Origin of the sequence: Flavobacterium sp. UGB4466, from assembly GCF_903469665.1 — a bacterium.
Taxonomy (GTDB): Bacteria; Bacteroidota; Bacteroidia; order Flavobacteriales; family Flavobacteriaceae; genus Flavobacterium; species Flavobacterium lipolyticum.
In genome coordinates this window covers 1-57,671 of record NZ_CAGKLC010000018.1, presented here as the reverse complement: position 1 = coordinate 57,671, position 57,671 = coordinate 1, and the positions used below count along the sequence as shown (strand labels likewise).

54 protein-coding genes and 1 tRNA gene are annotated in these 57,671 nt (G+C 36.2%); 14 read left to right on the top strand and 41 right to left on the bottom strand.

Annotated elements, in window-relative coordinates; all coding sequences use genetic code 11:
- The first annotated feature begins 823 nt into the window (after positions 1-823).
- The 3 genes from JO950_RS07315 (at position 824) to JO950_RS07305 (ending at position 2,396) form a co-directional block, all read left to right on the top strand.
- Complete coding sequence (locus JO950_RS07315) at positions 824-1,435, top strand: DUF5565 family protein (protein ID WP_202702058.1); 612 nt, start codon at positions 824-826, stop codon at positions 1,433-1,435.
- Between the two features lie 232 nt (positions 1,436-1,667).
- Positions 1,668-2,171, top strand: coding sequence for a hypothetical protein (locus JO950_RS07310; protein WP_202702057.1), 504 nt, complete (start codon positions 1,668-1,670; stop codon positions 2,169-2,171).
- Positions 2,172-2,234: 63 nt separating this feature from the next.
- Positions 2,235-2,396: a hypothetical protein gene (locus JO950_RS07305; protein ID WP_202702056.1), complete on the top strand. Its 162-nt coding sequence runs from the start codon at positions 2,235-2,237 to the stop codon at positions 2,394-2,396.
- A 125-nt stretch (positions 2,397-2,521) separates the two neighbouring features.
- On the opposite strand, the gene JO950_RS07300 is transcribed toward JO950_RS07305, so the two are convergent.
- From JO950_RS07300 to JO950_RS07290, 3 genes are all read right to left on the bottom strand, one after another.
- A complete protein-coding gene (locus tag JO950_RS07300) occupies positions 2,522-4,300 on the bottom strand; it encodes a long-chain fatty acid--CoA ligase (protein WP_202702055.1) in 1,779 nt (592 codons plus the stop codon).
- Positions 4,301-4,467: 167 nt separating this feature from the next.
- Positions 4,468-4,899, bottom strand: coding sequence for a hypothetical protein (locus tag JO950_RS07295; protein WP_017496073.1), 432 nt, complete (start codon positions 4,897-4,899; stop codon positions 4,468-4,470).
- Positions 4,900-5,030: 131 nt separating this feature from the next.
- Positions 5,031-7,433 (bottom strand): TonB-dependent receptor domain-containing protein, encoded by a 2,403-nt coding sequence (locus JO950_RS07290; RefSeq protein WP_202702054.1) that lies wholly within the window; start codon positions 7,431-7,433, stop codon positions 5,031-5,033.
- 352 nt (positions 7,434-7,785) lie between these two features.
- On the opposite strand from JO950_RS07290, the gene JO950_RS07285 reads away from it, so the two are divergent.
- Positions 7,786-9,078 carry a zinc-dependent metalloprotease family protein gene (locus JO950_RS07285; RefSeq protein WP_202702053.1) on the top strand — a complete coding sequence of 431 codons (1,293 nt, stop codon included), beginning with the start codon at positions 7,786-7,788 and terminating at the stop codon, positions 9,076-9,078.
- A 126-nt stretch (positions 9,079-9,204) separates the two neighbouring features.
- On the opposite strand, the gene purL is transcribed toward JO950_RS07285, so the two are convergent.
- The 3 genes from purL to JO950_RS07270 all read right to left on the bottom strand — a co-directional run bounded on the left by purL (position 9,205) and on the right by JO950_RS07270 (position 16,805).
- Positions 9,205-12,858 carry a phosphoribosylformylglycinamidine synthase gene (gene purL / locus JO950_RS07280; protein ID WP_202702052.1) on the bottom strand — a complete coding sequence of 1,218 codons (3,654 nt, stop codon included), beginning with the start codon at positions 12,856-12,858 and terminating at the stop codon, positions 9,205-9,207.
- A 222-nt stretch (positions 12,859-13,080) separates the two neighbouring features.
- A complete protein-coding gene (locus JO950_RS07275; protein ID WP_202702051.1) occupies positions 13,081-14,934 on the bottom strand; it encodes an endonuclease in 1,854 nt (617 codons plus the stop codon).
- A gap of 353 nt (positions 14,935-15,287) precedes the next feature.
- Positions 15,288-16,805, bottom strand: coding sequence for a hypothetical protein (locus JO950_RS07270; RefSeq protein WP_202702050.1), 1,518 nt, complete (start codon positions 16,803-16,805; stop codon positions 15,288-15,290).
- A 250-nt stretch (positions 16,806-17,055) separates the two neighbouring features.
- On the opposite strand from JO950_RS07270, the gene JO950_RS07265 reads away from it, so the two are divergent.
- From JO950_RS07265 to JO950_RS07245, 5 genes are all read left to right on the top strand, one after another.
- The gene (locus JO950_RS07265) at positions 17,056-17,487 is read left to right on the top strand and encodes a PaaI family thioesterase (RefSeq protein ID WP_202702049.1); all 432 of its coding nucleotides are present in this window, start codon (positions 17,056-17,058) and stop codon (positions 17,485-17,487) included.
- 5 nt (positions 17,488-17,492) lie between these two features.
- Positions 17,493-18,572 (top strand): chorismate-binding protein, encoded by a 1,080-nt coding sequence (locus JO950_RS07260; RefSeq protein ID WP_202702048.1) that lies wholly within the window; start codon positions 17,493-17,495, stop codon positions 18,570-18,572.
- A 249-nt stretch (positions 18,573-18,821) separates the two neighbouring features.
- Positions 18,822-19,538, top strand: a complete 717-nt coding sequence (bshB1, locus tag JO950_RS07255; RefSeq protein ID WP_017496065.1) for a bacillithiol biosynthesis deacetylase BshB1 — start codon at positions 18,822-18,824, stop codon at positions 19,536-19,538.
- 84 nt (positions 19,539-19,622) lie between these two features.
- Positions 19,623-19,696 (top strand) — tRNA-His (locus tag JO950_RS07250).
- A gap of 1,111 nt (positions 19,697-20,807) precedes the next feature.
- Positions 20,808-20,978 (top strand): hypothetical protein, encoded by a 171-nt coding sequence (locus JO950_RS07245; protein ID WP_202702047.1) that lies wholly within the window; start codon positions 20,808-20,810, stop codon positions 20,976-20,978.
- 143 nt (positions 20,979-21,121) lie between these two features.
- Here JO950_RS07245 and JO950_RS07240 read toward each other — a convergent pair whose 3' ends face one another.
- The 9 genes from JO950_RS07240 to JO950_RS07200 form a co-directional block, all read right to left on the bottom strand.
- Entirely contained in the window at positions 21,122-21,970 is an 849-nt protein-coding gene (locus JO950_RS07240) for a neutral zinc metallopeptidase (RefSeq protein ID WP_202702046.1), read from the bottom strand.
- Positions 21,971-22,061: 91 nt separating this feature from the next.
- On the bottom strand, positions 22,062-26,114 hold the full coding sequence (locus JO950_RS07235) for a PAS domain S-box protein (RefSeq protein WP_202702045.1): 4,053 nt from the start codon (positions 26,112-26,114) through the stop codon (positions 22,062-22,064).
- A 95-nt stretch (positions 26,115-26,209) separates the two neighbouring features.
- Complete coding sequence (locus JO950_RS07230) at positions 26,210-26,998, bottom strand: hypothetical protein (RefSeq protein WP_202702044.1); 789 nt, start codon at positions 26,996-26,998, stop codon at positions 26,210-26,212.
- A 125-nt stretch (positions 26,999-27,123) separates the two neighbouring features.
- Positions 27,124-28,452, bottom strand: a complete 1,329-nt coding sequence (locus JO950_RS07225) for an aldehyde dehydrogenase (protein WP_202702043.1) — start codon at positions 28,450-28,452, stop codon at positions 27,124-27,126.
- Positions 28,453-28,529: 77 nt separating this feature from the next.
- Positions 28,530-29,219, bottom strand: a complete 690-nt coding sequence (locus JO950_RS07220) for an RluA family pseudouridine synthase (RefSeq protein WP_202702042.1) — start codon at positions 29,217-29,219, stop codon at positions 28,530-28,532.
- Between the two features lie 44 nt (positions 29,220-29,263).
- Positions 29,264-29,614, bottom strand: coding sequence for a four helix bundle protein (locus tag JO950_RS07215; protein WP_202702041.1), 351 nt, complete (start codon positions 29,612-29,614; stop codon positions 29,264-29,266).
- A gap of 202 nt (positions 29,615-29,816) precedes the next feature.
- The gene (gene panB, locus JO950_RS07210; RefSeq protein ID WP_202702040.1) at positions 29,817-30,635 is read right to left on the bottom strand and encodes a 3-methyl-2-oxobutanoate hydroxymethyltransferase; all 819 of its coding nucleotides are present in this window, start codon (positions 30,633-30,635) and stop codon (positions 29,817-29,819) included.
- 50 nt (positions 30,636-30,685) lie between these two features.
- The gene (locus JO950_RS07205) at positions 30,686-31,885 is read right to left on the bottom strand and encodes an SH3 domain-containing protein (protein WP_202702039.1); all 1,200 of its coding nucleotides are present in this window, start codon (positions 31,883-31,885) and stop codon (positions 30,686-30,688) included.
- A gap of 108 nt (positions 31,886-31,993) precedes the next feature.
- Positions 31,994-33,421, bottom strand: coding sequence for an L-serine ammonia-lyase (locus JO950_RS07200; RefSeq protein WP_202702038.1), 1,428 nt, complete (start codon positions 33,419-33,421; stop codon positions 31,994-31,996).
- Between the two features lie 317 nt (positions 33,422-33,738).
- On the opposite strand from JO950_RS07200, the gene JO950_RS07195 reads away from it, so the two are divergent.
- The 3 genes from JO950_RS07195 to JO950_RS07185 are packed head-to-tail and all read left to right on the top strand — an operon-like array spanning position 33,739 to position 37,052.
- Positions 33,739-35,886: a cation:proton antiporter gene (locus JO950_RS07195; RefSeq protein ID WP_202702037.1), complete on the top strand. Its 2,148-nt coding sequence runs from the start codon at positions 33,739-33,741 to the stop codon at positions 35,884-35,886.
- Between the two features lie 25 nt (positions 35,887-35,911).
- The gene (locus JO950_RS07190) at positions 35,912-36,655 is read left to right on the top strand and encodes a DUF2625 domain-containing protein (RefSeq protein WP_202702036.1); all 744 of its coding nucleotides are present in this window, start codon (positions 35,912-35,914) and stop codon (positions 36,653-36,655) included.
- 34 nt (positions 36,656-36,689) lie between these two features.
- Positions 36,690-37,052, top strand: coding sequence for a glyoxalase (locus JO950_RS07185; protein WP_202702035.1), 363 nt, complete (start codon positions 36,690-36,692; stop codon positions 37,050-37,052).
- A 27-nt stretch (positions 37,053-37,079) separates the two neighbouring features.
- On the opposite strand, the gene JO950_RS07180 is transcribed toward JO950_RS07185, so the two are convergent.
- The 13 genes from JO950_RS07180 to JO950_RS07120 form a co-directional block, all read right to left on the bottom strand.
- The gene (locus tag JO950_RS07180) at positions 37,080-37,448 is read right to left on the bottom strand and encodes an iron chaperone (RefSeq protein ID WP_202702034.1); all 369 of its coding nucleotides are present in this window, start codon (positions 37,446-37,448) and stop codon (positions 37,080-37,082) included.
- 49 nt (positions 37,449-37,497) lie between these two features.
- Entirely contained in the window at positions 37,498-37,965 is a 468-nt protein-coding gene (locus JO950_RS07175) for an SRPBCC family protein (RefSeq protein WP_202702033.1), read from the bottom strand.
- A 96-nt stretch (positions 37,966-38,061) separates the two neighbouring features.
- Positions 38,062-38,568, bottom strand: a complete 507-nt coding sequence (locus tag JO950_RS07170; protein WP_202702032.1) for a DUF1772 domain-containing protein — start codon at positions 38,566-38,568, stop codon at positions 38,062-38,064.
- Between the two features lie 113 nt (positions 38,569-38,681).
- Positions 38,682-39,263 (bottom strand): TIGR00730 family Rossman fold protein, encoded by a 582-nt coding sequence (locus JO950_RS07165; RefSeq protein WP_202702031.1) that lies wholly within the window; start codon positions 39,261-39,263, stop codon positions 38,682-38,684.
- Positions 39,263-39,790, bottom strand: a complete 528-nt coding sequence (locus JO950_RS07160) for a GNAT family N-acetyltransferase (RefSeq protein WP_202702030.1) — start codon at positions 39,788-39,790, stop codon at positions 39,263-39,265. The genes JO950_RS07165 and JO950_RS07160 overlap by 1 nt, the downstream gene beginning before the upstream one ends.
- Positions 39,791-39,822: 32 nt before the next feature.
- The gene (locus JO950_RS07155) at positions 39,823-40,353 is read right to left on the bottom strand and encodes a GNAT family N-acetyltransferase (RefSeq protein WP_202702029.1); all 531 of its coding nucleotides are present in this window, start codon (positions 40,351-40,353) and stop codon (positions 39,823-39,825) included.
- A gap of 29 nt (positions 40,354-40,382) precedes the next feature.
- A complete protein-coding gene (locus JO950_RS07150; protein ID WP_202702028.1) occupies positions 40,383-41,489 on the bottom strand; it encodes an MBL fold metallo-hydrolase in 1,107 nt (368 codons plus the stop codon).
- Positions 41,490-41,491: 2 nt separating this feature from the next.
- Positions 41,492-41,914 (bottom strand): DUF1801 domain-containing protein, encoded by a 423-nt coding sequence (locus tag JO950_RS07145; RefSeq protein WP_202702027.1) that lies wholly within the window; start codon positions 41,912-41,914, stop codon positions 41,492-41,494.
- Between the two features lie 71 nt (positions 41,915-41,985).
- A complete protein-coding gene (locus JO950_RS07140; RefSeq protein ID WP_202702026.1) occupies positions 41,986-42,354 on the bottom strand; it encodes an ester cyclase in 369 nt (122 codons plus the stop codon).
- Between the two features lie 69 nt (positions 42,355-42,423).
- Positions 42,424-43,104, bottom strand: a complete 681-nt coding sequence (locus JO950_RS07135) for an aspartate/glutamate racemase family protein (RefSeq protein WP_202702025.1) — start codon at positions 43,102-43,104, stop codon at positions 42,424-42,426.
- Positions 43,105-43,123: 19 nt separating this feature from the next.
- Complete coding sequence (locus JO950_RS07130; protein ID WP_202702024.1) at positions 43,124-43,546, bottom strand: hypothetical protein; 423 nt, start codon at positions 43,544-43,546, stop codon at positions 43,124-43,126.
- 77 nt (positions 43,547-43,623) lie between these two features.
- Entirely contained in the window at positions 43,624-44,112 is a 489-nt protein-coding gene (locus JO950_RS07125) for an SRPBCC domain-containing protein (protein ID WP_202702023.1), read from the bottom strand.
- 216 nt (positions 44,113-44,328) lie between these two features.
- Positions 44,329-45,114 carry a hypothetical protein gene (locus tag JO950_RS07120; protein WP_202702022.1) on the bottom strand — a complete coding sequence of 262 codons (786 nt, stop codon included), beginning with the start codon at positions 45,112-45,114 and terminating at the stop codon, positions 44,329-44,331.
- A 376-nt stretch (positions 45,115-45,490) separates the two neighbouring features.
- On the opposite strand from JO950_RS07120, the gene JO950_RS07115 reads away from it, so the two are divergent.
- The gene (locus tag JO950_RS07115) at positions 45,491-47,998 is read left to right on the top strand and encodes a M14 family zinc carboxypeptidase (RefSeq protein WP_237732304.1); all 2,508 of its coding nucleotides are present in this window, start codon (positions 45,491-45,493) and stop codon (positions 47,996-47,998) included.
- A gap of 104 nt (positions 47,999-48,102) precedes the next feature.
- Here JO950_RS07115 and JO950_RS07110 read toward each other — a convergent pair whose 3' ends face one another.
- The 6 genes from JO950_RS07110 to JO950_RS07085 all read right to left on the bottom strand — a co-directional run bounded on the left by JO950_RS07110 (position 48,103) and on the right by JO950_RS07085 (position 51,969).
- Positions 48,103-48,534, bottom strand: a complete 432-nt coding sequence (locus JO950_RS07110; protein WP_202702021.1) for a GNAT family N-acetyltransferase — start codon at positions 48,532-48,534, stop codon at positions 48,103-48,105.
- Positions 48,535-48,573: 39 nt separating this feature from the next.
- Positions 48,574-49,476 (bottom strand): PhzF family isomerase, encoded by a 903-nt coding sequence (locus JO950_RS07105; protein WP_202702020.1) that lies wholly within the window; start codon positions 49,474-49,476, stop codon positions 48,574-48,576.
- Between the two features lie 65 nt (positions 49,477-49,541).
- A complete protein-coding gene (locus JO950_RS07100) occupies positions 49,542-50,195 on the bottom strand; it encodes a DUF2306 domain-containing protein (protein WP_202702019.1) in 654 nt (217 codons plus the stop codon).
- Positions 50,196-50,261: 66 nt separating this feature from the next.
- On the bottom strand, positions 50,262-50,651 hold the full coding sequence (locus JO950_RS07095; RefSeq protein WP_202702018.1) for a DUF1801 domain-containing protein: 390 nt from the start codon (positions 50,649-50,651) through the stop codon (positions 50,262-50,264).
- Positions 50,652-50,738: 87 nt separating this feature from the next.
- A complete protein-coding gene (locus JO950_RS07090) occupies positions 50,739-51,647 on the bottom strand; it encodes an arginase family protein (protein ID WP_202702017.1) in 909 nt (302 codons plus the stop codon).
- 136 nt (positions 51,648-51,783) lie between these two features.
- Positions 51,784-51,969, bottom strand: a complete 186-nt coding sequence (locus JO950_RS07085; RefSeq protein WP_202702016.1) for a SymE family type I addiction module toxin — start codon at positions 51,967-51,969, stop codon at positions 51,784-51,786.
- Between the two features lie 95 nt (positions 51,970-52,064).
- On the opposite strand from JO950_RS07085, the gene JO950_RS07080 reads away from it, so the two are divergent.
- A complete protein-coding gene (locus tag JO950_RS07080) occupies positions 52,065-52,280 on the top strand; it encodes a helix-turn-helix domain-containing protein (RefSeq protein WP_202702015.1) in 216 nt (71 codons plus the stop codon).
- 245 nt (positions 52,281-52,525) lie between these two features.
- Here JO950_RS07080 and JO950_RS07075 read toward each other — a convergent pair whose 3' ends face one another.
- From JO950_RS07075 to JO950_RS07045, 7 genes are all read right to left on the bottom strand, one after another.
- The gene (locus tag JO950_RS07075) at positions 52,526-53,017 is read right to left on the bottom strand and encodes a YgcG family protein (RefSeq protein ID WP_089076528.1); all 492 of its coding nucleotides are present in this window, start codon (positions 53,015-53,017) and stop codon (positions 52,526-52,528) included.
- A gap of 149 nt (positions 53,018-53,166) precedes the next feature.
- Positions 53,167-53,913, bottom strand: coding sequence for a DUF2314 domain-containing protein (locus JO950_RS07070; protein WP_202702014.1), 747 nt, complete (start codon positions 53,911-53,913; stop codon positions 53,167-53,169).
- A 104-nt stretch (positions 53,914-54,017) separates the two neighbouring features.
- Positions 54,018-54,977, bottom strand: a complete 960-nt coding sequence (locus JO950_RS07065; RefSeq protein WP_202702013.1) for a DUF6620 family protein — start codon at positions 54,975-54,977, stop codon at positions 54,018-54,020.
- 27 nt (positions 54,978-55,004) lie between these two features.
- A complete protein-coding gene (locus JO950_RS07060; RefSeq protein ID WP_202702012.1) occupies positions 55,005-55,937 on the bottom strand; it encodes a hypothetical protein in 933 nt (310 codons plus the stop codon).
- A 12-nt stretch (positions 55,938-55,949) separates the two neighbouring features.
- Positions 55,950-56,192, bottom strand: coding sequence for a hypothetical protein (locus JO950_RS07055; RefSeq protein WP_202702011.1), 243 nt, complete (start codon positions 56,190-56,192; stop codon positions 55,950-55,952).
- A complete protein-coding gene (locus JO950_RS07050) occupies positions 56,192-57,145 on the bottom strand; it encodes an SPFH domain-containing protein (RefSeq protein WP_202702010.1) in 954 nt (317 codons plus the stop codon). The genes JO950_RS07055 and JO950_RS07050 overlap by 1 nt, the downstream gene beginning before the upstream one ends.
- A gap of 293 nt (positions 57,146-57,438) precedes the next feature.
- Positions 57,439-57,671: hypothetical protein (locus tag JO950_RS07045; RefSeq protein WP_202702009.1), on the bottom strand; the 233-nt coding region annotated here is incomplete at its 5' end.

Sequence of the window (57,671 nt, the reverse complement as noted above, 5' to 3'; positions counted from 1 at the left end):
TAGCACTAACAAAGTACAAATGTTAAATTATGTTAATAAAAACACTTACTTTTGCTTCTGAAATGGAAATGAAAAATATAAATATTAATCTGTCAGTAGGACTATATAGTGATCGTTTAGCAGGATTTGCCCCTGTTAAGGGCTCAGGATGTGATCTGTATTTTTATGAAATCGAAGTGTAAATTGAAGTTACAAACTCAACATAAGTATAGCAAAGCGTCCTCTTTTTAGGACGCTTTTTTTGTTTTAGGGATTATTCACCAGGATAAAAAAGATGGAAAATGATTACAAATTGATCGTAACTATAAAATATTAAAAAAAACAACACATTAAATGTTTAATGAATTATAAAAACTCCAAAATATAGTCTTGAAAAGTAATCTGATGAGTAACAGTCATTTGATTTGAAAAAAGAACTGCTTCGATAAGCGGACAGGGATTTCTATGACTTAATTCTAAGGTTTAATAAATTGAAAATCAATGAATTGAAGTGTTGAAGGATTTGGAAGTATGATTTTTTTGACATTATCTTTGCCGAAGAATATCAGGACACTGAATTTCAAAAAACAATAGAATTTAAAAATTAAACAATATATAAAATGGATTTCATTTTTAACACATATAACGTAAAACCAATAAACGCGAGTTCGGCCCTTGAAGGGGTTTACATGCTGGTGCATCAATTATAGACAATATGATAATTATCGTATTTGTTATAAAGCACCTCTAATCGGGTGCTTTTTTTATGGGTTGAAATTTAAAAGCGCAAAAGTTGTTTGATGTTCTTCGAGTAAATCGGGGATTTAATTTAAAAGTATATAAGATGAAAAAGATAAGTACATTATTTGCTAAAGATCCGCACGATCTGGCAAGGGTAATAAATAAGGTTAGTGATGAAAATAAATGGGTTACAACCGGAGAAGTTATTGCCACAAGAAAATTTGATGGCTCAGCTGCAGCAATTATTAAGGGAGAATTATTTAAAAGGTTTGATACCAAAAAAGGGCGTATAATTCCTTCTGGTGCGATTGCATGTCAGGAAGCTGATAGTGTGACGGGGCATCATCCGCACTGGTTGAAATGTGACCGTTTGAAACCTGAGGATAAGTTTTTCTTTGAAGGTTTTGATAATTTAAAAATCAAGATCGATGGGACATTTGAATTATGCGGCCCTAAAGTACAGGGAAATCCTGAAAAATTGGAAAAACACCTGCTGATAAAACACGGCAGTGAGGTTTTTGACTTTTCAAATTTTGAATTTGATGATTTGAAAAATTTTTTGTTAGAAAATGATGTTGAAGGTATTGTTTTTCACCATGCTTCAGATGGAAGAATGTGTAAACTAAGGAAATCTGATTTTGGAATAAAACGTTCGAAGTTAGAAAGCACCCCAACAAAAAATGCCAATAACTTAATTATTTCTAACCATGAGTAAAAAAAGTAAATCTGACCATGATTTTGGTCTTGTCAGTAAAATTAGGTTTAGTGAGTATCTGTTTATTTCGATAACGATTCAGAGCTTACTAAACGACGGAAAGAGAAGGGAAGACAAGAGGTATACCTCATTCAGACGTTATTGTCTCGGTAAAGATATTTTAACGCTCTATGGATGAGAGATCAGGAGGATATCTGAGGTTCCGGAAAATTCCGAAATAAAGTAAAATATTATGAGTAACAATACATTAGAAAAATACAAAAGAGCAATTAGAAAAAAATACGAGATCGAAAGAGAAGGAGAATACTTTGATTATTTGTACAACCCTTCGCGCGCAAAGCTTCGTGATTTGTGCTGGCTCATTTTCGAAAACAACCCAACAAAAGAGGACTTGAATGTTTTTAGTAATCTATTGGGCTTAGATTTCGATCATACTCAAAAGAATAAGTTTAAGGAGAAGAAAGATAAGTTCAGACCTATTGAAACCTTCTTTAAGGGAGAAACAGATCCGTCCAGTATGGATGTTATCAATATGGCTGCAATCTTGGTTGATTTTCATCCGCGTCCTCTCAAGAAGTTTTACGAAAATTCTAAAAAGGAAGAAGTAAAACCGATCAGAAGAATGGATAAAGCTAAAGAAGTTTTTGAAAAAAAGAGTGCTGATAAAAAGGAGAAGCCTGAAAAGAAATCTAAGAAAAGAAATTTCTTTAGGGATATTAAAAGTATGTTTTTCTAGCGAACAGAATTATGAGTTAAAGATTTAAACACCATTATTTTAAAAATTATAAAAATAAAAATTATGAATAAAGTTTGTAATATCGTTTTAGAAGAAAAGCATAGTAGGCACACAGTCGCTGAAGCACAGGAAAGTACAATTACTGAATATGGATTGGCTGTTTTAGAGGCGAAAAGAGGCGAAGTAACCCAAATGAATGGGTTTTTAATTCGACCACAAGCTTAAAACGTAAGTCCGTTTGTATAGCATTCACAACTGTTGTTGACTATTTAAAGTGATGTTGGTACAATTAAAAAACGGCTGTCTTTATGAGATAGCCGTTTTTCGTTGGTTAGTATTATGTTGGTTTATTAATTTTGTCCGTATATTTTAGCGTAAAGATCTTTGTAGATTTCTTTAATAATTTTACGTTTTAATTTTAGGGTAGGAGTAAGTTGTCCTCCATCAATTGACCAAACGTCCGGAGTAAGTTCAAAACGCTTGATTTTTTCCCAGTGTCCGAATTTCTCGTTAATGGTTTCTACTTCTTCGTCAATACGTTTGATAACCTGTGCGTTAGTACTGATGTCTTTGTCGCTGTTTCCTAAAGTTATTTTGTGAATTTTAGCCCATTCTTTTACAAATTCAAAGTTAGGCTGAATGAAGGCTGCCGGCATTTTTTCGCCTTCACCAATCACCATGATCTGCTCGATAAAACGAGATTGTTTCATGGCGTTTTCAATCAACTGAGGAGCAATGTATTTTCCTCCCGAAGTTTTGAACATTTCTTTTTTACGATCTGTAATTTTAAGGAAACCTTCGTTGTCAATTTCTCCAATATCGCCGGTGTGGAAATAACCGTCTTGTAATGCTTCGGCTGTTTTTTCAGGATCTTTGTAGTAACCTAACATTACGTTTGGCCCTTTGCAAAGGATTTCACCGTCTTCGGCAATTTTAACTTCTACATTGCGAATTGGTTTTCCAACAGTTCCAATTTTAAAACCTTTGTTTCTTTGGTCGTTTACAGCAATTACCGGTGATGTTTCAGATAAACCGTAACCTTCCATAACCGGAATTTCAGCAGCAGCAAAAACTCTTGCTAAACGCGGTTGCAAAGCAGCACTTCCTGAAACCATTAAATCTAAGTTTCCTCCCAAACCTTCTTTCCATTTACTGAAAATAAGTTTACGGGCAATTTTTAACTGAAATTCGTACCAGGCACCATTAGCACCATAAGGCTGATATCTTAGTCCTAAATCAATGGCCCAGAAAAATAGTTTTTTCTTAATGCCGGTTAATTCAGCACCTTTTGCGTAGATTTTATCGTAAACTTTCTCTAAAAGTCTTGGAACGGCTGTAATTACATTTGGTCGTACCTCTTTTAGATTATCACTGATTTTATCAATTGATTCACCAAAATAAACCGAAATACCATAGTATTGATAGATGTACAGTATCATTCTTTCAAAAATATGACAAATAGGAAGGAAGCTTAAAGCCGAACTTTTTCCCGGATCAAACGGGATTCTTGGTGCGCTGTCTAAAACATTAGAAACAATGTTATGGTGAGAAAGCATAACTCCTTTAGGTCTTCCAGTTGTTCCGGAAGTATAAATAATAGTTGCTAAATCTTCTGCTTTAATACTGTCTTTTCTGGCTTCAACTTCGCTTTGATTGCTGTCGTCTTCTCCTAGCGTTAACAATTCAGACCAGTGTTTGCAGCCTTCAATTTCATTAAAAGAATAAACTTCTTTTAAAGTTGGAACGTTAGCTTTGATCGCATTTACTTTGTCAAGTACTTCTGTATCGGATACAAAACAGAAAATACTTCCACTATGATTTAATATATATTCGTAATCTTCTTCGGCAATAGTTGGGTAAATAGGTACGTTTTGAGCACCGGTTTGCAGGATACCAATATCCATAATATTCCACTCCGTACGATTGTTAGAAGTGATTAATGCAATTTTATCATCTTTTTGAACACCCATGCGCAATAATGCTCTTGAAATAGCATTTGCTTTTGCAATATATTCCTGGCTAGATGTTTTTTCCCAGACTCCGTTTTTTTTAGTTGCTAAGGCAACCTGAAGGTTATAAGTTTCTTGTTGATAATAGGGAAAATCAAAAAGGCGTGTGATTGAAACCATGTTAGTATATTGAATTTTATCGCAAATTAAATAAAAATTAGGTATAATTTTTATATTTATCGAAATTTATGGGAAAAATTATAAGTACTTTAGAAAATCTACGAAAACGTTTTCTTTTTTGTAGTAAAAGGTATAAAAATCAAGAAAAATTGATTTTTACGTAGTAATTATTGTACGTTATAATCTACATATTCTTTTACTCTTTCACCCATCAGAAACATTTTTTTCTTGGTAAAATGTATGGAAAATTGGGTATAATTCCACTCCTCACTGTCATTGGTACGGTACCAGAAAGTATAGGAAGCACTGTTGAAACCTTCTTTAAAAACCGGAATACCTTCTTCGGTACATTCAATTCCCCAGTTGATCTTTTTTTTGCTCAGATCTTCATATTGAATAATTCCTGTCCCGTCCGGATTTAAAATGGTAGAGGGTTCTTTTTTTCCGGCTGGCAAAAAAGTTCCGGGTACCGGATACCCAATGGTGGTGGTAATAAAATGGTCACGGACTTTATAAGTGATTCGGTCTACGTGAATTTGAGAATGTAATTTTACGGCACTAAATAATAAAGTAAAAAGAAATACTTGCAGGGTTTTCATTCTATGTAGGTTTAAGGGTTCTTGGAGCTGTCAAAAAATTCGGGGCACAAATTTTTTGGCGAATATAGTTCAATTTTCACTAGAAAAAGGAATCCCGATTACAAGAATGATATTTTTATTTTAATGCGATGCTACTCTGTCGAAAACTGGTTTTCCAGTAATTTTTCTTTAAAGTCAGATTTAAAGGTGTAAGCAAAAGTAAGCATCAGAGCACGTGTATCTGACTTCGAAGTACGGTTGTTACTGAACAAAGTCGTATTGTTTTTAAAACCGCTTTCAAGTGTGTTGAACATATCGGTAACCACTAAGCCTAAACGGGCATTGCCTTTACCCAGTTTTTGCTGAAAACCCATATCTACATTATAGATCGGAATTCTTTTTCCCTGCGCGGTAGCAAGTGCCGAATTGTAATTTCCGATAATTTGCAGTTTTCCACCTTTCCACGGAACAAAATTATTGATGATCTTTCCGTACCAGCTGAATGCATTGTTGACTACATCCTGAGCCAGATTGGAGGCGTTTATATTTTGCTGAAAAGCAGTGATACTGATATTGGCATCGTAGAATCCAACGGGTTTTAAGCTGAAAATAGTTTCAAGACCATAAGTAATGGTGCTTCCAATATTTCTGGGCTGTTGCAAAACTACTCCGTTGTCCTGTAATTCGGCATATTGTCTGATTGTATTGGTGGCGTTTCTGTAAAAAGCATTGGTAGAAAGGGAATATTTAGACCATTCTTTGGAATAACCTGTTTCAATAATATGAATGATTTCCGGTTTTAAGTACGGATTTCCTCCATGCGGATTCAAGGCATCGGTAATATCAATAAAAGGATTTAAGTTGTCTAAATCGGGACGATTGATACGTTTGCTGTAACCCATTTTCAGAAATTCATCCGCAGCTAAATTAAGTTGTAAAGAGGCAGAAGGGAAAAGTTTTACATAATGATTTGAAAAGTTATCACTGTTGTTTTGAGTTTTTCCATTGTTTGAAACCTGTTCGGCACGTAATCCCAGGTTGTATTTCCATTTGGGAGTTTCTTTAGTGCCAATATAAGAGTTTAACATTCCGTAAACCGCGTTGATTTGCTCGTTGAATTTGAAGCCGTTGCTGGCCAAAGGATTTACCACGTATTCTCCATTCGTTTGATCGGCACTTTCAAAATCGGAGTTGAAGAATCGGAAGGTTCCTTTGTAGCCCGTCTCTAAAATGGTTCTTTCTGAAACCGGAAGCGCATAATTTACAATAGCGTTCGAGATATTTTCGTGTTCGTAATTGTGTGTTCTTTGCCATGCAGCATTACCAATCAGGTTGTCGTATTGATCGAATTGATAGGTATCAATGTCAGTGTTTTCTCTGTGTTTGTTGAAAGATGAGGTAATACTGGCATTCAGACTCTTTTGGTTATCGGCAAATTTTCGGTCATAGCTAAAAGCAAGTTCGCCTACCTTAGAGCGTTCGAGTTCCAGAGAATGTCTTTTATTGCTCGAGAAAAACTGATTGGTGCTGTTGTTTACCTGCGTGTATAAAGTTTCGCCATTGTCCTGACTTTCCATATTTCCCAAAGCTTCAAAAGAAAAGCTGTTGTTTTCGTTTGGTGAAAAATCAATGTTGAATTTCAAATTCTGCAAACCTTCTGTTCGTTGGTCGTTTCTATTTTGATTGATATAATGTTCGTCATCAATCAGATAATTGATTCTTTCACCTTTGATCTTTTTAGTTCTTCCGGCAAAGCGGTTGTCGTATCCCAATCCAAAATTCCATTTATCTGTTTTATGATTTAAGAGCACGGAGCTGTTTAATCTGCCTTTGGCTCCAAAACCACCTCCTAAAACCACTGCACCATTCATACCGCTTTGGTTGTTTTTTTTGAGTCTGATATTGATAATACCACTCTCTGCATTTGCATCGTATTTGGCAGTAGGATTACTGATAACCTCAATACTTTCAATACTGCTTGCTGCAATCTGATCCATATTGGTAATGGCGGAGTTTTTTCCGTTAATCAAAATCATAGGTGATTTTCCTCTCAAGGTAATTCCTCCGTCTGCATCCACAGCTACTGTAGGAATGTTTTTGAGCATATCAGTAGCGGTTCCGCCCGTTTGTGTAAGATTCGAAACGGCATTAAAAATGAAGCCTTCGTTGGTTTTTTGAATCTGCTTTTTATGAGAATTTACAACAACAGTATTTAACAGATTAGTGTCCGTTTTTAAAGTTATGGTTCCAATAGAAATAGGAGATCCTGTAAATTTTACTTTTTGAGTAACGGTTTTAAAACCGATTAATTTGAACTGAATTTTATATTCACCCGAAGCGACATGATCTAAAGAGAAATTTCCGGAAGCATTTGTAATCGCATATCCGGCAACTTTAGTAGAATCGGCAGTGTTTTTTAAAACCACATCGACAAATTCGATGGCCAGCTTTCCATCAGTTACGGTTCCTTTAACAGAGGGATTTTGGGAAAATACAACCTGGCTTATTATAAGTAAGAGTAATCGAAGCGATAAATTTAATGTCCATTTTTTCATGAAACAAAGATATTTATAGCAATAAAAACACTGGTGTAAGCTGGCTTAAGATAGTATTAAATTAATCTTAGAGTCGTTTTAAAGTTTTTTGGCCAAAGATTAAAGGATCATTTTGATTTTTTTTTAAAATGAGAAGCAACTATGCTAAATCTTTCGGAGGTTTTAAAACCATAATTTTAGTAAAAATTGCAGTATAAACTTTTATGCAATGCATCAATAAATAACATAAAATTCCAGTTAAGTTATTAAAAGTAATGCTCATTACATAGTATAGGCCGATTGTTACAAAGTTGTGATTGATCTTTGGTTTTTTTGTAAGTTTATTCTTTATAAATTTAAAACTTAGATAGAAATGGAAAAGAAAATTGTTTTCGGGATTTTTATAGTGTTTTCACTTGTTTCCTGTAGTAGAGAAAATGTTGGATTAGAGTCAGATTTATCAAACAGCGTTGCTTATAAAATATCAGAACTACCACAGTTACCTGATTTTGCAAAGCCAATAAGAGAATCTGGAGAAATAAGAGAATTTAGTTTAATTAAGAAAGATGGAACAAAACTGAATTTTGATTTGAAAAGCGCAGAGCAGACTTTATTTGGCAAAAAAAGGACCTTAACAGGCACAGTTGAAGCGAACGAAAAGTATGAAAATGCTATTATGATTATAGGTGATAATGGATTTGAATTGTACTTTAAAGATAATGGAGAAGAATTGGTTCTCAAAGGGAAAAAGGACTTAGATGTAGGGGTTGAAGAGCTGGATTTAAATTTTGATAAGGCAGAAAAGAAAGAATTTTTAGTTGCAGCAAACAAATTAGGACATAACGGAGAGGTATTATTGAAAAATTATCTAAATCAGCAAAGTACTAGCAAAAAGGATGATAGCCATTTTGAAGTTATTACTGAAAAGTATGATAATTATAGGCTGATTAATGAAACTGCTACATTAAGAAGAAAAGAATTAGTTGAAGGTAGAATAGCAGGAGGATGTTTATCCATTGTACCTCCGGTTGCATCACCTCAATTATTCAATTCATCCAAGCCAACCGGTATACTAAATAAGGATTCCAGGAAAACATACAATATTGAGGTTGCTTACATGGAAAAAGATTTCCCTTACATGTTTCATTATGTTAAACTTGTGTATTCTCTTATGCAAGTGGGGAGAAAATTGGGTTTAAAAAAAGAAGAATATTGTCAAGTTCCTAACTTCAATTTTTATAAACCTGAAGATACACCTGCTGCTAAGGCGGAATATTTGGCTTCTTTTGCTAGAGTTAGTGACGCCGATAAACAGTTAAAACATTTGGTTTCGTATAATATAAAGCATCCCAATAAATTAGGTTTCAAAGTGGTTAGATGCGCGTTTTTCACTGGGCATAAATGGAGTAATAGTAACTTAGGTTTGGCATATGTAGGTACATATGGTAATTCTTATTCTGGAAAAGGGTTTAGTTCATTAATCATTTCTGATTTAGCAAACAACGCTTTTGCTCACGAGTGTGGACATAATTTAGGGGCTGATCATGTTAATGATGTTAATGATGTTATGTATAGGTACAATGCACTTGATGGATCAGGTAAATATGAACATCTTGATAAAGGTAATTTGTCAGCAATAAAAGATTGTATACAAAATAGATGGTAATGGGAATTGTTTTTTTCTGGAGTGAAGAAATATGGAGCTTTTAATTCCATAAAAAATGCCCCAAATAGTGTCTAACTTTTTGGGGCATGTTCAAAATTCGGACGTTTTTAAATTATAATATATTTTTTAGTTTTTTTCAATCCATTTTCTGGCGTTGACAAAAGCTTCGTGCCAAGGCGAAACCTCGTCGTTTCTGTCTTTTGGATAATGTGCCCAGTTCCATTGGAAGGTGGAGCGCTCAATGTGTGGCATCATTACCAAATGTCTTCCGGTTTTGTCACATAACATTGCTGTGTTGTAATCAGATCCGTTAGGGTTTGCAGGATAACCTTCGTAAGCATACTTAGAAACAATGTTGTAGTTTTCTTCGGCTAAAGGCAATTTGAATTTACCTTCTCCATGAGAAACCCACACTCCTAAAGTGCTTCCGGCCAATGTCGATAACATAACCGAGTTGTTTTCCTGTACTTTTACAGAAGTAAAGATGCTTTCGTGTTTCTGACTTTCATTGTGAAGCATTTTTCCGTGAACTTCATGCTCCGGATTGATCACTTCTAATTCCATGAACAATTGACATCCGTTACAAATCCCGACAGATAGCGTATCTTCTCTTTTAAAGAAATTATCGAGAGCGGTTTTTGCTTTTTCGTTGTATAAGAAAGCTCCGGCCCATCCTTTGGCAGAACCTAAAACATCAGAATTAGAGAAACCTCCAACAGCTCCAATAAACTGAATGTCTTCCAGTGTTTCACGACCCGAAATCAAATCAGTCATGTGAACGTCTTTTACATCAAAACCGGCTAAGTACATAGCATTTGCCATTTCACGCTCAGAATTACTTCCTTTCTCACGGATAATAGCCGCTTTTGGTCTCTTGACTTCGCTCGAGATGACTGGCTTTTTACCAGTAAAATGAGTTGGGAAAGTATAATTTAAAACCTGATTTTTATAGTTTTCAAATCGTGCCTGAGCTCTTCCGTTTTTAGATTGTTTTTGATCTAATAAATATGAAGTCTCGAACCAGATGTCTCTGTAAGCTTTTATGTCTAAAGTCCAAGGTCCAAGGTCTAAAGTCTCGGTCGTTGTTGCTTTTCCTAATTTATAGAACTCGATGTTGTTGGCATTTAATTTAGCTTCAATAGCAGTATCTGATTTCGCCTGGAAAACAATACCAATGTTTTCTGCAAAAAGGATTTTCAATAAGTCTTTTTCTGCGAAAGCGCTGAAGTCAATTTTTGCCCCAAGGTTTACATCTGCAAAACACAATTCTAATAAAGTTGTGATCAAACCACCGCTTCCGATATCGTGTCCGGCTAAAATTTGGTTTTCACCAATTAATTCCTGAATGGTATTAAAAGCATTTTTGAAGAAAGAAGCGTCTTTAATAGTAGAAGTCTCTTTTCCGATTGTATTTCTGATTTGTGCAAAAGAAGAGCCTCCTAATTTGAAATCATCCTGAGACAAATTGATATAATAGATTGAATCTCCGTTTCTTTGTAAAACAGGTTCTACTACTTTTTTGATATCGGTACAGTTTCCTGCTGCCGAAATAATAACCGTTCCCGGTGCAATTACTTCGTCGTTTGGATATTTTTGTTTCATCGAAAGAGAATCTTTTCCGGTTGGAATATTGATTCCTAATTCGATTGCAAATTCAGAACAACCTTCTACGGCAGCGTACAAACGAGCGTCTTCACCTTCGTTTTTGCAAGCCCACATCCAGTTGGCAGACAATGAAATTCCTTTTAACTGATCTTTAATTGGTGCCCAAATGATGTTTGATAATGACTCGGCAATAGCATTTCTGGATCCCGCAACCGGGTCAATCAAAGCAGCGATAGGAGCATGCCCGATAGAAGTAGCGATTCCTTCTTTACCTAAATAATCCAGAGCCATAACTCCAACATTATTCAACGGCAACTGTAAAGGTCCTGCATTTTGCTGTTTGGCTACTTTACCACCCACACAACGGTCTACTTTATTGGTTAACCAGTCTTTTGAGGCAACCGCTTCTAAACGCAAAACGTCTTTTAAGTAATTTTCGAAATCTGCTGTGTTGTAAGCAACATCAGCATATTTTCTGTCAATTGTTTTATCGGTCATAACCGTTTTTGGAGAACTTCCGAAGAAATCTTCTAAAGCGTAATCCATCGGTTTTGAACCGTTTGTTTTAGATTCGAATGTAAAACGGTGATCGCCCGTTACATCTCCAACCTGATACATTGGCGAACGCTCTCTGTCGGCAATTCTTTGTAAAGTGTCGATATCTTTTTGACCAATAACCAATCCCATTCTTTCCTGAGATTCGTTACCGATAATTTCTTTTGCAGAAAGAGTAGGGTCTCCAACAGGTAATTTGTCTAAGTCGATTAATCCTCCGGTTTCTTCCACCAATTCAGAAAGACAGTTTAAGTGTCCTCCGGCTCCGTGATCGTGAATCGAAACAATCGGGTTATTATCGCTTTCTACTAAACCACGAATCGCATTGGCAGCACGTTTTTGCATTTCAGGATTCGAACGCTGAATTGCGTTTAACTCGATTCCTGAGCCAAAAGCTCCGGTATCTGCAGACGAAACAGCAGCACCACCCATACCAATTCTATAATTTTCTCCTCCAAGAATTACGATTTTATCGCCTTCTTGTGGTTTCTTTTTGATTGCCTGATCTAATTTTCCGTAACCAATTCCACCTGCTTGCATGATTACTTTATCGTAACCAATTTTACGGTCGTTTTCTGAATGTTCGAAAGTTAAAACCGAACCTGTAATTAACGGTTGCCCGAATTTATTTCCAAAATCAGAAGCTCCGTTTGAAGCTTTGATTAAAATATCCATTGGAGTTTGGTACAGCCATTTTCTTTCTTCAACAGCATTTTCCCATTTTCTGTCATCGTTTAGACGAGAATATGAAGTCATGTAAACTGCTGTTCCAGCTAATGGCAATGAACCCTGGCCACCGGCTAAACGGTCACGAATTTCTCCTCCGGAACCGGTTGCAGCTCCGTTGAAAGGTTCTACAGTGGTTGGGAAGTTGTGTGTTTCTGCTTTTAGAGATAAAACGGAATCGAATTCTTTTATCTCGTAATAATCTGGTTTGTCAGCTGTTTTTGGTGCAAACTGCTGCACTTTTGGTCCTTTTACAAAAGCAACGTTGTCTTTGTAAGCAGAAACAATATCGTTAGGATTTTCCTGTGATGTTTTTTTTATTAATTTGAATAAAGAAGTTTCTTTTTCTTCTCCGTCAATCACAAATGTTCCGTTGAAGATTTTGTGACGGCAGTGCTCTGAGTTCGCCTGTGAGAAAGCAAAAATCTCTGAGTCAGTTAGTTTTCTTCCTAATTTAGTAGAAAGGTTGTTTAAGTAATCAACTTCTTCTTCGCTTAAAGCTAATCCTTCTGTTGTATTGTAAGCGGCAATATCATCAATTTCCAGAATAGGTTCCGGCTGCACATTGATCGTGAAAATTTCCTGATCTAATTGGCTGAATTTCTGAAATAACATTGGGTCAAAATCTGAAAAATCAGCTGTTGCCGGATGAAATTCTTCAATTCTGATAATGCCCGTAATACCCATGTTTTGAGTGATTTCTACAGCATTTGTACTCCATGGAGTGATCATAGTGGCACGAGGACCAACAAAAAAATCCGTCAGTGCGGATTTTTCGATCTTATTGGAGTCGGCAAAAAGCCAGTTTAGTTTTGAAATGTCTTGAGCCGAAATTTCGTTTTGCGTCTGTACTGCAAAAACAGTTTTGCTTTGGTTTTCAAAGAAATGGATCATTGTGATGTGTAGTTTGTTGTATTGAAGTGCAAATTTAGTTTAAATATCTAGCAAGCGCAAATTTGAAAACAAACTCTTTTAAAAAATATGATACCGTTCTGAAATTGGGATATTGTCGTGCAAAGTTTTTATTTTCACGCAGATTCAGCAGATTCAAGAATGCCGGAACTATTTATAAGTAGTTCCAAAAAAAATCTGCTAAATCTGCGTGAAAAAGTATTTTTAGTTAATGATTATTTTCCTGATGATAGTTTTCGAATCTTTAACAATTTTTAAAATATAAATACCACTTGGTAAATGACTTACTGAAATGCTGTTTTCTGTCGCGTTCTGTTTTTCAAAAACTTTTTGTCCTGAAAAGGAAACAATTTCTACAGCATAAGAAGAGCCAGATTCGTTTAAATTTATATTAAAATTCCCGTCAGAAGGATTTGGATAAACGATGATTCCGTTATAATCCGCAAGGTTTTCTTCTCCTTCTGCTGCAGTAGGCTGTACTTTTTTGCTGCCTAAATTAGCACAGGTATCTTGTGAAAATGAATCCCATTGTGCGCTCAGATTAAAAGTAGTACTTGGTGAAGTTACGGTTGATTTTCTTCTTAAAGTTACGTCGGCTCCGAAATTAGCAGTTCCACCATTGAAAGTTCCGATGATGTCGATTAAAACGCCATTTTTGAATAAACCAATAGGATCATTACCGTTAAAGGCCATTTCGGTTGCTGTTGTCGAAATATTAGCCGCACTGGTTGAATAGCAGCTTGAAGATATGGAGCTGTTTACAATGACAAATTTACTTCCCGTAGCTAAGGTTCCGCTTAAAGCCAAACCGGTACTCCAGGAACCTGAGCCGTTTGTTTGTTTTTTTATCGTATACGAAGCTAAGCTCACAGAACTTCCAGTGTTATTAGCAATTTCAACTGCTTTATTGTTTCCGGACCCTTCAACGTATTCAGAGAAAAGGAGATCCGTTGTAGTTCCGGTTCCGCCACTGTCAGTTGTAACTGAAATGGTATTGCTTGAAGCGGAAACATTTCCTGCGGCATCTTTTGCTTTTACATAAATAGAATAAGCTGTTGCAGCGGTTAAACCTGTTATAGTTGCAGTTACACCGGAAACAGTGGTTTTTAAAGCGCTGTTTGCATAAATATCATAAGCTGTAACGGCTACATTATCGGTAGAAGCAGTCCAGGATAGTGTAATAGAAGTTGCTGTTTTTGCAGTCGAAGCTAAGCTTGTTGGTGCAGTTGGAGCCTGCGTGTCTGAAGAAGGTGTTCCTCCCCAAATTTGATTGACATATTCCGGATGATCGATATAAGGGTTTCTATTGTTCTGACGGGCATAGATGGCATTGTTTCGGGCAATTTCTCTGGCGCTTACAGGATCTTGTGTGTGCCAGGTTATTAGAAGATTTAAGAATGCCGTAGTAAAAACTTTATTGCCTGATCCGTCAAACATAGGGAAAGAGTAACCTGCAACGGTATTTTCATAACGAGTGGCAAAATAAAAATACATTCGGGCAATATCGCCTTTGAATTCGTTTATAGGTTCGAAAACGGTTCCTGAGTATCCGGATACCGAACTGGAGCCTAATTTACCTCCATTTTGAGAAGTGTAAGTAGCAGAACTAACATTCCCGTGAGGATAGTTGGATCGTATTCCGTTTACTTTTCCATCTGTCGGAGTGATAAAATGCGCATCGGATACCATTGGAGATTGTTCGTTAAAAACCGATTGCGGAATGATATGCTCTCTGTTGTAGCAATCGCCTTCTGAAACGTAGTTCCCACAACGCTGTGTTGATCCTGTGGTATAATTGTAAGGATCCGTTCCGGATGGGTTTTCGGAATACATGTCTAAAACGGTTCCGTCGTTTTCGAAAAAATTATCGACATCGGAGGTTTGATAAGTGGTGTACAATCCTGCATATCCGTTATCGGTATGACCTTTAATAATGTTGTACAATTGTGTTTTCAATGTGTAACCTGTTCCTGTTGCGGTGTTGTAATAGCCGGTGGGAATTTGCGCAAATGCCGTTGCGGCAAACATCAATAACAGTAAAAAGTAGTTTTTTTTCATAATTAATAGTCTTTAAGATTTGGTTGTTTTTTGTTTTTAAAATACTGAATTTTAGAATGTTGAAAATCAGTTTTAGCAAATCTACTATTTTTATGAATTATATAAGTTAAGTGATGTTTAATTTTGGATATATTTTCTTACGACTGCTTTTTTGGGAAAGAAAAGACTTAACGTGCGGAGTTTTTTCCATGAATTGAATGCAGTTTGTCATTTCGAGGAACGAGAAATCACACTGGCAACTCCAACCCAATTGTCGCCAATCTTTGTCGAATTCTGCGTGCGATTTCTCCCTTCGGTCGAAATGACATGAAAGGAGAGAAATCTGTCGAAGTTAAATTTTAGAGGACATAAAACTACTTAGGAAAAGCGGCACTCTGATAAGCTCCTAAATCCGGTGGAGAAGTTCTGGTTTTTCCAATAATATCTAAAGGAATATTGTAGACCGGGTTTCCTTTCGCGAAAGCGGAAGAAGTATTGTCAATGTTGAACAGGTTTTTAGCAACATTAAAGAACTTGGGGTTTTCGTTCAGAATGATCTGGTTGTAGTGTGCAGGATCTGTTTTGAACTGATAATCCGGATTGTTGGAAGAACTGCTGAATTTTAGCAAACAATTATTGAGTTGGTACACAAAGGCGGCAGTGTTTTTTTTGCTTAAATTGAACTCGTTGGTTCCCGATCCGTAAATGATACAGTTGTTAAAAGTCGCCTGTGTCAGCGGATTTGTTTCCGGAACAGCATTGGCCAGGCTGTTGCTTAAACTAACTGCAAATTGAGAATTATTGGACCAACTGTTGTTGAAGGTGCAATGTGTGAATTTGTAATCTCCTCCGTATACACAAGATAAACTCGCAAGACCGGCATAATTGATAACAATGTTTTCTCCATTTATACGGGCATTTTGTGCCAGTATTCCATATTCGACAGTGTTGTAAATCTGGGTGTTTTTGATTTCAATGGTCGAAGCAGGATCCGGATTCTTGAAATTTAAACCAATGACCGCATTTTTCAGGGTAAGATGATGGATAGAGTGATTGGTACTTCCGTTAGCAAAAATAACAGAGTTCCACTGTCCGGGAATATTATCGTAAAGTGATTCTAGTCGATCGCCTTCAAAAACAACTTCATTTTCTAATTTTGGAGTTGAAGAAGTGGTTCCTTTAATTTGTAAAGAAGCTTTATCGTCGACAAAAAGACCTGAATTAGTATGAAAGTATACGCGTGCACCCGCTTCAAAAGCCACCGTTTTGTTTTTAGGAACACCGGCAAATCCATAAATAACATAAGGTTTTTGTTTGGTGAAAAGCAATTCATTTCCGTTGACAGGATCGTTATCATTCAGGTAAAAACCATCTACCTCTTTGCCTTCAATTTTAATTTTCTCTTTGGTTCCGTCAGGATTTTGTTGTGGATAAAGAAAAACAGCATCCTGAATGAGTGTGACCAAGGCGACTTGTTGAAGATTAGCGCCGCTGTCAAACTGAATCTGATCGGTATATAAAAAATCGGTTGGGTTTGCATCTGTAATATCTGCGGTGGTTTCTACAAAAATGTACAAACTGTCTTTAGATAAAAGTGTGACGTCTTTGAAAATTTTACCATTGTTTCCGCTCATACCGTCGACTGTCATTCTGTATTTTGAATTCAAGCCGTTTTTGAGCTGAATAATAGGAATGGAGATGTCGTTTTTACTTCGGTTGTATACTTTAAGCTGATAGGTAGCAGAGCCAATATTCTTGAAAACAGTGTCCAAATAAACAGTGTCTTTAGAAAACTTTAAATCTCCGGAACTGGCAACGGTATCAAAATCAGTTCGGCAAGAACTAAAAGCTAGAATTATTCCGAAAATGAAGAGTACAAAGTATTGACGCATTTGAATGAGTTTTTTTGCCACGGATTAATAAAGACTAAAAAGTTTTTTACTCTTTGAAGAGATATTCTAATCTGTGAAAATCTGTGTAATCTGTGGTATCAAAAAAATATCTGCAACAGATTAACAATTAATGTTTTTGTAAAAATAACAAAAAACTTACACGTTTGAAGTGGATTTTTAATTTTAGAATGGGATTTTCAAATTTGTATCTCATCTTTTCTTTAATTTTACGTTTTTAAAGACTATTTTAATGAATTATACAAAAGAGCAGATTTTAGCGCGCTGTAATGAGTTCTCAAAAAACACATTGATGGAAACGCTAAAAATAGAATATATCGATGCAGGGCCTGATTTTTTAACTGCAAAAATGCCTGTAAATCCTTCTGTTCATCAGCCAATGGGCTTGTTACACGGCGGAGCTTCAGTAGCTCTGGCTGAAAGTGTTGGTAGTGCAGCGTCTTTCTTTTTTATTGATATGAAAGAACAGGAAGTACGTGGAATCGAGATTTCAGCAAATCATTTGAAAAGTATTCGGGAAGGATGGGTTTTTGGAACGGCAAGAATCATTCACAAAGGAAGAAGTATTCACTTGTGGGAAATCAAGATTACGGATGAAGAAGGAAATCTGATTTCGATTTGCAAACTGACCAATATGGTTTTGGAAAAAAAGAAAACAGTATAGGAAGTATGAATGATTTTTTTTCTAAAATTAAAGTACAGTACGAAAAGTGTTTGCCTTTTGTAATGTACTCTAAACCGAATTCTACCACTATTTTTGCGCTTTTGCAGCAAAATGATACGTTGCATAAAATCTCCGATTACAAGGAAAAAGGCTTTGTTTTTGCTTCTTTTGATGAAAAACAACTGATATTGATTCCGGAGAATGAATCTGAAATTTTAACAGCAGAACAACTGGAAATTGCTTTTGAGACTGCTGAAATGGAAGATCCAGTTATTGATAACAAAGCCAGATTACACTACGAAGCATTGGTTTCAAAAGGAATTCAGGCGATTCAAAATGACGAATTCAAAAAGGTAGTATTATCCAGAAGCGAAGAAGTAACTTTAAGCGAGTTCGATTTTGTGTCTACTTTTCAGCACTTGATTCAATTGTATCCCACGACTTTCTCATATGTTTTTTTTCATCCAAAAATAGGTTTCTGGATGGGAGCCACACCGGAACGACTGCTGAAAGCCAACGGAAATGTTTTTGAAACAGTGGCTTTGGCCGGAACACAAAAAGCAACCCTGGAAACGGATATCTTATGGCAGCAAAAGGAGAAAGACGAGCAGCAATATGTAACTGACTTTATTGTAAAAAGATTACGTGAAGTAGCTTCTTCTGTGGATGTATCTGAACCTTACAGTGTAAAAGCGGGATCGATCTGGCATATCAAAACAGATATTTCGGGAGTATTGAATGAGAATTCGACGCTTGAGGAAGTAATCGATACATTGCATCCGACACCCGCAGTTTGCGGTCTGCCAAAGAAAAAGGCAAAGGCATTTATTATTGAAAATGAAAATTACGACAGGACTTTTTATACGGGATTTCTCGGGGAGTTAAACAGCAGTTTTGCTCATGATGAGATCAGTTCTGATTTCTACGTAAATTTACGCAGCATGCAAATTCAGGAGAATAAGGTGATTCTTTACATGGGGTGTGGTATTACAAGGGAAAGCGTTCCGGAAAAGGAGTGGGAGGAAAGCGTGAACAAGTCGATGACAATGAAAAGAGTGTTGAGAGTTATGAGTTATGAGTTATGAGTTTTCAGTCGCAGTCGCAGTTTTCAGTTACTGAGACTGTATACTGCGACTGCGACTAAACCTGAAACTTTAAACCTGAAACCTGAAACAAAAAAAAGAGAATAGAGTAAAGAGAATAGAGTAAAGAGAATAGAAAATAGAGTAAAGAGTAAAGAGTAAAGAGAATAGAGTAAAGAGAATAGACAAAACATCAATTTTGATTTTCAGTATTGTAATTGAAATTGATTTTTGAAACAGATATTAAAAATTATGAAACTAGACATATTAGCATTTGGTGCACATCCTGATGATGTAGAATTGGGTTGCGCGGGAACAATTTTAAAAGAAGTATCACTGGGTAAAAAAGTGGGTATTGTCGATTTGACACGTGGAGAGTTAGGAACGCGTGGTACGGCGGAAATCAGAGATGAAGAAGCGAAAGAGGCAGCAAAGATATTAGGAGTTTTGGTTCGTGAAAATCTGGGCATGCGTGATGGCTTTTTTACGAATGATGAAAAACACCAGCTGGAGGTCATTAAAATGATTCGAAAGTACAAACCAGAGATTGTATTGTGTAATGCAATTGACGACCGCCATATTGATCACGGGAAAGGCAGTAAATTAGTTTCGGATGCCTGCTTCTTGTCTGGATTGGCAAAAATCGAAACCTCGATCGACGGAGAGCGTCAGGAAGCCTGGCGACCAAAGGTGGTGTATCATTATATACAGTGGAAAAACATCGTGCCGGACTTTGTAGTGGATATTACAGGTTTTGAAAAGAAAAAGGTTGAAGCGGTTTCGGCATATAAAACTCAGTTTTATGACCCAAATTCAAAAGAACCAGCTACACCAATTACGAGTAAAAACTTCTTTGAAAGTTTAGATTATCGTGCGAAGGATTTAGGAAGGCTTGTTGGTAAAGATTTTGCTGAAGGTTTTACTGTTGAAAGGTGTTTGGCTGTCAATAGTTTAGAAAATTTACTGTAAATTTTTCATTTTTTTCTTTGTAGAACTCAACATTAGTTATATATTTGCACTCGCTAAGCAGAAATGCAGAAGCAAAAAAAAATGGTGGTTGTAGCTCAGTTGGTTAGAGTAGCGGTTTGTGGTGCCGCGGGTCGCCGGTTCGAACCCGGTCAGCCACCCAGAAATCAAAGCCTTGAAGAAATTCAAGGCTTTTTTTGTGTTTATACAAAAACGAAGCCTTGAGGATTTGATAAATTCAGGTTTGAAGTTTCAGGTTTGAAGTTTCGGGTTCTAGGTTTCAAGTTTCAAGTTTCGGGTTTCAAGTTTCAAGTTTCGAGTTTTGGGTTTTAAGTTTCAGGTTTCAGGTTTCAAATTCCGAATTCCAAGTTTCAGGCTTCCGTTTCGAGCTTTGTGGGGAATATAGTAAGCTGTTGCTCTGAAAGAGCCTTAGCAACAGCATAGTGCAAAGCACTATGATTTAAGTTATAGGGTAGTATCGTCCAGAAGAGCAAAGATCAGATCAGCTACAGAATGTCATGATCAAATAAAAAAAATAATCTCCTATGATTTTAATCATGTAATGGGTTGAAATTCAGTGCTACCTTTACAGTGTAAAAAAAAATAAGTACTTAACCTATAAGAGTATGGTCTATTAAAGTAAAAATGGTAGCACTGTAAGGTAGATCCTAGCATTTCTCCTGAATCGAATTTAAAATTTGGAATTTGAATAATTTGTAATAAACCCCAATAATTGCAAAAAAAATCTAAAGGACAATTTCGATTCAGGGGTTTTTATTTATATTCATCACTCTGAATGATAAAAGGATATTGTGCTAGGTGAGGGAAAGTACTGGTGATTAGTTTTTTTTGTTTTCTAGATAAGGTGGTTGTTGCTTACATTCGTATTATCATTCAATTTATTATGTAGGTAATAGACCAGAACAGCAAGAAAATGTTTGTTTTGATCTATGCTACAACATTTAAGGTTTCAAAATAATCAACATAAGTTCGGATCGTTTTTAACCAAAAAAGAATGATTGAGAAATCACGCTTTTTTTTGTTGTTGTAATTGGGTTTTCGATTTTTGTGTTTAAAATCTCAAGCTCAAAAATGGGTATTGATTTGAAATTTAACTTTTAAATATTAGTACTTATTTTTTTTTAAGTAAAAACTTATTGTTATTTCATTGTTATAAGGATAAAGTCTTATATTTGAAACAGTAGTCTATCTGGTAAAGTCATAAGATGTTCTTGTTAGATTATTGATTTATTAATACTAAAAATTTAACCAATGAAAAAAACAATTAAAAAAATGGATTTGAGTTCTGTAAAAACTCTTTCTGGTAAGGAAATGAAAACTGTGGTAGGTGGTATGAAATGGAAAGGTAGAAGACAAAGCACAAATGTTATAGACTTAAGAGGGTTTCCTCATATAGACTCTCTTTATGAAAGTTTAACGTAAATTAAGATTATATAAAGTTTTACAGTTATAAATTAAAAAAAAATACTCTTGTCTTAATAAAAGTAGTTTTTTTGATATTTTGAAAAAAAAGCATGATTCAAAAAAAATCATGCTTTTTTGTTTATTATAATTTAGTTTGTGAACTATCTTATTTCATCAAAGGTATTACCTTGTTTGATGTCTCCGGTTTGGAAACCTTTTTTGAACCAGAACATTCTCTGTGCGGATGTACCGTGAGTAAAGGAATCCGGAACCACTTGTCCCTGCATTTTGCTTTGAATGGCGTCGTCTCCAACGGCGTTGGCTGCACTTAAAGCTTCTTCGATATCGCCAGCTTCTATATATTGTTGGTTGTCATGAGCCCATACTCCGGCATAAAAGTCGGCTTGTAATTCGAGGGCTACAGACAGTTTATTGGCTTCTGCTTCACTTTTTCCTTCCTGTGCCTGTCGCATTTTTGCCGAGGTTCCCAGCAATGTTTGTATGTGATGGCCTATTTCGTGCGCTATAACGTACGCAATAGCAAAATCCCCACCTTGGGCACCAAATTTAGTTTTTAGTTCTTCAAAGAAGCCTAAATCCATATATACTTTTTGGTCTCCCGGGCAATAAAACGGCCCGGATGCAGATGAAGCTCCACCACATGCAGTTTGTTCAGAGCCTTTAAAGAGAACCAATTTAGGTTTTTTATAAGTAAGTCCTTCTGCTGCGAATTTTTTCTCCCAGGTGTCTTCCGTTTTAGCCAGAACTGATCTTACAAAATGTCCCATTTCTTCATCTTCTTTACTCAATGGGGCAGCAGTTTCAGTGGTTTGTTGTCCGCCTTGCATTTGCTCTAATACATTACCTACAGTTTGGCCGGTTTCACCACCAAAAACATTTAATAATAGAATAATTATACCGATAACTCCACCGCCAATGGCAACTTTTCCGCCAGAAATTGATCTTCGGTCTTCAACATTATCGCTTTCTCGCGTTCCTTTCCATTTCATAGTAATTGAATTTTAGTTCGTAAAGGTTTGTGTTGTACGAATTTATATTTTTTTTAGGAATAATGACGTAATAGCCGAATTTAGTTTTGCGTTATTTTAACCATTTTACCAAAGCTTCTTCTACACTACCTTTCATTATGGGCTTAGAGATGTAGTCATTCATTCCCGCAGAAAGGCATTTGTTGCGTTCCTCTTTTTCGGCACCAGCTGTCACGGCAATGATCGGAATGTCTTTTCCTGTAATGGTATTTCTGATAGCTCTTGTGGTTTCATAACCGTTCATAATAGGCATCTGAATGTCCATGAAAACCAAATCAGGATTGATGTTTTCAAATTGACTTACGGCCTCGTAACCATTTTCGCATTCGTGTATGTAGGCACCGCTATACAAATTTTTGATGATGGTTTTTAAAAGCAGCATGTTGACCTTGTTGTCTTCAACAATCAAAAAGGTAATGTTTTTTTGATTTGAAACCGGGTCGTCAGAATTTAGTTCGAGACCGATAGTTTGAAGTTCGGTATTGTATTTCTCGCTAATGCTTTGATTGCTAGTTTTTAAGTTCAGGTCGAAATAAAAAATACTTCCTACGTCGATTTTACTTTCTAACTGTAAGCGGCTTTCCATTAAAGCGAGCAATTGATTTGAAATAGTGAGTCCTAATCCCGTACCTCCAAATTTTCTCGTCGTAGAGCTATCCTCCTGAGAAAAGGCTTTGAAGATTTTCTTCTGATTTTTTTCGAGAATTCCAATTCCGGTATCCACCACCGAAAATCGGATTATGCAATCGTTGTTGTTGCTTTTTTCCAGAACTGAAACATTAAGTTTGATAGAACCTTCGTTGGTAAACTTAACAGCATTTGAAAGCAGATTAATTAAGATTTGTTTGATACGCACAATATCTGTCCAGATGTATTTAGGGACATCGGGTGCGACATTTAATTCTAACTGCAGATTTTTTTGATTGGATTCGTAGACGATTAAATCAAAAACTTGTCCGAGTACTTTTTTGATGTCGTATAGATCGATAAAAAGTTCCAGTTTTCCCGCTTCGATTTTAGAAAAGTCAAGAATGTCATTGATGATATCCAGTAGTGAATGCGCCGATTGGTTGATCGTGGTCATGTATTTTTCCTGAATTTCTTCAAGGCCGGTATTCATCAGTAAATGTGTGAAACCAATAATACCATTCAAAGGAGTTCTGATTTCATGCGACATATTGGCCAGGAAATCTGATTTAGATTTATTGGCTGCCTCGGCAAGCTGTTTGGCTTTTATGGCATCTTCACTTTCTTTTTTGTTGGTAATGTCGAAATAAATTCCACCCACAAATTCAATTTCATCCCCTTTTTTAATCACGTCTCCAAATTCTTCTACCCAGATAAATTCACCGGTTTTCCGTCGGATGCGATATACATTGTGCAGCGGCATTCCACTTTGTAAATTATCGATTTGGTTGTTGACCACTTCGTCTTTGTCATCAGGATGAATAAGAGATAAAAAGGATAAATTATTCTCAATAAATTCTGATTTGGAATAACCGGTAAGGTTTAAAATTTCATCATTAAGAAATATCTTAGTGGAGAAAGCATCAAATTTGGACAAGTATACCGTGCCGGGAATGTTGTTGGCGATTAATTTGAATTTTTCCTCACTTTCGAGAATTTTGGTTTCGTTTCGGTTTCTTTCCAGTGCCGATGAGATGTTATTTGCCAGGACCTGAAAGATGTAAATTTCTTCTTCAGACCATTTTCGTTCTTTGGTGCAATCGTCGAAGCCTATGAATCCGGTAAAAATATCGTTGATGTACAGCGGTAGTATCAGAATCGATTTGATTTCATTGGCAATCAGTAGTTGTTTAAAAAAAGTATCGTCGAGTTTGCGGGTAAGGGTATTGACGATTTTTTTGTTCTGAGCGGCCTCATAAATTTCTTGCAATTGATCTTTTGTTAATCGTTGTAATTTTGTGATCTGATGCTCAATACCCTGTCTGGACCATTTGTATTTCTGGCTTACAGTATTTGTTGTGAAATCTTTTTCGTAGTAGTACATATGGTCTACTTTGGCTGCTTTTCCAATTAAATTGTAGGTTTCCTGAAACATTTCCTGAGTAGATTTACTCATCAGAAATTTCTCGGTACACAGGGAAAGTGCAGACAATAGCTGGCTTTTGAATTCTAATTTTTTTTCAGCTTCCAAACGCATTTGTGAGGAGATTGCCAATGAGATTACATCCGAAATGGTACGGGCGTAATTGATGTCCTCGTTGTCCCAGTTTCTTTTTTCTTCGGTGCTTTCAAAACAAACAACTCCAACAAGCTGTCCGTTTAAAAAGATAGGTACATCCAGCATCGATTTGATGTGGTTTTTGGTAAAGTACAATTTTTGAAATTCGGATGTTTCGAGTTTATTGAAAACATCTGGGGCATTTATGATTGCTTTGTTTTTAAGTGTTTCAAAGTAAATTGGATAAGATTGTTTGTCCAATATATTTTTGTCATTAAGATGTTGTTTGTCAATGCTGAAAAGATTCTTGCAGCTGATTAAGTCTTTATGACATTTCCAGAAGCTCACCCGATTGGTTTTGGTTACAATTGCGGCTTCTTTTATGATGTAATCAATAACCGTATTTAAATTGTTGTATTGACTAAAATCTGTAGTCGAGAGTTTGTTAATCGAATTGTTATATGACTCGATTTTCTTCAGACGTTTTCTTTTGTCGTTCTCAATATTTCTAATTTCAGTAATATCGCGGGCTATTCCGGCAAAGCCAATTGTTTGTCCTAGATCATTTTTTCGCACAATAATCTTTTGCGAAATCCAAAGCTTTTTTCCGTTTTTCTTCAGAATAGGAATCTCTATAGTTGGGAAATTATTTTCATTCATTTCCAGGTTTTCGTAGAAATCTACAGCATTACGCTGATAGTTTTCATGGATGAAATTAGAATAATGCTGTGCGATAATTTCGTTCTCAGCATATCCTAATATCGAAAATCCAAAGTCATTGATGAAAGTAAAATAACCATCAGAATCAATTTCAAAAATGATATCTGTGGCAGTCTGAATCAGATTTTTGTATTGATCGCGAACCGTGATTTGTTCCGTAACATCCTGGCCGATACTAATTATCAGACATTGAGAGAATCTTTTGTCTTTCCATTGTATGTATTTGTATTCCCCGTTTTTACTTTTTAGTTTCCGGATGTAGAGTTTGTCTTCCTCATGACTTATATTGCTGAGGTTTTCAGGATAGTCTGTTTCATTCGTTAATTTCCAAAATTTAGCCCCCATAACTTCGTCCGGTAAATATCCCAGAATAGAAGTGATCGTCTCACTGCAAAACAAGACTTCGTTTTTTTCGTTTGTAGCAATAGTCAGTGAGTTTCCTTTGTGTACAATTTCATTGGTGAATCTGAAATTATCACTGTTGTTTAGTAAAACGGCATATTTAACCTGATTAAGAATGAAGATCAGTACGCAGTAGTTGATTAAGATAATGGATGATTTTACGGGAATTAACTGATAAACAACTGTTGTAATCAGAAAGGTAAAAACTAATCCAACAAAGAACCAGTATAATTTTATGGGTTTTAGGATGCTGTAGGAGAAGTAGAAGAAGATTAAAAAAGCAATTATAGGAATAATATCGTTGGTGCGATGGACGATGTTGTATCCAACATAAAAGAGATAAACAAAGAAGGATAAAATAAATATGGACTGTACCCGCTCTCTTAAAAATTCAATTTTTCCAATTATGAAATAAAACAAAAGCATCGCGAAGCCAATACTTACATTTACGAAAAGTAAACTCTTTGGCCTGATTTTAAAAATTTCATTGATGATTTCGATTACAATCAATGCAATACCAAAGAACAAAATATAGAGATGATACTCTCTGTTTACTGTTTCTGTTTCTGGTTTTCTTTCGATGAAGTAGCCAATTCTGCTCTTGATCCGGAAGAATTGGTATACGAGAAGGGTCAGAAAGGCAATCATCGACAAACCTAACATGATGAGTTTAGGATTGTTGTAAAATATGATGTCTGAATTGATGACATACCACTTCGTAATAATTGATTTCAGGGCATTACCAAGTATGGCAACTCCTGGGATCAACGAATTGAAGAGACTATAGTTTGCTACCATAGAATTCGGGGGTATGTTTGGTTTAGTAAATCTTTTATTTTGAAAAATTCAACAGAGCAGGTTAGACTCTTTTTTGGTTGAAATTTTATATTTTTTTAAAAATCAGACTGACCGATAGAGTCAATAGGATCTTCTTTATCCGTTTTTACAATAGCACAATATATGGCATAAGTCATGGAATAGCTAAAAGGGATCGTAAAAAGTACTCCAATACAAAATGCACAAAGGCCAACCAGTACAGCTCCAACTATAGTAATTATCAGTCCTAATAATATCAAAGGCTGTTTACTTATCAAGATGAGACTTGATTTAATAGCATCAACGGCTTTTAAGTTCCCAAATACGATAAGCGGAATGGTTAAGAAGGTAAAAAAAGATAATGTCAGTGAGAAAACTAATCCTAAGGCATTTAATTTTTGAACTTCTAAAAAGGTAGTAACGATAACGCTAAACAATGAAATCAAAAAGGTTGCTGCAAAAATTTGTGCGAAATGGCGGCTTTTGTAATAGGAAAAAATTGTAGAGACATTAAATTCCTGATCTTTTTCTGCACAATCGGCCATTTTTAGAAATCCGGCAGTAAAAGGACTCATAATTGCCGATACTAAGGCTGTTCCAATAATATAAAGGACCAGATAAATTTGAGATAGATTTTGAGGCTGTATGTTCAGAAAGTTTGCATTGGTTAATTTGTCGATACCAAAAAATGCAACTAGTATGAGATAAGCAATAATGCCAAAGAATACCGAAAAAACCAACAGCATTAATCCGGCATAGACGGCTATTTTCTTGTAATTTTCAAAAGCATGATTGAAAACAGTTGAAAAATCTAAGGTATAGCCATGATTTTTAATGTCTTTGATCTGATCGGATGTAGATTTCATTTTTATTGGAGTAGAATTATTTTATATCGACGAAATTTTAAATAATTAATGTGCCGTAAATATAATATTTTTAATCAATTTGATATGAAAATCTTGAAAACATTGCGAAATTGTTTTTTTTAACCTTACAACCAGTTCAGTAAACGTTTTAGGGATATCAGTTTGTCTTTGTAAGGAGCGTAACGCATAGGTAAATCAAGCCAGTTTCCTTTTTTTACGACAGCTTTGTGATGTGAAAAAATATCAAAACTCAACTGTCCGTGATAAGCGCCAATCCCACTATGACCAACTCCTCCGAATGGTAATCTTTTGTTTGAGAAATGAACCACGGTATCATTGATACAGCCTCCTCCAAAAGAATGGGAAGTAATTAGTTTTTTAGCAAAATTTTTATTTTCACTGAAAACATAAAAGGCAAGAGGTTTTTCATAACGACTGATTACGTTGTGAATATCAGCCTCAGTTTCGTAAGTCAGAATGGGAAGGATAGGACCAAATATTTCCTCCTTCATGACGGGACTGTCCAAAGCAGGTTCTTCAATTAAAGTAGGAGAGATATAGTTTTTTTCAGCAGCTGTTTCTCCTCCAAAAATAACCTTTTCACGTTCGATCATACTGTCTAGTCGGACCCAGTTTTTGGTATTGATAATTCGGGCAAAATCAGGAGATTTGTCTATTTTTTTGCCGTAAGCTTTGAGAATTTCTTCTATCAGAAAAGATATAAAATTGACTTTCATATTTTTCTGTACCAGTATGTAATCCGGTGCAATGCAGGTTTGTCCGGCATTGATGAATTTTCCCCATACGATTCGTTTTGCCGCCAGTTTTAAATTGGCAGTTTCGTCAATAATACACGGGTTTTTCCCACCTAGTTCTAAAGTTACGGGAGTTAAATTTTCGGCAGCAGCTTTGGCTACAATTTTTCCAACAGCAACACTTCCGGTAAAGAAAATGTAATCCCAGCGCTGTGCCAGTAATTGGTTAGAAACTTCAACACCGCCTTCTATAACTTCTACATGTTTGACGTGAAAGGTCTTCTCAATAATTTTAGCAATCACTGCTGAGGTATGAGGTGTCAGTTCTGAAGGTTTTAAAACCACTCTGTTGCCTGCTGCTACAGCTGAAATTAAAGGACATAAAGCCAATTGAAACGGATAATTCCAGGGAGCAATTACCAAAACATTTCCGTAAGGTTCTTTAAAAATATAATCGGTAGAAGGGAAATTGAGCAGGGAAGGCAAAACACGTTTTGGTTTCGCCCATTTATTGATGTTTCTAATGGTATCTTTTAGATCCGAAATTACATAGTTGGTTTCGGTTAAAACAGCTTCAAATTCAGGCTTTTTAAAATCATCGTACAACGCTTTTACAATCAAATCTTCGCTTTTCTGAATGTTGTACAACAGTTTCTTTAACGTTTCTTTCCTGTAGGCAATGTTGTTTTTATAGTCCATAGTATATAATCCGATTGATTTTTTGCTTCTGCAAGTTAATCGATAAAACTTGAAATTTTAACAATTAAATCATAAAATCATAGCGCATTCCAGATCGTCTCGTCGGGAGTAGGAGCAATTATCGTGATATTTTCTTTAGAAACCGGATGTACAAAAACTAATTTTCGCGCATGAAGATGTATTCCGCCGTCAGGATTACTTCGGTCAAAACCATATTTTAAATCTCCTTTTATGGGAGAACCAATCGCTGCCAGCTGGGCACGAATCTGATGATGGCGGCCGGTATGCAAATTGATTTCGAGTGCCACATAATTTTGAAGCTCTTTGAAAACGGTATAATCCAGACTGGCCAGTTTACTGTCCGGAACTTCCTTTAAATGTGCTTTTGAAGTATTGTTTTTCTCGTTTCTTTTGAGATAATGAACGAGCTTCGCAGTGTTTTGTTGCGGTTTATTTTTAACAACAGCCCAATACGTCTTTTGAGTTTCACGATTACTGAACATTTCGTTCATTCGTGACAATGCTTTACTGGTTCTGGCAAAAACAACAATTCCTGTCGTAGGCCTGTCCAGACGATGAATGACGCCCAGAAAAACATCTCCGGGTTTATTGTATTTGTCTTTGATGTATTCTTTTACAATATCAGATAAAGGTTTATCCCCGGTTTTATCTCCTTGTACAATATCACCCACACGTTTGTTGACCACAATGATGTGATTGTCTTCGTGTAGGATTTGGAGGTTGTTTTTGTTGGAAACGACTTTCATTTTGGACTTTCTTAGACTTCTTAGATGTTAGACTTACTTAGATTTTATAATAAGGTAGTTCTAAATTTTGATGTCATTTTAATTATTTCTTCTAAAAGCAGTATTAATTCAGTTATGCCTTCTTCGTTTATAAAACCTAAATCTGATGAGATAAGAAGCTGTGTTTCTACTTCGTATGCTGAACCAATTGCGATTTCTAAAAATCGCGCAAATTCTTTATTAGAATTTCTTGAAGAACCTTCGGCTATATTTGAAGCAATAGAAACGGAAGCCCTTCGCAATTGATTTGTGATGCCAAATTTCTCTTCACTTGGAAAATCAGCAGTTACATTGTAAATTTTAGAACAGAATAACCTGCTTTTCTTCCAAATTAGCAGCTCTTTAAATTGATGCATCTTTTAGATTAATTAGATTTTTAGACTTGCTTAGACTTGCTTAGACTTCTTAGACTTAGTTAGATTTGTTTTTTTTAAGACAAATAAAATCATAAAATCTAAGAAGTCTAACATCTAAGCAGTCTAACATCTAAGCAGTCTAACATCTAAGCAGTCTAACATCTAAGCAGTCTAACATCTAAGCAGTCTAAGCAAGTCTAAATTAATACTGTTCCCCCGAATTCGGAAAATCCATCGATTTTACATCGGCGGCATATTGGCTGATAGCCTGAGTCATTTCTTCGTATAAATTTAAATAACGACGTAAGAAACGAGGGCTGAATTCGTTGTTCATTCCCAACATATCATGAATTACAAGAACCTGTCCGTCTACACCACCGCCGGCTCCGATTCCGATTACCGGAATGGAAATGCTTTTGGCGACCTGCTCGGCTAAATGTGCCGGGATTTTTTCTAAAACAATACCAAAACAGCCAATTTTTTCGAGAAGTTTAGCATCTTCAATTAATTTTTCAGCTTCTTCCTCTTCTTTTGCACGAACGCTGTAGGTTCCGAATTTATAGATGGATTGAGGTGTTAAACCCAAATGTCCCATAACCGGAATTCCTGCGTTTAATATTTTTTTGATCGATTCTTTAATTTCTTTTCCTCCTTCAAGTTTTACAGCATGTCCGCCGCTTTCTTTCATGATTCTGATCGCAGAGCGCAAAGCTTCTTTTGGATCTGACTGGTAACTTCCGAAAGGTAAATCTACCACTACTAAGGCTCTGTCTACAGCGCGAACTACAGACGAGGCATGGTAAATCATTTGATCTAAAGTAATAGGCAATGTCGTTTCATGACCTGCCATAACGTTTGATGCAGAGTCGCCTACCAGAATGACATCGATTCCTGCGGTATCAACAATTTTTGCCATTGTAAAATCGTAAGCGGTAAGCATTGAGATTTTTTCTCCATTGCTTTTCATTTCGATTAATGACTTTGTGGTGATCTTTTTATAATCTTTTTTTGCTACTGACATTTTTGAGTTTTTTTGAATGTGTAAAAGTATTGAATAATTATAGATTGAAATCAGCAATAGAAGATTATTTCAATCGTAAATAATTTTCCGTCTCTGAATTCTATTCTAAATTCACTGTCTTCCAGTTGAATAGCATACAGATGCGGATTTTTCATGGAAGCACCGATATAAGTCCCGTATTTTTCAATAAATGCTTTTTCGGTCAGACTGTGATCGAGAGAAGCCGTCGGACTGAAAACAAGTTTGTTGTTTTCGTTGATAAAAACCTTTGTTATTTCAGCCTGATTTTGTTTTTCATCTACTGAAACTTCAAAATCCGGATAGTAGTAAAAAAGCTCGCTGAGGTAAATACCACATTCGTCGCTTACTGTTCCTTTTTTAGGAGGTTTACCAAAGTTTTTGACTAAATCTTTTTGCGAAAAAAAGAGTGATTTTGTTTTTACTCCTTTTAAAAGAAATTCGGCTTTTTTACTGAAAGCGGTAATTTCTTCCGGTTTTTTGGTTTTAGCTAATCCTTTGGCAATAGCGATATTCAGTTCAGTATCGGCCAGAAGTTTTGGGTCGTTTAATTGTTTTACAACTTCATAATATCTTTGATAAGCGGGTGCCAGTTTTGCATTTTCACTGTTCCAGGCCAATTCTACAATTCTTTCGCCAATCGTTTTGCGTTCTGTGATGGCATTGATATTCAGCTTATCAAAATCTTTGAGTAACGAATTAAAATCGGGTCTTTTTCCAAGGAATTTTCCAAGTGTAAATTGTGCGTATTCAGGATCACTATGACCTTGTATGTTTACCCATTCGTCCGGGTTTTTGGGAAGATAATTAACCGCTACGGGATCACCGGTGAAGAGAATGGCTCTGATTTTTGAGTTTTTATCCGGTAGTGCTCTTGCTTTTAAACCGGCGACTAAAACAAATAGATGGCTGCTGCCATAGTAATTGTCGTTACCTTCAATAATTGGATTTTCGGGATCCTTTGTTTGAACATCTTTTGCGTTTAACCTTTTTGCAATAAATTGCTCAGGCACATAACCTTCAGAGAAGTTGTCAGATCTTACTTTGTACCAGCCATTTTTACTTTCCGAAAGAAGCCGAACTTCTGCTCCATATTTAAAATAACCCAGAAAGTCGCCTGCGGTATTAGTTGAGGTATAGAGACGAGTATCAGAATTAAGAAAGTAACGTTCCTGTGAATGAATCAGAGCAGAGCAAAACAGTATTGCTATAAGTAAGAAGTGCTTTTTCATGAAGTGGTTTTTTCGCCACAGATTAAAAGGATTGAAAAAGAGCTTTAATAAGCTTAATTCAAACGTATTTAATCTGTGCAAATCTTTTTAATCTGTGGCAAATGTTCTTTAGCAATCCGCCATGTTTACGGCAATGGCCAATCCGCCTTCAGAGGTTTCTTTGTATTTGGAATTCATGTCTTTGGCTGTTTGCCACATGGTATTGATGACTTTGTCTAAAGGCACTTTTGCATTTTTAGAATCGGTTTCAAGCGCCAGTTCAGCCGCATTGATCGCTTTTATGGCTCCCATTGTATTTCTTTCGATACACGGAATCTGAACCAAACCGCCAATTGGGTCACAGGTAAGACCTAAGTGATGTTCCATGGCAATTTCGGCAGCCATTAAAACCTGAGCAGGAGATCCACCCATTAATTCACAAAGTGCTGCAGCAGCCATTGATGAGGATACACCAATTTCGGCCTGACAGCCTCCCATTGCAGCAGAAATGGTTGATCCTTTCTTGAAGATACTGCCAATCTCTCCGGCAACCATTAGGAATTGTTTGATTTCTTTTTCGCCTGCATTATGGTTTTCAATTACCAGATAATACATCAAAACAGCCGGGATTACACCTGCACTTCCGTTTGTAGGAGCAGTAACTACACGACCTAAAGAAGCATTTACCTCATTCACGGCAAGTGCAAAACAGCTTACCCATTTCAGGATTTGACGAAATTTAACCTCCGTTTTTCTGATTTCTTCCAGCCAGCTTTGCGGATCTGAATAGTTAGATAAACCGATTAAATTCTGATGCATGTCAAAAGCACGTCTGCGAACATTCAGACCGCCCGGCAGAATTCCTTCTGAATGGCAGCCAATGTACATGCATTCTAACATGGTATGCCAAATGCGCATTAATTCGGAGTGAATCTCGGCTTCCGGACGCATTGATTTTTCGTTTTCATAAACAATTTCAGAAATCGATTTGTTTTCGGTCACTGTATAATTTAAAAGCTCAACGGCATTTTGAATCGGGAAAGGGAAGGCACATTTGATCTCTTCTTTGATTTTAGCATTGGTGCGTTCTTCTTTAACGACAAAACCTCCGCCAATCGAATAAAAAGTAGATTCATATTCAGAATCGTCAGCTTTATACGCTGTGAATTTTAATCCATTAGCATGAAAAGGAAGGAAATTTTTATTGAAAACAATGTCCTGAAGAAAGTAAAACGGAATTTTATATTCATTAGCCAGAATAATTTCGTGCTGTTCTTCAATGTTTTTAATAATTCCGGCAATATTTTCAACCGGAATATACTCGGGATCCTGCCCGCTTAATCCCAGCATCACCGACAAATCAGTAGCATGACCTTTTCCGGTTAAGGAAAGAGATCCGTATAAATCGACTTTTACACGTTTAGTCTGGTCTAAAATTGATTCGTTTTTCAGCTCCTCCAAAAAACGTTCAGCGGCTCTCCATGGTCCTAAAGTGTGTGAACTTGAGGGACCAACGCCAATTTTAAGCATATCAAAAACAGAGATACATTCTTCCATTGTGCAATTTTTATGAAGACAAAGATAATTGAATAATGCAATCCCGCTCAATTTTCTATTGTTAATGTTGCAGTTTTGTTAAAATAAATATTAAATATTAATAATTTGGCAACGAAACAAAATTAATTGCTTAATATGCCATTTTCGTAGAAAGTTCGCATTTTTTTTAGGTATTTTTGTAATGAAACAATCACTAAAGAAGCCGTTTTTTCTGCTTTTCGAAGAAACGACAAATAATAACTTCTGAGATTTTATTTTGCTTTTGGCGCTTTTTTCTGCGGAAAATTAAAATACTGTTAAGAAGATAAAATTACATTATGATAGAATTTTTCAGGCATTTTTTACAAGAATTCGAATTACCACTCAGTAATCCGGTATTGATTTTTTCTTTGATCCTTTTCATCATCCTCTTGTCACCGATTTTACTAAAAAAAATTAATATCCCGGGAATTATCGGGCTTATCATTTCGGGAGTCATTATTGGACCGCACGGATTGAATATTCTGGCCAAGAACTCTGCTGTTGATTTGTTTTCGACAATCGGACTTTTGTATATCATGTTTATTGCGGGTCTGGAATTGGATATGAATGAGTTTAAAGCCAATAGAAATAAGAGTTTATTGTTTGGTTTTTTTACCTTTATTTTTCCGTTAACGATTGGTTTTCCGGTTTGTTTTTATCTGCTGAAATATGATTTTAATGCGAGTTTTTTAACAGCCAGTATGTTTGCCACCCACACATTGGTGGCATATCCGATTGTGAGTAAACTGGGAATCGCAAAAAATCAGGCAGTGGCTATTACGGTTGGGGGAACTATTTTAACAGATACTGCCGTTTTGATTATTTTGGCGGTGATTATGGGAAGCAGTCAGGGAAGTTTGAATCAGGCTTTCTGGATTAAATTGACGGTTTCGCTGGCCATTTTCTCAGCCATCATGTTTTTGGTTATTCCAAGAATAGCGAAATGGTTCTTTAAAAAATTAGAAAGCGAGAAACACGCCCATTATATATTTGTACTTTCAGTGGTGTTTTTTGCTGCGTTTTTAGCAGAGGTAGCAGGAGTAGAGCCTATTATTGGAGCGTTCGTTGCCGGTTTAGCGCTAAACCCTTTAATTCCGCATTCATCAGCTTTGATGAACAGAATTGAGTTTATTGGGAATTCATTGTTCATTCCTTTTTTCCTGATTTCAGTGGGAATGCTGGTAGACATCAGCGTGATCCTAAGCGGACCAACCGCTTTAATTGTAGCAGGAACTTTGAGTGTGGTGGCTATTTTTGGAAAATGGATCGCAGCCTTTTTTACGCAGATTGTATTTAGGTATACCAAAACCGAAAGACAGCTTATTTTTGGATTGAGCAGTGCACATGCTGCGGCAACTTTAGCCGTTATTCTGGTTGGATTTAAAGCAAAAATTTTAGACGAAAATATACTGAACGGAACAATTATTTTAATTCTGATTACTTGTATTGTGGCTTCTTTCGCGACAGAAAAAGCGGCTAAAAAGATTGCTATTTGTGAAGAGGAAGTTTCAAATGAAGATGCCAATGGTGATCAGATTCTGGACGAACATATCCTGATTCCGTTAGCCAAAACGTCGGCTACGGAAAGTTTACTGGATTTCGCACTTTTGATAAAAGATAAAAAATCATCTAATCCGGTGACGCTATTAACGATTGTACCGAATAACGATCAGGCTGAAATTAATATCTTAAAATACCGAAAAGCCGTTGATAAATTTGTTATTCAGGGGTCTGCTTCAGAAGTGAAAATCAATACGATTGCCAGAATCGACCATAATCCGGCAAGTGGAATTGCGAGAACGTCCAAAGAAATCATGTCCGATATTGTGATCGTGGGATGGCCTAGAAAAACCGGTTTTTTGGATAAAATTTTCGGTGAAAATGTAGACTCGATCATTAATAATGTAGACAAATGTTTGTTCATCTGCAGGTTTCAAAAAACATTTATTGAGGAAAAAAGACTGGTTTTCATCTGTCCGCCTTTCTCCGAAAGAGGTGTTGGATTTCACCTGCTGCTGCAAAAGATCTCTCGATTATCTCAGGAATTAAGTATTCCGATCGTCGTTTATGCTGAATACAAAACACATGAGGCCATTGTGCAGATTGCTACTAAATTAAAATTAAATGCCAAACTAGGTTTTAAAAGTATTATGAACTGGGATGATTTTGAATCGATCTCAGATGAAATTAAAGCTACAGATCTGATTGTTTTTAACTTCTCCAGAAAAGGATCCGTTTCGTACCAATCGATTTTTGACAGATTGCCGCAGAAATTTGAAAAATCATTTAGTGATAACAATCTGATTCTGGTTTATGGACAAGAAGATCGCAAAGAGACTGCAATGGATGCCTATGATGATTTCACTGCGACACCATTGACAAAAGGCCTGGAAGCAATAGAACAAATTGGTCGAGGGTTGGGTAATATTTTGAAAAAAGGCTAGAATAAATAATTTGTAATTTTCTAAGATGGTACTAAAATTTCCTTTAATTGTATTGACCTTTTTAACTCTTACAGCAACTGCGCAAAATAAAATGAAAAAAGCCGAAGAACTTATAGACAAAGTCGACCCGGGATGGACTCAGGTCGAAGAATGGATTAAAACAGCAAAAAATAAAGTAGAAATTTTGCCGGTTGACGCCTTAAAAGCAAAAGAGGTTTTGTACAAAATTCAGGTTAGCACCCGCTCGCCAATGGGAGCTATTGTATACCATACGGGAGGCCTTTTGATCGACGATGGCTGGATTAGAATTCTGGGTTCAGGAAATGCAAAATTCAATCGCACGCTTCCGGATTGGAACAAAGGGAAATCGTTTAATGATTTTGGCGAAACAGCACCTTTTTTATTAGTTGCCGACGATGCTATTGGAGGTTTCTACCTTCTAAACGGAGGAGGATTGGGAAGTGATGTTGGAAAAATGTATTATTTCTCTCCTGATAATCTGGAGTACGAACAGCTGGATATTACGTATTCGGAATTTTTAGGATTCTGTTTTGATAATGATCTGGATAAGTTTTATCAAGGCAACAGATGGAACGGATGGAGAGCCGAAGTATCAAAATTGAAAGGCGATGAAGTTTTTAACTTTTATCCTTTTTTATGGACTGCCGAAGGAAATGATATTAATAAAAATTCACGAAAAATAATTTCGGTCCAGGAACAATACGGACTGAATTTAGATTTGCGAAAACAACTCGGTTTTGATAAATAGAAACCTGATTTATTAATTTCTAAAATGAATATTTATGAATCACAAAGCAATATCGATCCGACCTTTTATAGGAGCTAAAGATTTTGAGATTTCCAGAAGTTTCTATCGGGATTTAGGTTTTGAAGAAGGAGTTTTAGATCCAAAATTTTCTGTTTTTGAAGCGGGAGATTTGTCCTTTTATCTTCAGGATTATTACGATAAAAACTGGAATGAAAACACCATGATTTTTTTAGAAGTAGAAGATGTCGATTACTACTACAAGCAGCTTTTGGCGCTTAACTTAACGGAAAAATATGGAGTAAAATTAACACCTATCGTTCATCAGGATTGGGGAAGCGAGTGTTTTTTGCACGATCCTTCAGGTGTTTTGTGGCATTTTGGGAAGTTTAATAAGTAGTATATAAGTTGTCAGATTTGTGCCTCTTTATTTCTTTTTTATTTTTTCCAGATTTTCTTTTACTCTGAATTTTACAATTTCGGTAATTAAATCATAAGGTATAGGCTGATTTAAAGGAAATTGTACAGAGCCTTTTCCGGATTTGTATTTTGAAAGTTCTTCTTTAAAAGCATCATGTCCACTGGGCAAAGCATAAAGTCCAATATGATTTTTGAAAGCTGCAAAATACACTACGATTCCGTTTTGCTCAAAAGCCGGCATAGAATAACTGATTTTTTCTTTGGCATCAGGAGCTGCATTCTGAACAGTCATTCGAATCCTCTCTAAGATTTCCTGAACATCATTTGGAAAACTGCCAATATATTCATCAATGTTTTCCGGTTTCTTTGTTTCCATTTGATGGTCTTAAATTGTTTAAAGTTTCAGGTTTCAGGTTCTTGGTTGTTTATTCCAATCCTTTAGGGAATCGATCCAAAACTAAATTCAGCTGGATTTGATGTTCTAAATAAGCTTTTGCTCCGGCCAGAACCAAAGTAAAACCTTCGGTAGAATTTCGAACCTGATCGATGATTTTATCTGGATCTCCTTTTAAACCTGAATTGGTGATGCTGACAAAGGTGTCATTTTCGTTTAACGGACTAAATGTCCATTCGACTATGGTGGTTTCATTAGGATTTCCCCATTCGATTACAATTTTTTTATTTTCCTCTAAAATAAGAGTAGTTACCGTTAACGAGAATCCATACATTTCCCAAGTCCATTCGGTTGTAGTTCCGGCGATTAGTTTTCCTGAACTTTTTGTAAACCAAAATTTACTGGTGATTTCCGGATCTGTAAAGGCCTGAAAAACTTCTGATACGGGTTTTCTGATTAGCATTTCGGCTTTTGCGAAGTGGTTGTTTTCTGTTTTCATTTTTTCTGTGAAATGATTAGATGTGAAATGTGAAAGGAGTTTTGTGAAAGCTGAAGTTTTATATTTCATTTTTCCCCGACCTCTAATGTATAAAATTTATGGCTTCGTTTTTACTAAACAGCTAATGATCAAAAGTAAAAAAGAAATTATAGAAGCTACGATTCGGAAAAGGTGGAGATTGTTCCATTTTGCTTCAAATTTACTTCGTAAAAGGGCTGCTTCCTGAATTGAGGTATGTACCAAATCTGTCTTATCAAGCATTTCGTTTAGCGGAATGTTTCCCAAAATAGTAACCAGAATAACACCTATAAGATAGATAATCGCAGCACTAACTGTCAGACTTAAAACAATTGTATTTGATTTATAAAAATAAGCCGCTGCAAAAGAAAACAGTAAGGAACCAAAAAAGACCAGAAAAAACAACGGATTCTGTATGGTGCGATTCATGTTTTGAAAAGCTCTGAGATAATTGATGTCATCCAATTTTCCAATTCCCGGAGTTACAGTGTTGCCCCAGGTTAAAAATATTCCGGCTAAAAGTCCTGTAAATAAGGTAGCCAGCAATAATGTAATGGTTTTAGCATCCACAATAAAAGTATCCATGATTTTAGTTTTTTGTTAATACTGTAAAATTAGAACTATTGATTGGCCGATACTTGTTCCGGAGGCACTATGATTTGTCTGAAAAGAATTTCTCTGCAACTATTTTTCAGATACTAGGATTGTGTGGTATCAATCCATTTTCCCGTGGCTGGCGGAACGTAATTTCTCATTTGATGTAATAAATCCTCAATGGTATCGCTCACTAGAAGCATTTCCTGATTGACAGGCTTTAATAAGCCTTTCTCTACCATAACTTTGGTTAGTTCAATCAAAGAATCATAAAAGCCATTGATGTTCAGAATGCCGATTGGTTTTTTATGCAAACCTAATTGTCCCCAGGTTAGCATTTCAAAAAGTTCTTCCAAAGTTCCAAAACCACCCGGTAGTGCAATAACACCGTCGCATAAATCATTCATTTTGGTCTTTCTTTCGTGCATACTTTTCACAACGATTAATTGGGTCAAACCTAAATGAGCAATTTCTTTTGACCTTAAAAAGTTGGGCAATACACCAATAGCTTTTCCGCCTTCGTTCAGAACACCATCGGCGACAGCGCCCATCAGGCCTACATTTGCTCCGCCATAAACCAACTCTATATTTTGCTGGGCTAAAGTTTTTCCAAGCAGTGCTGCCTGTTCTTGGTAAATTTTGTCGGTCCCAAAACTGGAACCACAGAAAACAGTTATTCTTTTCATTATTTTTTTAATTCGTATACAAAATTATGACGGGATGGTTCATTGTAGTAAGCAACGTTTATTTCTTCTACTTTAACAGCACCCAGTTTTTCTATGGCTTTTTGTGAACGGTAATTTTCCGCTCCTATATGAAACTGGACTTTGTCAACTGCTTTAAACGCATAATCCAGCATCATTTTTTTCACCTGAGTATTAAATCCGGTGCCCCAAAATTTTCTTCCGTAAAATGTATATCCAATAAAAACAGTTTTGTTTTCAGGATTGTATTCATAAAATCGGGTGCTTCCTGCAATTTCTCCGGTTGCTTTATCGATGATCAGAAAAGCGCCTTTGCTTTCCATAGCACCTTCAAAGAAATTTTGAAAAACTTCTTTTTCATACCGATTTTTATTCGGGTGTTGCTCCCAAATCAAAGGATCTGAAGCCACTTTGTATAATTTTTCAAAATCATTTTCCTGAAGCGGCAGTAATTGAACCAGATCATCTTCCAGAATTTCAGGCTGCAGATTTAAAAGAGAGGTATTCATTATTTGAACTGTTTTTTAGTTGCACAATAGTTTTAGGAATTAAGCGGTAAACGAAAGCCAAATACGGCGAGTTCACCCTGCATAAAGTCTAAGTCTTCAGATCTTCTGAAGCCAATTTTTTCATACATTTCCCAGGCTGTTTTCATAGCTAAAGTCGAATGAATGATCAATTGAGTACGTTTGTTATCAGCCGCTTTTTGGATGCATTCCTGCGTTAGAAGTTTACCAATTCCTTTTCCGCGGGCAGTTGGTGCAACTCCCAGTAATCGAAACCCGGCTGAGTTTTGTTCCTGAGTAGCAATTCCGCCCGAACCGTAGTTTTTCATATCGTTAAAATAGACTACAGCACCAAGAATTGTATTGTTTTCGTCAGCAGCGACTAAAAGTTCGGTTTGCGGTTGATGGGTAAAATTACCAATATTGGCCAGCATTTTATAATAGTTGGGCTGCTCATTTTCTTTGGGAAAACCTTCTAATTGTGAATAAACACTAATGAGTAATTTTCCAATTTCTTCAAATTCGGAAGGGTGGGCATTGCGCAGAGTATAAGCTGAAGGAATCATTTTTTATTTTATTAATTGAAGAATGCGGGTTATTTTATGCCTTTCCACCATTGCCGGAATTGCTGTTTTTCATTTTTTAGTTCCACTAATTCTCCAATCATGGGAGTAATCAACGGAATTGGGTTTTGGGATAACTCATTTAATTCAGTTATTTTATTCAGTGGTTCATCCCAGGAATGCGGTGCCAATGAAAACTTAGAAGAATGCACCGGAAATACTCTTTTGGCATTCAGATCTTTCATAGCTTTGATAACATCTTCGGGTAAATTATGAATGTATTTCCAAGCAGGATTGTATTGACCGTTGTCGATAAGAGCGATGTCAAAAGGGCCAAATTGAGTGCCAATTTCTTTAAAATGGGTGTCATAACCACTATCGCCGCCCAAATACATTTTAAAACCTTTGGTTTCTACTACAAACGACGTCCAAAGTGTGTTACATCGTTTAAAACTTCTGCCCGAAAAATGCCTTGAAGGAGTAGTATAAAGCGTTAAATTCTGATCGAGTTCTATTTTTTCAAACCAGTCTTTTTCAATGATATTTTCAGTTGGAAATCCCCAAAATTCAAAGTGAGAACCTACCCCAAGAGAACAGATTACCTGTTTGGTTTTGGGCTTTAATTGTAAAATGGTTTCATAATCGAGATGGTCATAATGATCGTGTGTGATCAGTAAATAATCAATTTCCGGAAGATCATCAACCGTGTAAATATCAGTTCCTTTGAATGCTTTTGTGGTACCGGGAATCGGGGAGGCATTGCCGCTGAAAACGGGGTCAATTAAAAAGCGTTTTCCTTCAAGCTGGATGAAATACGAAGAATGTCCAAACCAGATCAGCACCTCTTTTTCTGGAGAAAGTTCCAGTAAATTGGTTTTGATGGATGGGATTAAATCAGATGGAGTCTTCCTGTCTACTTTTTTAAGGAGAAAATCATACAATACTCTTGGATATCCGTAGCCTTCTACTAATTCCGGTGTATGGTTTTGATTTTCGAATTTGCCATTTTTAAATTGAGGTGATTTTTGAATCCATGCCAATCTCTCTCCTGAAGGTGCTTTACCAAACTTCGGGTGCTGTAAAAAGAAGTAAAGTGTAAGGCCTAAAATCAGAATTATAATTAGAAAAGGTGTAATCATTTTTATTGAGGGGGATATAGTTCTTGTAAGTGCTCAACTGATACGGAAATCATTTTTTTAAGAATTTCGAGGTCAATATCGCTTAATTTCTTGACATAGATACAGCCTTTTTCGGCTTTGTGTTTTCCAAATTTAGAGAGTAGCTCCTCTCTTTTTTCAGGTGATGCGTAAACATAAAGTGAAATTGCGGCTTTTCTTGGTGAAAAAGCCACCAATGGAGCATCGCCTTCGCGGCCGCTGGCATATTTGTAATGATAACTGCCGAAACCTATGATACTTGGTCCCCACATTTTGGCTTCGAAACCCGTTTGTTCCTGCATCAGTCTGACCAGTTCAAAAGCATCATTTCTTTTGGTTGTGTCTTCGACAGCATTGATAAATTCGGCAACACTGTTTTCTGTTTCTATGGTTTTATTTTGTGCCATTTTTTAAAGATTTAAAACATTACTTTTGATCTTTAGATTTTTGAATCTGAATTCGGAAGAATAAAGTTCTTTTAGAACATTCCATTTTCATTAATCATTTCGGTAGGAATGGATTGCCCTAAATCCCAAAATTCTACAATTTTATCCAATTCAAAACGAAGGATATGTACGACAGCAAAACCAATGTCAGCAGGAGTTTGTTTCAGGTGCGAATGTACGGCGACCAGATCTTTATCTTCCAGAATATGATGAATAGTTAAAGTTTTATTGGGATTTTTTCGGGTTGATTCTTCCATAGCCAGCATGAGTGTTTCGGCATCTCCTTTAAAATAAGCATTGTGATGCTTGAAATTCTCGCCGACATGTAGACGAAAAGCTTCGTGTGAATGTCCGTTTGCGGCGAGTTTTAAAAAGTCGCGGGCGATTTCTTTCTTAGTCATGAGAGTTAAGTTTAATGAGCTAACTAAGTTATGAAATTAATTGCACTAAACGGGCTTAAGTGTTTAATTTTAAGACAGTATAAAGTCTACAATTGCTTGAGAATGTATTTTTGTAGTGTCAAAAACAGGAACAGAAAAATCGGATTGACTTAGCAATAGTGGAATTTCAGTACATCCTAAAATGATACCTTCGGCACCTTGCAGAATTAGTTCGTTTGCTATTTGGATATAATTTTGTCTCGAATCGGGATTGATAATTCCTCTTCCAAGTTCTTCTTTTAGAACATATTGTATGTAGTCGCGCGTTTCCTGTTTTTCGGGTATCAGGACATTCAGCCCAAAACTTTTAAGGCGATCTTTGTAAAAATCCATTTCCATCGAAAATGAAGTGCCTATAAGTCCAACGGTTGTGATTTTTTCTTTCACAATGACTTTTGCAGTCTCCGTTCCGATATGAATTAGGGGTAGTCCAATTTCATTTTCGATTTCACGAGCAAACATATGTGCCGTGTTTGCACACAAAACGACAGCATCAACACCGCTGTTTTTTAAACTTAAGCAGGCATTCCATAAAAGTTCATAGGAGTGAGCCCAAGTTTTTTCCTGTACATCACCCAAGTTTAATGAATAAATCAGACATTCCGCAAATTGAAGTCCGCCTAATTTTTTATTTACTCCTTCGTTAATAAATTTGTAGTAATCTATGGTAGAAACCCAGCTGATTCCTCCCACAAGCCCAATTTTCTTCATTATTTTATAAAGCGGAATTTTAGGATTTAGAATCTTTCTTTGCAAACCATTTTATAGCCAGATACGCTGTTGGTATATAGGCAAAGAAAAGGTCTGTGATCGTAAACCAAACCGGTGAAGGCAATGAGCACACATTCACAATTCCTCCAAGTAAAAAGAAAGCACCAATAACCAGCCCAAGTTTTGTTTTATTACTGATTGCAATTAAAACAGTTGTTCCCGCACCTGCAAACGTACCTATTGCGTGCGCCAGAAAGGGGAAGAGAAAATGTTTGGGTTCAAACAAATGCATAGTAGCTTTTAGTCCTTCCATAGTTGTAACATCAGCACCATTGGGAGGTGGAATGACAGAACTGCTCATTAATATGATAGCCATATTGACAATACTTCCAACAAAAAGACCTGTTATAACTGCTAATGTATTTCTTAAAATAGGGTTCATAGTCATCGTTTTAGTAAAACGAATTTATGAAAATTATAGTTGGTATCGCAATTAAATGATGCTTTCCAGCTTATTTTTTATTCTTTTTCAGAAAGTTTTTTTTCGTTTTCTGTTTGTGGTTTTCCGGTTGCGTTTGGTTCTCCTTTTCCGGTTGTAATTAGTTTAAGCAAACTATTTTCGATATAATTGGTCCAGGCACCTCTGCAAATTTCGAAACATTCATATTCCGGTACCAAACCCACATGAGTAAAACGAAGTTCCGTTTTGCCGTCTTTTTCCGAAATCTCAAAAGTAGGATGAGTTCCTGTCCATTCCGTTTTATCTTCTGTAAGCTTGAAGTAATTTTTTTCCACCAACCAGACTATTTTCTGATTCGGAATCACTTCTGTGATTTTTACTTTACAACGATGGATATCTTCGTAATGATAGTCAAATTCATCGTTTAGTTTCGCACTATTGCCTTCGATTTCTTCAGACCACCAACCGCGTACATTCGTAACGGCATCAAAAACTTCCTGTGGAGACTGATCTACGATTATAACTGTGGTAAAATTTGTAGCACTCATTGGGTAAGGTTTTAAAAGTTAGAATACAAATTTAGGGTTTAATTATCAGGGTGTTAGGGGCGTGAAGAGACAAAATTGAGGAGATAATTAGACAATTAGATAATTAGACAATTAGATAATTAGATTGTTAGATTGTTAGATTTTCGGCTTGCATCTTACATTTTATAAATCACATTTCATATCCCAAAGCGAGAGCAGTCCAGGAGCGCCTTAGGTCTACTCAATTCTTTTGACCACATTGTCGAGATCATTCACTACAAGTTTCAGAATGATTTTATGGTGTGGGAAATATTTTTGTATATCGTTTCTTAATACAACAAAAGGCTCAACGGTCGACGGGTCGTCTTTAACCGATTCGTTGCATGAAATAGAGATTTCGTAGTTGTTATTGATTTGTTCTAAGTAAACATACTTGGTTATGGCATCATCAAAAAAGTTTGTTTTTTGAAGGGCCTCAGCAATTTTATCGGCTTCGTTTTCATTAATATTGCTTTGATAGGCAATTTCATGATTCATAATGCCATATTTTTTAGTTGACTCTGTGAGGCCTCCGTTTGCTGTTTCGGTTAAAAAGGCAATACTGAATATTCCGCCAAGAAGAACCGAAATACCAATAACCGAAATGAGAATGATTCTCGGCCAGGCAAAATGTTCGCCGCCATTTTCGAGGTGTTTGCTAATTTGTTTTTCCTGATATTCTTTGGTGAAATAAGTGGCAATTGCCATATAAATTAAAGGGAAAACGATATTTGGAATCTTAGCACTGATGTGTTCCGGAATTAAGAATATCAGGGCAAAGATAAAAATAGTTGCAAGTATGGTTATAATCCAGGTTCTTTTAGCTTTGCCGGAATCACCAAAAACCTTAAAATTCTCCGCTAAAAAATACCCCGCAACCAAAGGTCCTCCTAAGAAAGTGCCAACACGGATTGCGTTGTCGGTATAGATTTTTTCGGTTGGTACTTCTTCAAAAACTGATTTTTCAATTGCTGTTTCTTCCATAATAGAGTTTTGGGGTATTTGTCTTTTTTGATTTGGTTTTGATGGAGTAAAAATAGGAATTACAAAGAGAATCTTGTTTAGTTGAAAAGTCTTTTATACTTTATATTCGGGTATTGTTTATCGTATGAGTTTCTATTTTCATTTCATCAGATGTATTTTTGCAGTTTGCTGCGGACTGTTCTTTTAAATTGTAACAGGCTGTTTTTTTGATGAACAAAAATACAGATTTAATCCCGAAAGAAAAGAAGCAGAACAATTTTTAATAGTAAGCTAAATTGCGAAATAGCTTCTGTAAAATGATAATATTCCTGGTGATTTTAGAAAAGGGATTAAGTTAATTGTTATTTTTAACCAACCATCTAAAACAAAATTATTTATGAAGAAAATATTCTTTGTAGCAGTTCTGCTGTTAACCATTACTTTTTCTGCCTTTGCACAATTAAAAGCACCTTCAGAATTTATTCCGAATTACGGAAAACAAATTAGTTATTACCATCAGGTCGAAGAGTATTTTAAATACCTGACGGAACAATCGCAGTCGATCAAAAAACAAAAATACGGCGCAACCAACGAACAGCGGGATCTGAATGTTTATTATATTTCGACTCCCGAAAATTTGGCAAATCTGGAACAAATCAGAAACAATAATTTAGCTGCCATTGGACTATCAGATAAAAAAACAAGTGGAGTTGAAAATAAAATTATTGTCTGGCTGAGTTTTAATGTTCACGGAAACGAATTTGCCGGAACCGAAAGTGCCTTAACCGTGGCCTACGAACTTTTGAATCCTTCAAATGAAGCCACAAAACAATGGCTCAAAAATACCATTGTAATTCTCGATCCGTGCATCAATCCCGACGGTTATTCGCGATATGGAAACTGGCTGCGAGAAATCTCCGGAAAAAAAACACATCCGGGTTTGTATGACAGAGAGCATATGGAAGTCTGGCCGGGTGGAAGATACAATCATTATCTTTTTGATTTGAACCGCGACTGGGCCTGGCAGACACAAATTGAATCGCAGCAGCGCATTAAATTGTACAATCAATGGATGCCACAGGTACATACCGATGTGCATGAAATGAGTTACAATTCACCTTATTTTTTCCCCCCGGCGGCAGAACCTCTGCATGAATTTATTGAACAATATCAGAAGGATTTTTATACGGTTTTAGGTAAAAATATCTCGCAGAAGTTTGACAAGGAAAACTGGATGTACAATACCAGAGAACGATTTGATTTGTTTTATCCTAGTTACGGGGATACCTATCCAACCTATAATGGCGCCGTAGGTCTTACGCTGGAAAAAGGCGGAATAGGTGCAGGACGTGAAGTAACCATGGAAAACGGCTCTAATGTTACCATAAAAGATCGCTTGACACAGCATGCAGCTGCAGTTTTGACCGTGGTAGAAAGTGCCGCCTCGCAAAAAGAAGTATTGCTGAAAGGTTTTAGAGATTTTCATATCAATGCCCGTAAAAAAGCAAAAGGGGTTTACAATACGTATGTTTTGAAAAATAATCCTAAATTGGAACAGCTGGTGGAGCTGCTTCAAAAGAATGATGTTGAATTTAGTTACGCGGATGCTTCCGGAAGCGCCTCCGGATTTCATTATCAAACTAAGAAGAACGAGAGTTTTAAAATTGAGCCTAATGATTTGATTATTAAAGCAGATCAGCCAAGATCGGTTTTAACACAGGTGTTGTTTGAGCCCAATCAAAAATTAAATGACAGTTTATCGTATGATATTACCGCCTGGGCACTTCCTTTAGCTTATGGTGTTGACGGTTATGCGGTTAAAAATAGTGTTCCGATTAAAACAAAGAATAAAATCGAGTCTGCAGAAAAAAACATCCCGGAATCCGTTTACGCTTTTTATGTTCCGTGGAATAACAGAACGTCGGCACAGGTTGTTTCTTTGCTGCATCAGGCGGGAATTAAAGTTCGTTCGGCCATGAAAAAAGCAGTTTTCGGAACTGTTACGGTCGAGCCGGGAGGACTAATTATCAGCAAAGCCGATAATCCAAAAATTACTGATTTTGAAAAGACAGTCAGCAATATTATCAAAGTCAAAACCGATTTTAGTTTTATCAGTACAGGATTTTCGACTAATTCTAAAGATATCGGAGGGGAGAATTTTACGCTACTTAAAGCGCCAAAAATACTAATGTTGTCCGGAAAAGGAGTAGTTTCAACCGAGTTTGGAGCGACATGGTTTTATCTGGATGAAACCGTTGCTTATCCGGTGAGTATTGTAGAAACGGCAAATTTAAACAGAGTTAAATTGTACAACTATAATACTTTGATTCTTTCAGATGGTAGCTATGACCTGGTGGAAGATCAGAAAAAACAAATCGATGAATGGGTGAAAAATGGCGGAAAAGTTATTGCCATGGCCAATGCAATTTCATTGTTTCAGGACCGTGATGGCTACGCTCTGAGTTTGTTTGCAAGTAAAGAAGATAAAGAAAAATCAGAAAAAGAAGAGAAAGAGATCGAACTTAAAAAGCGTTTTCTGGACTTTGAAGGTTCTGAGCGAAGAGAAATCTCGGGTTCGATTCCCGGTGCCATTATCGAAAATAAACTGGACAAAACCTATCCAATGGCTTTCGGCTTAGGAAATACGTATTTCAGTCTTAAAAGTAACGAAAGATCGTTCTCATTACTAAAAAAGGCCATCAATGTGGCGTACATTCCGAAAGATTATTTGAGCTATGGATTTGTAGGCAACGATATTAGAAAAAAATTGAACGAAACGGTAAGTTTTGCGGTAGACAAAAGAGGGGACGGGACCGTAATTTATATGATGGATAACCCGCTTTTCAGAGGTTTTTGGGAAAATGGAGTTTTACTGTTTAGCAATGCTCTTTTCCTGGTACGTTAAGAAACTAAAAGCTTTATTTCCGCTCTTCAAGTTTTTTTTGAAGAGCGGAATTTTTTTTTTTTTTGATGTCCAAAAAATGCCCGGGAGATATTTTCTTTCGCGTTTTATTTTATACTCCCTATCAGTTCAAACAAAATATAACCTCCGTGTTCTGATTGTCCTCTTTCGGTAGCAAAAAAGCCTTTTTTGAGATAGAAAGCGACGGCTTTGGTGTTGTTTTCTAAACATTTTAATCGGATGGGCAGTTTTGTTTTTTGGATTGCCGCTTTCAATAATTCGGTTCCTATACCTTCGCCCTGATGCTGTTCGTCAACATACAAATGGTGAACGAAATAGTTCTTCATCCAGATCGAAATAAACCCAATTGGAACTTCATGATGTCTTGCGACCAAAATCAGTTCTCCTCTGGTATCGCGGTCAAAATCTTTTAATTGAAATTCAGAAGGGTCAAGCCACGAAAAAGTACGCCGTCTTTCGTTTAAGAATAAAGTTCTTAAAGGTTCGTAGTCGCTTTTTCGGAAGGCTGTTATTTCCATCGTAATTTTGGAGTGAATTAAGGAGTTGAAAAGGTATTGTTAAATTTCTATTTCAGTCCTGAAAGCGGCAACGGCATCACCTTTTATCTGAATCAATTGTGGGGTATTATCGGCAATTGTAACTTTAACCTGTAGGACTCCCAATCGATCTATTTTTTCACCTTGTCTTCCGTTAAATTGAAATTCAGTACCAGTAAAAGGAACAATTTTGTTTTGAATCAAATAGCCGCCCAAAGGTCCGTTTGCGTTTCCGGTAACAGGATCTTCGTTTATGCCAATTCCGGGGGCAAACATACGACCATAGGTCAAAATAGTTGTATCATCCGAATCAAAGGTAAAAACAAAATAACCATTGCAGTTGATCTCTTTACTTAAGCTGGCCAGAGCAGTATAGTTAGGCGTTAAAGCGTTTAGTGTTGCTCTGCTTTTGATGCCGATCATTACTTTAGAATGGCCTGTGGAAGCAATCTGAATCGGACATTTTTCATCGATTTCCCATTTTTCAAGACCTAAAGCAGTTATCATTTTTTGCGCGATCGTTTCATTAAAAGGGGCGCTAAGTTCAAAACTTCCCTGCGTCATCACAACTTGATAATCATCATTTTTCCGAATGATTTCAAATGGTAGAATACCAATTTTTGTTTTGTATCTTAAAATACAGGAGTCTAACTTTTCTTCGATGGCTTTTGCATACATTGCTGCAATTGTAGCGTGTCCGCAAATAGGAACTTCGGTATTTGGGGTAAAGTAGCGTATAATGCCATCACAGTCAGGACCATCAGGAGCGAAAAGAAATGCTGTTTCGGAGTTGTTTAATTCCCTGGCAATTTGTTGCATCTCGTAGTCACTCATTCCGTCTGCATTTACGACAACTCCTGCCGGGTTTCCTTTGAATTTTTCTTTTGTAAAAGAATCAATTTGATATGTTATGCGTTTTTTCATCTTAGTTTAAGGAGTAAATTATCTCTCTTCTTTGCTCTTTCTTCTTTCCTCTTTCGACAATAATTCTATTCTATTCTTACTGCGGTTTGTTTTTTATCGACATTTCTCATCCAGTACACAATATAAAATGCTCCTATTGTTCCGGGGATAAACCAACCGTAAAAACCAGGAAAAAATTCATTTACAACTACAAAAGCGGTGGTGGCGGAGATATAACCGCCAAGCATTTTTCCTAAATGCAATTTTAGCCACACAGTTTTTAGTCTGGTTTTATTTTTAAAAAGCATTAAATCCCTGCTTGAAAAAAACAGTCCAACGAGGCCAAAAGCGGTTAAAACAATATTGATAGATTGATTTATTAACGGATTGTACAGGATCATTACAAGCCCCGTAACGAGCATAATTCCCGAAATGATTTTGTCGTTTTTAAGGTTTACATCGCTTTTTTTAAAGCGTAAAGCCCTGTAGCCGGTTAGTACAAAATAGGAACTAAAAATTCCGATTGAAAATAAAAACGGACTTTGATGTTGGGGCAGTACCGAAATAATCATGGCGCTTATGGCCGACAGAAGCATGGTGTAATAAAAGAGTTTTCCCAGTTTTTTATGCGTGTTTTTCCCTTTTTGAGAGACTAACGAGATGAATCCCGAAACAAGTGCAATAGCGCCAAGCAGGGCGTGGAAATAGATTAGTATTTGTATTAGTTGTTCTTTCTCCATTTAAAAATTTAAAAAGTTTTTAGGATTGCTTTTCAATTCAAAGATTGAATATAATACTTTTTTAAATTATTTCAGACGTATTAAAACTCCCTTACGCTTGACAATGTTTTTATAGTCCCACTGAATTTTTCTTGCTTTTGCAAGCCAGCGTTTTAAGTCGGATGGGTTAATTTGGTCGACTGAGGTATAGCGAAATTCTGCCGCTTTGAAAGAGCCTTCATTGGCAAGTTGTTCTTCATCAAAAGACTGACCGCTCCAGAACAATAACCGAACATCATTTTTTAGTTTGCTGTAGCCTACAATAGGATTACCCTCTAAAAACCAAACCGGATGTGCGTGCCAGATTTTATTCTCGGCCTCCGGCAGATTTTCGTCGATTAGTACCGCCAGTTGGTGGCAGATTTCCTGATCGGAACTGCTTTGTAAACTATTGTAATCTTGTATCGCTGTATTCATGATGCAATTGTTTTGGCTGTGTTTTTTGCTTCAATGGTAGTAGCTAAAATACGGTTTTTAGTTTGACAAAATCAGGACAAAAAGTTTTTATACCTCCAGATTGATATGTTGATTAAAAGTAGCCGAAAAGTGATTTACAAACTCTTTGGTGTATTGTCCGGTAGGATCGAGATCAGGATCTAAAATGGTAATTTCAAGTCCGGTTAACAAATTACTTTGAAAAAGCATTGAAGTTAGTTCGTTAAATTCGGCATAAGTAAGTCCGTCGGGTGTTCTGCTGTCGACGCAAGGCATTATGGTGTCATTTAAAACATCGACATCGATATGCAGCCAGAAACCATCGAGATTCTTATTTTCTATTTCCGAAAGAAATAATTGTACACTTTTTTGAATCCCCTGGTTTCGCAAGTGATCCAAACTAAGGTAGGTAGCAGAGGAGTTGCGAATTTCATTTTCATAGGCATCATCATATTCACGATTTCCCACACACCAGAGATTTTCTTCTTTGATATAAGGACACAGATTTAGAATATTGGTTAGTTTTTTAGTTCCGTTTCCGGTAACAATTGATGCGGCCATTCCGCCAACACCTCCGGTTTCGGATAACGCGATATCCATAAAATCGGTATGTCCGTCGAGATAAAACAGTCCGTAATTTCCTTTTTGCTTTAATGCTATAGCAGTTCCTAAAAGTATACTGCAGTCTCCGCCTAAGATAAACGGAAATTTGTTCTGAGAAAGTATATTGTTTAACAGATAAGCTTGCTCTCTGGCATAATCGATTAGTGAAGTGCTATTGAGAATTTGAGTTTCAGGATCCCGCTTATTTGAATATTTTGGAGGATCAAGTCTTACACTATTTTTAGGGTGAATGAGTTTATGAAGATGGTGTTTCCATAACCAGTCAGGTAAGTTTTTTACGCCCGGTTCTTTTCCGGGTTGAGGTTCTTTTAAACCCAGATTCGACGGAAATTCTACAATGCATATTTCTTTCATGACCCTTTTTATTTAGTGATAAAGTTATGAAAAATAATCGCGTGTAAAAGTTTGAAAGTGCCAAGTTTGTACCGTCTTTTTTTGAAGGAAAATAGTGCTTTGAAATGTATCTGATTGAAGAGTTTTATTCGCAAAATCATTCCTTGTGAACAGTAATTATCAATTTGTTTTTCCTTTGTTCTACATTTACCATCAGTCCTGCCATGAAGCCAAGACGACCAAGCCATTTACCTTCAAGTATTATTTGTGGAATCGTTATGGTTTTTCTGTAAGCCCGTGCTTGATGCTTTCTATGAATTTTCAGTTTTCTTGAATTTTTCATTTGTCATATAATTACATGACAAATGTAAATTATTTTTTCGATCTGTCAATCTTTAGTATGACAATTTTGTAAGCAAATTGTATGACATTTGATAAATGACACGAGATGTATTAAAAAAGAAAATTGGTCAAAGGATTGTCGAACTTCGAGAAAAAAGAGGTTGGAGTCAATCTGACTTGGCAAGGGCTTGTAGTAAAGACCGCCAAGCTATTGAAAAACTTGAAAACGGAAAAGTTAATCCGACGATTTACACTTTGCTTGAAATTGCAAATGTTTTAGGAATTTCTTTGTCAAAGTTACTTGACTTTTAATTATTGCTTTTGATAAAACATACGCTACCATAATTTTTCGTTATTAGGTGTTGCAAATGATTTGTGTCATTCCGACCGGAGGGAGGAATCACATCCTAAATTCGACAAAGATTGGAGATTCTAGCAACGGAGTTTCTAGTGCGATTTCTCCCTTCGGTCGAAATGACAAAAAAATCCAACCTATTTTCATAGGTCGGATTTACTATTTTCTTGATTAATAAGTAATCAATAAACGGGTTACTTTCTTACTCCAGTTTTTTAATAAGCTGAATCGAACCTTCCTGTAAGGCTTTATAATAATCGCCTTTTTTCAATTCCGGTAATACATAAGCTGATACGATGTCTTTAATTTCCTGATCGCTCATTTTTGGACGCAGTTTATTGACGCCCTGAATCTGAATTTGTCTCAGTTGCTTGCTTAAAACGATTAAAATAGAGGAGTCTATTTTTAGTTTAGAAACCAGATACTGTTCAAGGTCTGAAGAATAATCGGTAAGATTAGTGTATGGTGCTATTGAGGAGAGGGTTACAATAGTAATTTTAGTTTTAGTTTTGGTTTCGCCGGCTTTCAAAAAGTCGCTCAGATTTTTGGTTTGGCTTGAAGTAAGGATTTTTTCAAAATCATTTACATAATTAGTAGATTTTGCAAAAACATCAGGCGTTTCAGTTTTGGTTTGCGCAATAACCATTGCAGGTAAAAGAAGAGCGAATGTTACTACGAGCACTATTTTTTTCATGGCAGATTTGTTTTGGGTGCCGCAAAATTAGTGCTTTATTATTAAAAAAAGGTCTCTTAATGGTTACTATAAATTAATATTTATTTTCATAGAAATTTCAAAAAAAAAGTCCGATATGCTAAGACAAATCGGACTTTAGATACTAAAAACTACAACAAAGGAATTAAATGTTCCCAGTTCAGTTGTTTTGCAAAGTCAAGGGCGGTCTTGCCATTGTTGGTCTTAACTTTTGTGTCTGCTCCCGATTGCAGTAAAACTTCAACAGAGGTTTTATTTCCTGCAATGGTTTCGCGATGTAAAAAAGTATAACCAAGTTCATCTGTCGCGCTAAGTTCTTCGGGATTATTTTTGACAAAATCAATAAGGCTTTCTTTCATGTTTTTGCTCATTGGGTGTTCTATGAGGTTTTCCGGTTTTTCTTTTTGATCTGAAACAACCAGAATATCGTTGTAATCTCCAAATTCTAGACCCCAGGCTTCATCATGGTCTTCTCTTTCCTCTTTACTCATTTCTGAACGCATCGCATGTATTGTAAAGGCTCCGTAGGTTTTACCCTGAGACGCATATAGCCAATCGCTTATTTGATTTACGGGAATTTGTACTTCGTCGCCATTGTTAACATTGGTTAAATCGTTAGGCTGATTTACTAAGATGCCGTAAATGGTATCACCGTCAAAATTGATATCGTTGATCCACATGTGTTCGACTACAGTTTCACCATCAATTTCCTGAGTAAAGGCTAGTTTTACGCAGGCAACGTCAAGTCCCGGAACAATTCGGCGGTATTCCCAAGATAATTCTCTCCAAAAATATTTAAAGGTTTCTTGTGCTTTTTGATAGGCTTCGATCATTTTTGGATTTTCTCCGTCGGCAAAGAAGGTAGGTGTGTTTTCCATTAGGTATTATTTTATAGCTTTTAAAGAATTTTAAGAAATTTTAAAACGAATAAAAAACCGATTTGTTTTGCAAATCGGTTTTTTTATCATCAAAAAAGGTCAATTTAGAAATTGATATCGTCTGCGATGTTTCCACCTTGTTCTGCGGCAAATTTAGCGGCATACTCTTTTTGTTTTTCCTGTTGGTAATTGAAGAATTCGTTAATGTCTTCAGAGTTCCAGTTTTGATTTTGCTCGGTCATCCATTGCATGGCAACAGATTGGAAATCCGCTAAATTAATTCCGAAGTTTTCCAGAATCCACTGAGCACCATCAATTCCGTATTCATAAGCTGCCTGTCTGGCTCCGGCAAGTTCTTCGTAGAAGTAACGATCTGTTCTGATTTTTTCAAGATTAGCGGCTCCTTCTTCTGAAGTTTCGGCTTTCAGATTCTCTAATTGTGGTACGGTTACATTTTCGGCATAATATTGACCAAATAAAGTAGTAACCGTAAACGAAGTATCTTCACCCATACGCTGTGGCCAGATCGTATTTAGTTCTTCCCAAACTGCCGGTTCAAATCCCATTGCTTTGCATACTTCAAGATAATCTATCCCGGCGCTTATTTTAAGACACATTGCAGTATAAGTTCTTAAATCTACTCCATGTACGGGCTCCAAAAACGGATTGTTGTCCTCTACTTTTACAAATCCTGAAACCTGAACTCCACTGTATTTTAAAGAATTGGCGTGCTCAAAACGAATCATCTGATCTGAATCACAGTTGTTCCATTCCTTATATACTTCTCTTCTGTAATTAAAGTAGATATTTTGAACGTCTTTTTCGTCAAGATTTTCTCCACTTGCGCGTTCGTCTGTGATCCATGCTTCAGATCTTTCTGCTACCTCATTGTCGAAATCTTCTACAGAATAATGTGTGCCGTGTAAAGTTTCGGGATCATATTCTGTTTCCTGATCGTTATCTTCATAATCATTTTCATAATTATTGTTTGAAGTTTGAGTTTCATAATTTTGATTTTCCTGTTTGTTGTCTCCGGTTAAGGCTCCAAAAAGTTTTTTAAACATTTTTCCGTTTGTTTAGGGGTTAATAAATTATAAATATTGTAATTGGTTTTGATACATTTTTTCGTTGTGTTCTTTCAAATCGGGCGTGATTTTATTCCATTCGTCATACATGGCACGTAAATAGGCCTGATGCAGTTTTGGGGCATTTTGAATCACAAACTGTCTTTGTTCTTCAAGTTCCTCCATTTTTGCCAGAATCTGACTCAGTACTTTTTTATCAGATTCGTGAATTTTACTCAAACTCAATTCATGACGCTGATGGTATAATTCACGCTCTTTGTTATTTTCGATTTCAAAAGCTTTGTACAGATGTGCTGTTCTTTGCTCTGCCAGACCTCTGGCAATATTTTGCAGATTTCTGGCCTGTGTGCTGGGAGCAAACGTGTTTTGGGTATTGCAATACGGACACTGAATATAAGTTTCGATTAAAAAGATTTTTTCGATCTCAATATTGCCTCCACATTGTGTGCAGTTGAATTTATTTTTGATTGCTTCAAATTCGTCCAGTATTTTTTGGTACTCAATTTCAAGATCACGCTCCTGTGTTTTTTCGATTTGGGTTCTCCAATATTCGTATTGATCTTCAAAGTCATTATGACGATCAGAACAGACGCTTCTGAAATCTGATACTAAATTGTGATGTTTGCTTAAAACAGAAATCTGGGAATTGTAATGATTGTAAACGTCGATAATTTTTTCTTCATAAGTATCTCTCGCTTTTTCTCTGATATTGGATAATTGACCATTTACACCGGAATATACTCTGTGAAAAGCTCTTTTGTATAAATCATCATCACTTTGAAGAATCTCTTTCAATTCCGGAATTGCGGCAGTTGCAAATTCTTCCAGTTTGGCTTCCAGTTTTTCTAAAAAGTTAAACCATCTTTCCTGTGATTGCTGAAGCTCCGAATACCATTCCGGAAGAGCTTCGTCTTTTTGTTTATTAAATAATCCGAACATTACTTTAAAGGTTTAAATTGAATTGTCTTCTTTTTTAAGGTAAACGCCATCTGTGAGATTTACACTCAAAAACTCAAATCCGCAGTAGGCACAATGCGTTAGTCCGTCTTGTTTGGCTCTTCCTGCGCCACAATTTGGACAGTCTTTAGCATTCATCTTGGCTTCAGTCATTTCTGTTTCTCCGCCATAATTCGTTTGTTTTTGTGCCTTTTCTTTGAGCCTGCTCAAAAATGAATTTACTTTTTTCTCTTCCATTATAACTGACTTAGTAATTCTGTTTTCTTCGATTTAAATTCCTCTTCATCAATTAAACCGGCATCAAACAAAGATTTTAGTTTTTGAAGTTTTGAGGTGAGATCGTCTTTTATTTCTTCTTTTGAAGTCTCTTTATTCTGCTGTAGTTGATTTAAAAGAATCCCCATGCTTAAAGCATTTTGCGTTGCCTCGTGAAGTGCTGTTCCCTTATCGCCGATGGCAGTTGCGGTATTGAATTTGGTAAATTTATCCATATCGGTTACCATATTCATGCTGGTGATTTTGTCGTAATGTGCTGTTACTTCTTCCGGTAAGGTTACGCTGGTAATAACGAACTGAGTCAGCTCAATTCCAAATTGCTCGAAATAGGGTTTGAGATAAGGCTCTATTTTTTTGCCCAATTGCGTTATGTTTCCGGCAACATCCGTAACAGTTATGTTTTCGTTTGCTAAAACTTCACCAAATTTTGGAGCGACAAAATCTCTTAATTGATTTTGCAGTTCGAAAATGGTAAGCTGCTTGTAAGTTCCGGCATATTGGCGAAAGAATTTGGCAACATCTGTAATTTTAATATCAAAACTTCCAAAAGCCCGTATCCTGATTTGTCCAAATTGAGGATCGTTTAGGAGAATTGGGGCAAGAGTTCCCCATTTGTTATTGATAAACTGATGCGTATTGAAAAAGTAAACATCGACTTTAAACGGACTTTCAAATCCGTATTTCCAGCCTTTGAGTTTGCTTAGGACAGGAATGTTTTCTGTAGACAAAGTGTGAAGTCCGGGTAAATAAACATCCGCAAGCTGACCTTCATTTAAAAGCATGACCTGTTGACTTTCTCGGACGGTTAGTTTTGCGCCGTTTTTGATTTCTTTGTCTTCATCAGCAAATTTCCACATTAGCAAATTAGGATCACTGGTAGTGGCTTCTATTATTTCTATGAAAGGTAATGTCATGAATCTCTTATTTATAAGTAATAAAAATAAGAATTATAAGACGACTACAATGCTTTTTTTTGTCAAGTTTTTAACATTTTTTCGTTTGTTAAATTTTATGACTCTGTATTGTCCTTTCGACTGAAAGGCAAAATCAAGCAAGAAATTACGCCTGGTAAAGTCCGGATGGTTGTAGATATAGGAGTGCGATTTGCTTCTCCTATTCATTATCGCCTGAGTCTCCCTTCGATCAAAAGGACAACGAATAGACGAAGCAAATCCGATCTACTTTCGCAAATCGGATTTTATAAAGTTTAACTTAATTTCCATTTTGTTAGAATTTCTAAAAAATCATTTTGCATGCTTTCAAAATCATAACTGATTTTTTTCTTCTTAAGCTTTTCAATTGTTGCATTTAAAGAAATCAAAATATGTTTGGCTATGGCCTGTTTTTGTTTGATATAACTCAAATCACTTAATTCTTTTTCGAAATTTATTTCATTTACTATCTTCCCTTTTTGAGAATTAAAATTACCATATTCATATC

Coding starts and splice junctions, on each gene's coding strand:
- JO950_RS07315 (WP_202702058.1), top strand. CDS start 824: ATGAAAAAGATAAGTACATTATTTGCTAAAGATCCGCACGATCTGGCA.
- JO950_RS07310 (WP_202702057.1), top strand. CDS start 1,668: ATGAGTAACAATACATTAGAAAAATACAAAAGAGCAATTAGAAAAAAA.
- JO950_RS07305 (WP_202702056.1), top strand. CDS start 2,235: ATGAATAAAGTTTGTAATATCGTTTTAGAAGAAAAGCATAGTAGGCAC.
- JO950_RS07300 (WP_202702055.1), bottom strand. CDS start 4,300: ATGGTTTCAATCACACGCCTTTTTGATTTTCCCTATTATCAACAAGAA.
- JO950_RS07295 (WP_017496073.1), bottom strand. CDS start 4,899: ATGAAAACCCTGCAAGTATTTCTTTTTACTTTATTATTTAGTGCCGTA.
- JO950_RS07290 (WP_202702054.1), bottom strand. CDS start 7,433: ATGAAAAAATGGACATTAAATTTATCGCTTCGATTACTCTTACTTATA.
- JO950_RS07285 (WP_202702053.1), top strand. CDS start 7,786: ATGGAAAAGAAAATTGTTTTCGGGATTTTTATAGTGTTTTCACTTGTT.
- purL (WP_202702052.1), bottom strand. CDS start 12,858: ATGATCCATTTCTTTGAAAACCAAAGCAAAACTGTTTTTGCAGTACAG.
- JO950_RS07275 (WP_202702051.1), bottom strand. CDS start 14,934: ATGAAAAAAAACTACTTTTTACTGTTATTGATGTTTGCCGCAACGGCA.
- JO950_RS07270 (WP_202702050.1), bottom strand. CDS start 16,805: ATGCGTCAATACTTTGTACTCTTCATTTTCGGAATAATTCTAGCTTTT.
- JO950_RS07265 (WP_202702049.1), top strand. CDS start 17,056: ATGAATTATACAAAAGAGCAGATTTTAGCGCGCTGTAATGAGTTCTCA.
- JO950_RS07260 (WP_202702048.1), top strand. CDS start 17,493: ATGAATGATTTTTTTTCTAAAATTAAAGTACAGTACGAAAAGTGTTTG.
- bshB1 (WP_017496065.1), top strand. CDS start 18,822: ATGAAACTAGACATATTAGCATTTGGTGCACATCCTGATGATGTAGAA.
- JO950_RS07245 (WP_202702047.1), top strand. CDS start 20,808: ATGAAAAAAACAATTAAAAAAATGGATTTGAGTTCTGTAAAAACTCTT.
- JO950_RS07240 (WP_202702046.1), bottom strand. CDS start 21,970: ATGAAATGGAAAGGAACGCGAGAAAGCGATAATGTTGAAGACCGAAGA.
- JO950_RS07235 (WP_202702045.1), bottom strand. CDS start 26,114: ATGGTAGCAAACTATAGTCTCTTCAATTCGTTGATCCCAGGAGTTGCC.
- JO950_RS07230 (WP_202702044.1), bottom strand. CDS start 26,998: ATGAAATCTACATCCGATCAGATCAAAGACATTAAAAATCATGGCTAT.
- JO950_RS07225 (WP_202702043.1), bottom strand. CDS start 28,452: ATGGACTATAAAAACAACATTGCCTACAGGAAAGAAACGTTAAAGAAA.
- JO950_RS07220 (WP_202702042.1), bottom strand. CDS start 29,219: ATGAAAGTCGTTTCCAACAAAAACAACCTCCAAATCCTACACGAAGAC.
- JO950_RS07215 (WP_202702041.1), bottom strand. CDS start 29,614: ATGCATCAATTTAAAGAGCTGCTAATTTGGAAGAAAAGCAGGTTATTC.
- panB (WP_202702040.1), bottom strand. CDS start 30,635: ATGTCAGTAGCAAAAAAAGATTATAAAAAGATCACCACAAAGTCATTA.
- JO950_RS07205 (WP_202702039.1), bottom strand. CDS start 31,885: ATGAAAAAGCACTTCTTACTTATAGCAATACTGTTTTGCTCTGCTCTG.
- JO950_RS07200 (WP_202702038.1), bottom strand. CDS start 33,421: ATGGAAGAATGTATCTCTGTTTTTGATATGCTTAAAATTGGCGTTGGT.
- JO950_RS07195 (WP_202702037.1), top strand. CDS start 33,739: ATGATAGAATTTTTCAGGCATTTTTTACAAGAATTCGAATTACCACTC.
- JO950_RS07190 (WP_202702036.1), top strand. CDS start 35,912: ATGGTACTAAAATTTCCTTTAATTGTATTGACCTTTTTAACTCTTACA.
- JO950_RS07185 (WP_202702035.1), top strand. CDS start 36,690: ATGAATCACAAAGCAATATCGATCCGACCTTTTATAGGAGCTAAAGAT.
- JO950_RS07180 (WP_202702034.1), bottom strand. CDS start 37,448: ATGGAAACAAAGAAACCGGAAAACATTGATGAATATATTGGCAGTTTT.
- JO950_RS07175 (WP_202702033.1), bottom strand. CDS start 37,965: ATGAAAACAGAAAACAACCACTTCGCAAAAGCCGAAATGCTAATCAGA.
- JO950_RS07170 (WP_202702032.1), bottom strand. CDS start 38,568: ATGGATACTTTTATTGTGGATGCTAAAACCATTACATTATTGCTGGCT.
- JO950_RS07165 (WP_202702031.1), bottom strand. CDS start 39,263: ATGAAAAGAATAACTGTTTTCTGTGGTTCCAGTTTTGGGACCGACAAA.
- JO950_RS07160 (WP_202702030.1), bottom strand. CDS start 39,790: ATGAATACCTCTCTTTTAAATCTGCAGCCTGAAATTCTGGAAGATGAT.
- JO950_RS07155 (WP_202702029.1), bottom strand. CDS start 40,353: ATGATTCCTTCAGCTTATACTCTGCGCAATGCCCACCCTTCCGAATTT.
- JO950_RS07150 (WP_202702028.1), bottom strand. CDS start 41,489: ATGATTACACCTTTTCTAATTATAATTCTGATTTTAGGCCTTACACTT.
- JO950_RS07145 (WP_202702027.1), bottom strand. CDS start 41,914: ATGGCACAAAATAAAACCATAGAAACAGAAAACAGTGTTGCCGAATTT.
- JO950_RS07140 (WP_202702026.1), bottom strand. CDS start 42,354: ATGACTAAGAAAGAAATCGCCCGCGACTTTTTAAAACTCGCCGCAAAC.
- JO950_RS07135 (WP_202702025.1), bottom strand. CDS start 43,104: ATGAAGAAAATTGGGCTTGTGGGAGGAATCAGCTGGGTTTCTACCATA.
- JO950_RS07130 (WP_202702024.1), bottom strand. CDS start 43,546: ATGAACCCTATTTTAAGAAATACATTAGCAGTTATAACAGGTCTTTTT.
- JO950_RS07125 (WP_202702023.1), bottom strand. CDS start 44,112: ATGAGTGCTACAAATTTTACCACAGTTATAATCGTAGATCAGTCTCCA.
- JO950_RS07120 (WP_202702022.1), bottom strand. CDS start 45,114: ATGGAAGAAACAGCAATTGAAAAATCAGTTTTTGAAGAAGTACCAACC.
- JO950_RS07115 (WP_237732304.1), top strand. CDS start 45,491: ATGAAGAAAATATTCTTTGTAGCAGTTCTGCTGTTAACCATTACTTTT.
- JO950_RS07110 (WP_202702021.1), bottom strand. CDS start 48,534: ATGGAAATAACAGCCTTCCGAAAAAGCGACTACGAACCTTTAAGAACT.
- JO950_RS07105 (WP_202702020.1), bottom strand. CDS start 49,476: ATGAAAAAACGCATAACATATCAAATTGATTCTTTTACAAAAGAAAAA.
- JO950_RS07100 (WP_202702019.1), bottom strand. CDS start 50,195: ATGGAGAAAGAACAACTAATACAAATACTAATCTATTTCCACGCCCTG.
- JO950_RS07095 (WP_202702018.1), bottom strand. CDS start 50,651: ATGAATACAGCGATACAAGATTACAATAGTTTACAAAGCAGTTCCGAT.
- JO950_RS07090 (WP_202702017.1), bottom strand. CDS start 51,647: ATGAAAGAAATATGCATTGTAGAATTTCCGTCGAATCTGGGTTTAAAA.
- JO950_RS07085 (WP_202702016.1), bottom strand. CDS start 51,969: ATGAAAAATTCAAGAAAACTGAAAATTCATAGAAAGCATCAAGCACGG.
- JO950_RS07080 (WP_202702015.1), top strand. CDS start 52,065: ATGACACGAGATGTATTAAAAAAGAAAATTGGTCAAAGGATTGTCGAA.
- JO950_RS07075 (WP_089076528.1), bottom strand. CDS start 53,017: ATGAAAAAAATAGTGCTCGTAGTAACATTCGCTCTTCTTTTACCTGCA.
- JO950_RS07070 (WP_202702014.1), bottom strand. CDS start 53,913: ATGGAAAACACACCTACCTTCTTTGCCGACGGAGAAAATCCAAAAATG.
- JO950_RS07065 (WP_202702013.1), bottom strand. CDS start 54,977: ATGTTTAAAAAACTTTTTGGAGCCTTAACCGGAGACAACAAACAGGAA.
- JO950_RS07060 (WP_202702012.1), bottom strand. CDS start 55,937: ATGTTCGGATTATTTAATAAACAAAAAGACGAAGCTCTTCCGGAATGG.
- JO950_RS07055 (WP_202702011.1), bottom strand. CDS start 56,192: ATGGAAGAGAAAAAAGTAAATTCATTTTTGAGCAGGCTCAAAGAAAAG.
- JO950_RS07050 (WP_202702010.1), bottom strand. CDS start 57,145: ATGACATTACCTTTCATAGAAATAATAGAAGCCACTACCAGTGATCCT.